The organism is Variovorax sp. KBW07 (genome assembly GCF_003852515.1).
Classification (GTDB): domain Bacteria; phylum Pseudomonadota; class Gammaproteobacteria; order Burkholderiales; family Burkholderiaceae_C; genus Variovorax.
This window is the reverse complement of sequence record NZ_QAJK01000044.1, coordinates 1-56,419: the sequence shown is the minus strand read 5'-3', so window position 1 is coordinate 56,419 and position 56,419 is coordinate 1. Positions and strand designations below refer to the sequence as shown.

General features: G+C 65.1%; 56 protein-coding genes (1 of these 56 cut by a window edge). 31 read left to right on the top strand and 25 right to left on the bottom strand.

Going from position 1 to position 56,419, the window contains the following annotated elements; translation table 11 throughout:
- The 14 genes from DBV14_RS09535 to DBV14_RS09470 form a co-directional block, all read left to right on the top strand.
- On the top strand, positions 1-613 hold the 3' portion of the coding sequence (locus tag DBV14_RS09535) for a hypothetical protein (protein ID WP_124458945.1). It extends 374 nt beyond the left edge of the window; only the last 613 of its 987 coding nucleotides appear in the window; the start codon falls outside the window, past its left edge; the stop codon is at positions 611-613.
- The gene (locus DBV14_RS09530) at positions 613-1,026 is read left to right on the top strand and encodes a hypothetical protein (protein WP_124458944.1); all 414 of its coding nucleotides are present in this window, start codon (positions 613-615) and stop codon (positions 1,024-1,026) included. Before DBV14_RS09535 ends, DBV14_RS09530 begins: the two co-directional genes overlap by 1 nt.
- Positions 1,027-1,037: 11 nt before the next feature.
- Positions 1,038-1,763: a hypothetical protein gene (locus tag DBV14_RS09525; protein WP_124458943.1), complete on the top strand. Its 726-nt coding sequence runs from the start codon at positions 1,038-1,040 to the stop codon at positions 1,761-1,763.
- Positions 1,763-2,119, top strand: a complete 357-nt coding sequence (locus tag DBV14_RS09520) for a hypothetical protein (protein WP_124458942.1) — start codon at positions 1,763-1,765, stop codon at positions 2,117-2,119. The genes DBV14_RS09525 and DBV14_RS09520 overlap by 1 nt, the downstream gene beginning before the upstream one ends.
- A complete protein-coding gene (locus DBV14_RS09515; RefSeq protein ID WP_124458941.1) occupies positions 2,119-2,658 on the top strand; it encodes an aspartyl/asparaginyl beta-hydroxylase domain-containing protein in 540 nt (179 codons plus the stop codon). Before DBV14_RS09520 ends, DBV14_RS09515 begins: the two co-directional genes overlap by 1 nt.
- Positions 2,659-2,660: 2 nt before the next feature.
- A complete protein-coding gene (locus DBV14_RS09510; protein WP_124458940.1) occupies positions 2,661-3,527 on the top strand; it encodes a hypothetical protein in 867 nt (288 codons plus the stop codon).
- A 9-nt stretch (positions 3,528-3,536) separates the two neighbouring features.
- The gene (locus DBV14_RS09505; RefSeq protein ID WP_124458939.1) at positions 3,537-5,162 is read left to right on the top strand and encodes a hypothetical protein; all 1,626 of its coding nucleotides are present in this window, start codon (positions 3,537-3,539) and stop codon (positions 5,160-5,162) included.
- Positions 5,162-7,831, top strand: coding sequence for a hypothetical protein (locus tag DBV14_RS09500; RefSeq protein WP_124458938.1), 2,670 nt, complete (start codon positions 5,162-5,164; stop codon positions 7,829-7,831). The genes DBV14_RS09505 and DBV14_RS09500 overlap by 1 nt, the downstream gene beginning before the upstream one ends.
- 169 nt (positions 7,832-8,000) lie before the next feature.
- Positions 8,001-8,768 carry a tail fiber protein gene (locus DBV14_RS09495; RefSeq protein ID WP_124458937.1) on the top strand — a complete coding sequence of 256 codons (768 nt, stop codon included), beginning with the start codon at positions 8,001-8,003 and terminating at the stop codon, positions 8,766-8,768.
- A gap of 8 nt (positions 8,769-8,776) precedes the next feature.
- Positions 8,777-9,127: a hypothetical protein gene (locus DBV14_RS09490; protein ID WP_124458936.1), complete on the top strand. Its 351-nt coding sequence runs from the start codon at positions 8,777-8,779 to the stop codon at positions 9,125-9,127.
- Positions 9,124-9,357 carry a hypothetical protein gene (locus DBV14_RS09485; protein WP_124458935.1) on the top strand — a complete coding sequence of 78 codons (234 nt, stop codon included), beginning with the start codon at positions 9,124-9,126 and terminating at the stop codon, positions 9,355-9,357. The genes DBV14_RS09490 and DBV14_RS09485 overlap by 4 nt, the downstream gene beginning before the upstream one ends.
- Positions 9,354-9,869, top strand: coding sequence for a lysozyme (locus DBV14_RS09480; RefSeq protein WP_185545980.1), 516 nt, complete (start codon positions 9,354-9,356; stop codon positions 9,867-9,869). Before DBV14_RS09485 ends, DBV14_RS09480 begins: the two co-directional genes overlap by 4 nt.
- Positions 9,869-10,390 carry a DUF2514 family protein gene (locus DBV14_RS09475; protein ID WP_124458933.1) on the top strand — a complete coding sequence of 174 codons (522 nt, stop codon included), beginning with the start codon at positions 9,869-9,871 and terminating at the stop codon, positions 10,388-10,390. Before DBV14_RS09480 ends, DBV14_RS09475 begins: the two co-directional genes overlap by 1 nt.
- 15 nt (positions 10,391-10,405) lie before the next feature.
- Positions 10,406-11,281, top strand: a complete 876-nt coding sequence (locus tag DBV14_RS09470) for a hypothetical protein (protein WP_124458932.1) — start codon at positions 10,406-10,408, stop codon at positions 11,279-11,281.
- Positions 11,282-11,591: 310 nt separating this feature from the next.
- Here DBV14_RS09470 and DBV14_RS09465 read toward each other — a convergent pair whose 3' ends face one another.
- Entirely contained in the window at positions 11,592-12,314 is a 723-nt protein-coding gene (locus tag DBV14_RS09465; RefSeq protein ID WP_124458931.1) for an SOS response-associated peptidase, read from the bottom strand.
- A gap of 21 nt (positions 12,315-12,335) precedes the next feature.
- Positions 12,336-12,857: a hypothetical protein gene (locus DBV14_RS09460; RefSeq protein ID WP_124458930.1), complete on the bottom strand. Its 522-nt coding sequence runs from the start codon at positions 12,855-12,857 to the stop codon at positions 12,336-12,338.
- 37 nt (positions 12,858-12,894) lie between these two features.
- On the opposite strand from DBV14_RS09460, the gene DBV14_RS09455 reads away from it, so the two are divergent.
- From DBV14_RS09455 to DBV14_RS09445, 3 genes are all read left to right on the top strand, one after another.
- A complete protein-coding gene (locus DBV14_RS09455) occupies positions 12,895-13,089 on the top strand; it encodes a hypothetical protein (RefSeq protein WP_260396887.1) in 195 nt (64 codons plus the stop codon).
- A 125-nt stretch (positions 13,090-13,214) separates the two neighbouring features.
- A complete protein-coding gene (locus tag DBV14_RS09450; RefSeq protein WP_124458928.1) occupies positions 13,215-13,727 on the top strand; it encodes a hypothetical protein in 513 nt (170 codons plus the stop codon).
- The gene (locus DBV14_RS09445) at positions 13,727-14,608 is read left to right on the top strand and encodes a Kiwa anti-phage protein KwaB-like domain-containing protein (RefSeq protein WP_124458927.1); all 882 of its coding nucleotides are present in this window, start codon (positions 13,727-13,729) and stop codon (positions 14,606-14,608) included. The genes DBV14_RS09450 and DBV14_RS09445 overlap by 1 nt, the downstream gene beginning before the upstream one ends.
- 148 nt (positions 14,609-14,756) lie before the next feature.
- On the opposite strand, the gene DBV14_RS09440 is transcribed toward DBV14_RS09445, so the two are convergent.
- The 4 genes from DBV14_RS09440 to DBV14_RS09425 all read right to left on the bottom strand — a co-directional run bounded on the left by DBV14_RS09440 (position 14,757) and on the right by DBV14_RS09425 (position 19,558).
- Positions 14,757-15,239 (bottom strand): hypothetical protein, encoded by a 483-nt coding sequence (locus DBV14_RS09440; protein ID WP_124458926.1) that lies wholly within the window; start codon positions 15,237-15,239, stop codon positions 14,757-14,759.
- Positions 15,240-15,887: 648 nt separating this feature from the next.
- Positions 15,888-16,736: a polysaccharide deacetylase family protein gene (locus DBV14_RS09435; RefSeq protein WP_124458925.1), complete on the bottom strand. Its 849-nt coding sequence runs from the start codon at positions 16,734-16,736 to the stop codon at positions 15,888-15,890.
- Between the two features lie 262 nt (positions 16,737-16,998).
- Positions 16,999-18,867 (bottom strand): acyltransferase family protein, encoded by a 1,869-nt coding sequence (locus DBV14_RS09430; protein ID WP_369008190.1) that lies wholly within the window; start codon positions 18,865-18,867, stop codon positions 16,999-17,001.
- Positions 18,868-19,246: 379 nt separating this feature from the next.
- Positions 19,247-19,558, bottom strand: a complete 312-nt coding sequence (locus DBV14_RS09425; protein WP_260396886.1) for a DUF2591 domain-containing protein — start codon at positions 19,556-19,558, stop codon at positions 19,247-19,249.
- Positions 19,559-19,871: 313 nt separating this feature from the next.
- Between DBV14_RS09425 and DBV14_RS09420 the strand changes: the two genes are divergently transcribed.
- Together DBV14_RS09420 and DBV14_RS09415 are read left to right on the top strand one after the other, a co-directional pair.
- Positions 19,872-20,102, top strand: a complete 231-nt coding sequence (locus DBV14_RS09420; protein WP_124458923.1) for a hypothetical protein — start codon at positions 19,872-19,874, stop codon at positions 20,100-20,102.
- Positions 20,103-20,188: 86 nt separating this feature from the next.
- A complete protein-coding gene (locus DBV14_RS09415) occupies positions 20,189-20,428 on the top strand; it encodes a hypothetical protein (RefSeq protein WP_124458922.1) in 240 nt (79 codons plus the stop codon).
- Positions 20,429-20,519: 91 nt separating this feature from the next.
- Here DBV14_RS09415 and DBV14_RS09410 read toward each other — a convergent pair whose 3' ends face one another.
- The 6 genes from DBV14_RS09410 to DBV14_RS09385 form a co-directional block, all read right to left on the bottom strand.
- On the bottom strand, positions 20,520-20,879 hold the full coding sequence (locus tag DBV14_RS09410; RefSeq protein WP_124458921.1) for a hypothetical protein: 360 nt from the start codon (positions 20,877-20,879) through the stop codon (positions 20,520-20,522).
- Between the two features lie 103 nt (positions 20,880-20,982).
- Positions 20,983-21,381: a roadblock/LC7 domain-containing protein gene (locus DBV14_RS09405; protein WP_260396885.1), complete on the bottom strand. Its 399-nt coding sequence runs from the start codon at positions 21,379-21,381 to the stop codon at positions 20,983-20,985.
- Complete coding sequence (locus DBV14_RS09400; protein ID WP_124458920.1) at positions 21,378-21,917, bottom strand: GTPase; 540 nt, start codon at positions 21,915-21,917, stop codon at positions 21,378-21,380. Before DBV14_RS09400 ends, DBV14_RS09405 begins: the two co-directional genes overlap by 4 nt.
- Positions 21,917-22,615 carry a hypothetical protein gene (locus DBV14_RS09395; protein WP_124458919.1) on the bottom strand — a complete coding sequence of 233 codons (699 nt, stop codon included), beginning with the start codon at positions 22,613-22,615 and terminating at the stop codon, positions 21,917-21,919. The genes DBV14_RS09400 and DBV14_RS09395 overlap by 1 nt, the downstream gene beginning before the upstream one ends.
- A 370-nt stretch (positions 22,616-22,985) precedes the next feature.
- The gene (locus DBV14_RS09390) at positions 22,986-23,195 is read right to left on the bottom strand and encodes a hypothetical protein (RefSeq protein WP_124458918.1); all 210 of its coding nucleotides are present in this window, start codon (positions 23,193-23,195) and stop codon (positions 22,986-22,988) included.
- Positions 23,196-23,204: 9 nt separating this feature from the next.
- The gene (locus DBV14_RS09385) at positions 23,205-23,480 is read right to left on the bottom strand and encodes a hypothetical protein (RefSeq protein ID WP_124458917.1); all 276 of its coding nucleotides are present in this window, start codon (positions 23,478-23,480) and stop codon (positions 23,205-23,207) included.
- A 372-nt stretch (positions 23,481-23,852) separates the two neighbouring features.
- On the opposite strand from DBV14_RS09385, the gene DBV14_RS09380 reads away from it, so the two are divergent.
- The 12 genes from DBV14_RS09380 (at position 23,853) to ntrC (ending at position 37,620) form a co-directional block, all read left to right on the top strand.
- Positions 23,853-25,448 (top strand): class I SAM-dependent methyltransferase, encoded by a 1,596-nt coding sequence (locus DBV14_RS09380; protein ID WP_185545978.1) that lies wholly within the window; start codon positions 23,853-23,855, stop codon positions 25,446-25,448.
- A 48-nt stretch (positions 25,449-25,496) separates the two neighbouring features.
- Positions 25,497-27,233: a gamma-glutamyltransferase gene (gene ggt, locus DBV14_RS09375; protein ID WP_124458915.1), complete on the top strand. Its 1,737-nt coding sequence runs from the start codon at positions 25,497-25,499 to the stop codon at positions 27,231-27,233.
- Positions 27,234-27,294: 61 nt separating this feature from the next.
- On the top strand, positions 27,295-28,047 hold the full coding sequence (locus DBV14_RS09370) for a pseudouridine synthase (RefSeq protein ID WP_124458914.1): 753 nt from the start codon (positions 27,295-27,297) through the stop codon (positions 28,045-28,047).
- 112 nt (positions 28,048-28,159) lie between these two features.
- Positions 28,160-29,176 (top strand): beta-propeller fold lactonase family protein, encoded by a 1,017-nt coding sequence (locus DBV14_RS09365; protein ID WP_124458913.1) that lies wholly within the window; start codon positions 28,160-28,162, stop codon positions 29,174-29,176.
- Positions 29,160-29,975 (top strand): polysaccharide deacetylase family protein, encoded by an 816-nt coding sequence (locus tag DBV14_RS09360; RefSeq protein WP_124458912.1) that lies wholly within the window; start codon positions 29,160-29,162, stop codon positions 29,973-29,975. Before DBV14_RS09365 ends, DBV14_RS09360 begins: the two co-directional genes overlap by 17 nt.
- A gap of 9 nt (positions 29,976-29,984) precedes the next feature.
- Complete coding sequence (locus DBV14_RS09355) at positions 29,985-30,959, top strand: sterol desaturase family protein (protein WP_124458911.1); 975 nt, start codon at positions 29,985-29,987, stop codon at positions 30,957-30,959.
- 50 nt (positions 30,960-31,009) lie between these two features.
- Positions 31,010-31,906 carry an EI24 domain-containing protein gene (locus DBV14_RS09350; protein WP_124458910.1) on the top strand — a complete coding sequence of 299 codons (897 nt, stop codon included), beginning with the start codon at positions 31,010-31,012 and terminating at the stop codon, positions 31,904-31,906.
- Positions 31,903-32,703, top strand: coding sequence for a molybdopterin-binding protein (locus tag DBV14_RS09345; RefSeq protein WP_185545977.1), 801 nt, complete (start codon positions 31,903-31,905; stop codon positions 32,701-32,703). Before DBV14_RS09350 ends, DBV14_RS09345 begins: the two co-directional genes overlap by 4 nt.
- Positions 32,704-32,849: 146 nt before the next feature.
- Positions 32,850-34,265: a type I glutamate--ammonia ligase gene (gene glnA / locus DBV14_RS09340; RefSeq protein ID WP_124458908.1), complete on the top strand. Its 1,416-nt coding sequence runs from the start codon at positions 32,850-32,852 to the stop codon at positions 34,263-34,265.
- Positions 34,266-34,408: 143 nt separating this feature from the next.
- Positions 34,409-34,930, top strand: coding sequence for a hypothetical protein (locus tag DBV14_RS09335; protein WP_124458907.1), 522 nt, complete (start codon positions 34,409-34,411; stop codon positions 34,928-34,930).
- Between the two features lie 23 nt (positions 34,931-34,953).
- A complete protein-coding gene (glnL, locus tag DBV14_RS09330; protein ID WP_124458906.1) occupies positions 34,954-36,033 on the top strand; it encodes a nitrogen regulation protein NR(II) in 1,080 nt (359 codons plus the stop codon).
- A gap of 24 nt (positions 36,034-36,057) precedes the next feature.
- A complete protein-coding gene (gene ntrC / locus DBV14_RS09325; RefSeq protein ID WP_124458905.1) occupies positions 36,058-37,620 on the top strand; it encodes a nitrogen regulation protein NR(I) in 1,563 nt (520 codons plus the stop codon).
- A 24-nt stretch (positions 37,621-37,644) separates the two neighbouring features.
- Here the strand turns inward: ntrC and DBV14_RS09320 are convergent, their stop codons facing one another.
- From DBV14_RS09320 to DBV14_RS09255, 13 genes are all read right to left on the bottom strand, one after another.
- Positions 37,645-38,142, bottom strand: coding sequence for a hypothetical protein (locus DBV14_RS09320; RefSeq protein WP_124458904.1), 498 nt, complete (start codon positions 38,140-38,142; stop codon positions 37,645-37,647).
- Positions 38,143-38,235: 93 nt separating this feature from the next.
- A complete protein-coding gene (xth, locus tag DBV14_RS09315; protein ID WP_124458903.1) occupies positions 38,236-39,021 on the bottom strand; it encodes an exodeoxyribonuclease III in 786 nt (261 codons plus the stop codon).
- 137 nt (positions 39,022-39,158) lie between these two features.
- Positions 39,159-41,132 carry a LamG-like jellyroll fold domain-containing protein gene (locus DBV14_RS09310; protein WP_124458902.1) on the bottom strand — a complete coding sequence of 658 codons (1,974 nt, stop codon included), beginning with the start codon at positions 41,130-41,132 and terminating at the stop codon, positions 39,159-39,161.
- A 46-nt stretch (positions 41,133-41,178) separates the two neighbouring features.
- Positions 41,179-43,494, bottom strand: a complete 2,316-nt coding sequence (locus DBV14_RS09305) for a phosphocholine-specific phospholipase C (protein ID WP_124458901.1) — start codon at positions 43,492-43,494, stop codon at positions 41,179-41,181.
- Positions 43,495-44,149: 655 nt separating this feature from the next.
- Entirely contained in the window at positions 44,150-45,730 is a 1,581-nt protein-coding gene (locus DBV14_RS09295) for a WG repeat-containing protein (RefSeq protein WP_185545976.1), read from the bottom strand.
- A 55-nt stretch (positions 45,731-45,785) separates the two neighbouring features.
- The gene (locus DBV14_RS09290; protein ID WP_124458898.1) at positions 45,786-46,067 is read right to left on the bottom strand and encodes a hypothetical protein; all 282 of its coding nucleotides are present in this window, start codon (positions 46,065-46,067) and stop codon (positions 45,786-45,788) included.
- A gap of 16 nt (positions 46,068-46,083) precedes the next feature.
- Positions 46,084-47,304: a type VI secretion system protein TssA gene (gene tssA, locus DBV14_RS09285; RefSeq protein ID WP_124458897.1), complete on the bottom strand. Its 1,221-nt coding sequence runs from the start codon at positions 47,302-47,304 to the stop codon at positions 46,084-46,086.
- Complete coding sequence (locus DBV14_RS09280) at positions 47,301-51,386, bottom strand: type VI secretion system protein (RefSeq protein ID WP_124458896.1); 4,086 nt, start codon at positions 51,384-51,386, stop codon at positions 47,301-47,303. Before DBV14_RS09280 ends, tssA begins: the two co-directional genes overlap by 4 nt.
- 40 nt (positions 51,387-51,426) lie before the next feature.
- On the bottom strand, positions 51,427-52,191 hold the full coding sequence (locus DBV14_RS09275; RefSeq protein ID WP_124458895.1) for a DotU family type IV/VI secretion system protein: 765 nt from the start codon (positions 52,189-52,191) through the stop codon (positions 51,427-51,429).
- Positions 52,192-52,224: 33 nt separating this feature from the next.
- Positions 52,225-53,565: a type VI secretion system baseplate subunit TssK gene (gene tssK / locus DBV14_RS09270; protein ID WP_124458894.1), complete on the bottom strand. Its 1,341-nt coding sequence runs from the start codon at positions 53,563-53,565 to the stop codon at positions 52,225-52,227.
- 58 nt (positions 53,566-53,623) lie between these two features.
- Entirely contained in the window at positions 53,624-54,106 is a 483-nt protein-coding gene (locus tag DBV14_RS09265) for a hypothetical protein (RefSeq protein WP_124458893.1), read from the bottom strand.
- Positions 54,103-55,614, bottom strand: coding sequence for a dicarboxylate/amino acid:cation symporter (locus tag DBV14_RS09260; protein WP_124458892.1), 1,512 nt, complete (start codon positions 55,612-55,614; stop codon positions 54,103-54,105). Before DBV14_RS09260 ends, DBV14_RS09265 begins: the two co-directional genes overlap by 4 nt.
- Positions 55,602-56,318 (bottom strand): aspartate/glutamate racemase family protein, encoded by a 717-nt coding sequence (locus DBV14_RS09255; RefSeq protein WP_124458891.1) that lies wholly within the window; start codon positions 56,316-56,318, stop codon positions 55,602-55,604. Before DBV14_RS09255 ends, DBV14_RS09260 begins: the two co-directional genes overlap by 13 nt.
- Positions 56,319-56,419: the final 101 nt, after the last annotated feature.

The following is a 56,419-nucleotide window of genomic DNA, read 5'->3' as shown; positions in this document are numbered from 1 at the left end:
GATCACGATCATCTCCGGCACGCTGCGGCAGGTGGTGCACGGGATCAAGCTCGACGGCGGCGACTACGTGCTCAGCTGGACCGGCACCGCGCAGGGGCGGATCGCCGCAGGCACATACGGCGCCAACCTTGTGACCGCAACGAGCGTCACAGCAGCTGTGAATCTCATCGTCGAATTCAATGCCGGCACGCTCACGAACGTGCAGTTCGAAGAGGGCACGACCCCAAGCATCGTTGAGAAAGTGCACCCCCTGGAAGAGCTGATCCGCTGCCAGTGGTACTACCGCACCAGCTACATCGGATACCCCCCGGGCTCTACGGGCGTGGGCGGCGTCCTTGGCCGAAAGACCACGCTTGCGGCCTCCACGTCGGCCTATGCGCAGTTCGAAATCGACTTCGATCCGCCGATGTGGACGACGCCGACCTTCAGCTTCTACAACCCCGCGACGGGCACCGCCGGCGAGATGCGCAACGAGACGATTGGCGTGAACTACGGGATTACGACCGTTGGATCGTCGGCCTTCAGTGCGAACGGGGTGGTGGTGCAGGCAGCGGTGGCGCCGCCGGCAAGCCAAACCATCTCGCTGCACTTCGTGGCAGACGCGAGGCTGTGATGTACATCGAACACGAAGCCTACATCGAGCTCGACACGCGCTGGATTCCGCGCAACGAGGACAACCCCGACTACCAGCGGTATCTCGAATGGTGCGCCATTCCGGGCAACGTGCCGCAGCAGGCTGCGGGGCCAACGTTCGAGCAGCGCGAAGCTGCGTTGCTGGCGGCCGTTGATGAGCACCTGAATGCCGCGGCGCGTGCGAAGCGCTACGACAGCATTGGCGCGGCTGCGCTGCGCGCCGGCTACCCCGGCCCTTTCCATGCGGAGGGCCTGGCCTTCGCAACTTGGATGGATGCGGTCTATGCCCAGTGCTACCAAGTGCTCGCCCAGGTGCAGGGCGGACAGATCCAAGAACCCACCGCCGAGCAACTTATTGCGATGTTGCCGGTGCTGACTCTCGCCGCAAGGTAAAGGAGCCCGAAATGGCAGTAGACACAAGCAATCTCGGCATGGGGGGCAACCCCTTTCTCGGCCAGAACAATCCGTACCTGCAGAAGAACATCGACGCTGCATCGGCCGATCTGGTCAAGAACTACAACCTCGGCGCCGTGCCTGCAACAAACGCGGGCCTGGTGCGCAGCGGCTCGTTCGGCAATTCGGGCCTGCAGGAAATGCAGGCGCGCGATGCCGACATGCTGCAGAAGAACCTGGGCAACCTGTCCAACACTGCGCGGTTCAACGACTACACCCAGCAACAGGGCATGTACCAGTGGCAGAAAGGGTTCGATCAGAACGCGCAGCAGTGGGGCGACCAGTTCAACCGATCGCTCTACAACGATGCGTTCGGACAGAACCAGCAGACGCTGCAGACCGGCATTGGCTTGCTCGGCATGCTGGGCGGCCTCAATCAGCAGGACATCGCGAACACGACGAAGTACCAGAACACGCCGCTGGACTACCTCACGCAGTTCTCGAACCTGGCGGGCGCGGCCGGCCGTGGCGGCCAGACCTCCACCACCACCACGCCGGGCGGCGGCTCCAGCCCGATCACGTCGGCCATCGGCGGCGCGCAGCTGGGCAATGCGTTCGGCAAGTGGTGGAACAACAGCGGCAACTACGGCACCAGCGGCAACAACTACAACGGTTCGAGCGGCAATGTCTCCGCGCCGAACTACGAGAACGGTTCGGACAGAGGGATCACCTACTGATGGAAGCCCAAGACCTGAACATCGCCCACCACTTCGGCGGCGGGGTGTACGCCAAGGAGACGCACGTCAAGGCGGGGCAGGTGCTGGTGCAGCACAAGCACGAGCATGCGCACCTATCGGTGCTGGCCTGCGGCACGGTCGAGGTGCTGGTGGGCGGCGCCCGCTCCATCGTTGCCGGGCCCGCGTGCCTGACCATAGAGGCGGGCAAGCACCACGGCATCCGCGCGCTCACCGACGTGGTTTGGTACTGCATCCACTCCACCGACTGCACCGACCCGCAGGAAGTGGATGAAGTGCTGATCGCCGATGGCACCGATGCCGGCGAGATGCAGGCCATCGCCAGGGGGCTTGCCTGATGAGCCACATCAAACTCCTTTGGCGCGGCCTGAATGTGCAGCCGATGCGCGCGGCGCTCGCGCAGCACCCCGAACTGTGGGACCAGCAGACCGGGCGCACCGCGGCGGAGGATTCGCCGCATCACGGACTGTCCGACATCTGGGCCCGCTACGCCGATCCGCAGACGATGCGCGAGGACGGATCGCACGACTCCATCTGGTATCCGCCGGCTGACGTGCTGCCCGTGCGCGACATCGTGTTTCCGCTCATGGCCGGCGTGCGCGGCGAGCGCCTGGGCGGCGTGCTGATCACGCGCATCAAGCCTGGCCAGATCTGCAAACCGCACACCGATCCCGGATGGCACGCGCGGCACTACGACAAGTACGCCGTTCAGATCGCAGCAGCGCCCGAGCAGGCTTTCCACTTCGAAGGCGAAAAGCTCGTGACGGTGCCGGGCGACATCTACTGGTTCGACAACTCGTTCACGCACTGGGTCACGAACGAGAGCGACACCGACCGAATCACCATGATCGTCTGCATCAAGACGGAGAGGAAGTAACCATGCCACTCTTTTTCAATCGACTGAGCGCGCAGCGCCTGCGCATGCCCTGGGGCGTGGTGGGCGCCATCGGCGGCGCTGTGGTGAACAACGTCATGGCCGATGGCAAGGGCGGAGGCGGTGGTGGCCAGCAGCAGACCTCCAGCGCGGAGCCCTGGGCGCCCGCGGCACCGTGGATGAATTTCAACATCGCACGCGGCATGGATCTGCAGTATCAGCACCAAATGCAGCCCTTCAGCCCGCAGCAGCAGGCGGCCTACGACAACAGCTATGCGGCGAACGACTACATGCGCCGCCTGGTGCCGAACCTGCTCGGGCAGATGGGCAGCCAGCAGGTCGGCTTCGACAAGAAGAACCCAGACGCGCGGCCCGAAGCCTGGAACTGGTCGGGCCTGCTTTCCGACAAGGCACCGGATCTCGGTCAGAAGTCCGTGCTCAACGCGAAGCCGCCGCCGGGCGCGGCCGGGCAGGGAGGCGGAACCGGCGACGGTGGCGACTTCATGCAGCAGGGCGGGGTCGTCAGCGGAATGAACATGGGCGGCTTGAACATGGGTGCGCTCAACGGTGACCCGCGCGCGCTACTGGAGGGGCGCTCCGGTGGCACGCTGCTTGGCAACGGCGGCTACGGAACGTTCAAGTACGGCATGCAGCCGCAGCCGGGCACCCAGCAATACCGCGACATGTCGGCCTACTTCGCCAACGGCGGCGCAGATCCGAACAACTACTACGGCAAGGGCGGCGACTACCGCGACCCGAGCATGAGCCCCTATGCCCACTTGATGGGCGGCGGCCAGACGAACGGCGGTGTGGGTATCGGCGACACCGGTGCAAACGCAGCTGCTGCAGCGTCCGGCAACGGCGCTTGGTAAGGAGGCAACATGGCCGGACTACTCGACTTTCTCGACACCGACGAGGCCAAGCTCGGCCTGCAGATGCTGGCGGCCGGCGGCTACTCGCCCACGCGCATGAGCACAGGCCAGCGCATCGCGGGCGCCATGCAGAACTTTCAGGGCATGCGCGATGCCGACATGCGCCGGCAGCTGCTGAAATCGCAGATGCAGGAAAACGAGGTGCAGAACGAAGTGCGCCGCGCATCCATCGCGCGAGCTGCACAGCAGCAGGCGTTCGACCAGCAGTTCCTGGGCGGCGGTGGCTTGCTGGGTGCCCTGGAGGCCCCGCGCAGCAGCGCACCGGGCGCCGGGGCGACGATGGCCAGCAGCGGCGGCGGAGTGACGGGCGAGGCACCTGCCAGCGTGCCGGGTGCGCCACCGTCGCAGCCCGTGGGCGTGGGCCAGCAGCAGGGCGGCCAGCAGTCGGGCCCGATGACCGCGCGCGACATCGCCCAGCGCTTCAATGTGCCTTACGAGGCGGTGGTGGCCGACTACCGGTTCAACGGCGGCAAGAAGATCGCCGAGCTCATCAACGAGCGCACGAAACCCAACTGGGTGAACGTCAATGGCAACCTGGTGAACACGGCGGCGCCCGGATTTGCCGGCGGCGTGCAGGGCGGCGTGTCGGCGGGCAATGATGGCCGGGTCACTCAGTGGATGCCGAACGGGCGCGGTGGCCTGGTGGTGGGCGCTCCCGAAGGTGCAATCGACACGTACCGCGCATATCAGGACGTGGGCAACCGCTCGCAAGCGTCGTTCACGCCCGGCCGTCCGACCATCCTCCCCGGTGGCCGCATGGGCGGCCAGTCGCAGCTGTCCGAAATTGAGGGGCCGCGCACGCCGTTTGCGCGCCTGCCGGCGCCGCAGGCCGGCGTGACCGGAAACTTTCAGGGTGACCCCGCGGCCGTGGCGGCTGCCATTGCCGCCATCGGCGACCCGCAGGAACGGGCCAATGCGCAGGCGGCCTTCGAACAGCAAATGCGGGCGCCTGGTGGCACGCGCGAGGTGTCCGGTGGTGGCCTGGAGTTCTCGCCGCAGGAGAAGGCGGGGCAGGACGCCGACCGCGCGCGCCAGGTCAAGACCGCCGAGGCAGACGTGGGGCGGGACACTGCGCGCCTGGCCGACATCAAGACGGCGAATCGATTCCTTTCGACTGCCAAGCAGGTGCGGGACGTGTTCAACGATGGCCCGACCGACAGCGGCATCGGCTCGCTGATCGACAGCGGCGCGGCGTTCATCGGCGTGTCTCCCAAGGGGGCGCAGGCTGCGGCCCGGCTCAAAGCCCTGGGCGGCTGGCTCGTCAGCAACGTCCCGCGCATGGAAGGCCCGCAGTCGAATTTCGACGTGGCGAACTATCAGGTGATGGCGGCCGACGTGGCCAACGACAAGTTGCCGCTGGATCGACGCAAAGCTGCGCTCGACAGCATCGTGCAGATGCTCGAAGGCGTTGCGAACCCGGGTGCGGCACCGGCTCCGCGCACGGCCGCCGCCGGCACTGCCGAACAGCCGGTGTCGCGCCTGAAGACGGCGCCGAGCGAAGCCGACATCCGCAACACCGCGCTGAAGTACGGCATGACCGTCGAGCAGGTGAAACAACGTCTGGGGGTGCGCTGATGCGAGATTTATTTGAGGAAGCCGGCATTGCGCCGCGGGATGCACCTGCAGCTGCGCCAACAGGCCCGCGCGACCTGTTCGCAGAGGCAGGGCTCGACATCAAGCCGAAGAGCGAACGAGCCGACCGGGCAGCGATGCTGGGGGCGACCTGGCGCGGCAAGGCGTCGATGATCCCGCTCGTGGGCCCGGCCTTGACCGCCTTCGACCTCTTCAAGCCCGACACGCAGGCGATGGGAAAGGGTGCGGTTTCGGGGCTCGCCGAGGTGGGAAACACGGTGATCAATCACAGCATCGAGCAGGCAAAGCGCGAAGGCCGCGAACCCTTCGCCGATCTGACGAGGTTCGATCCGACGAAGCCGCTGCAGTTTCCGCTCGGCGGCGCTGGTGGAAAACTCTCGAGCCTCGTCACTGGGCCCGTGGTCAGCCCGGCCGAGCGGGCGAACAATGAGCGCCTGAAGTCCATCGAGGACTTCAACCGCGAGAACGACAGCGGCTGGTTCAACGCTGGCCGCGTGGGCGCCAACATCGCAGCGACCCTGCCGGTGGGCGGCGTCATCGCAGCGCCAGTGCGCGCTGCTGCTCCATTCCTGGGCCCGCTCGCCGACGCAATCGCTACCGGCGGTTTCCGCACGGGGCTCGCGCCCACGTCCTGGCTCGGACGTGCTGGCAATGTGGCGCTGCGCGGCACCGGCGGCGCGGTGACTGGTGGCGCCTCTGCGGGGCTCGTGAAGCCGGAAGATGCCGGAGCCGGCGCAGTCGTCGGCGGGCTGCTGCCACCTAGCCTACAGTTTGCCCATAAAGTTTTCGACCTCGCGGCGTCGGGTGTGCGGCGCTTGGTTGCTCCGCAACTCTCCAAAGAAGCGCGCGCGATCCTTGATGTTGGCGGTTACACGCCTGCAGAAGTGCCAGCAGTGCGCGCAGCGCTGCAGCAGCAGGGGCCGCGCATCGTCGGCGAGGCGCCCACGGTGTCGCAGATCCTGCAGAACCCAGAAATCTCGCAGCTCGAACGCACGCTGCGCAATTCGCCTGGTGGTGCTCCGGCGCTCATCGCTCGCGATCAGGCGCAGAACGAGGCCCGGCTTGGGGTCCTGCACGACATCGCGCCAGTGGCAACCGATCTGCCCGCCGCCCGCACGAACTTCGGCAACACCATCGCACCGCTCGCCACGGACGCGCGAAACGCCGCATCGAAGCGCGTGCGTGAAGCTTTCGACGCGGTTGACCCGTTCAACGACACGCAGTTCTTTCTACCCCTCCCGGAGATGGCTGCGGCGAAAGGCAAGTTCCTCGGGCCGGGAACGTTCGGCACCGGCAGCAAGGCGCAGGCCGCCATCGACACAGCTACGGACGTGGGCACCGAAGTTCTGCCGGCCGTCACAGCTGCGAAGGCTCCCGGCGTCCGCCGGCAGGGCCAGACCATCACCGACGCCATCAAGTCGCTGGGCGGCATCAAGCAGGATTCGCCAGGTGCGCAGGCTCTGGCCGGCGAGATCCACGACCTCAAGCAAGCCGGCGGCGGCATGCGCGCCATCATCCAGAACGGGCGCGGCCAGTCGCCGGACACGCTGGCGCAGGCCATGCATGCGCAGGGCTACATCCCCGACGATGATCCTGCGACGCTTCTCCGAGTGCTGGGTGAGCATGCGCGCGGCAACAAGGTCTATTCGGCCGGCGCCGACCGCAGCAACACCTTCCGCGCCGGCATGGAGGCTTCGCAGGGCGATGCGCCGGGCGCGGAGGTGATCCGCAAGACCGTGCCGTTTCAGACCGTGCAGAACCTGCGCAGTTCGGTCGGGGAGGCGGCCGAGCAGGCGCGCATGCGTGGCGCGAACAAGGAAGCGGCGGCCCTCGATCAGATGAAGGCCGAGATCGACAAGCGGGTTGACCTGGTGGCCATCGGCCAGGGTGACGCGGCCGAGAACTTTCCGGCCGACATCGTGGCGCAGTGGCGCAAGGCCATCGACCTTCACGCCGAAAAGCAGAACCGCTTCGCGCGCGGCCCGCAAGCCAGCATGTTCCGCAAGGGCGGCGACGGAAACTATGTGATCGAGGGCGGCGAGTTGGCTCCGAAGTTCTTTTCGCCGCGCATGTCGCAGGCCGAGGACATCGAGGCCCTGAAGCGCCTGGATCTTGGCGACGGCGTGACCGACTCGCTCAAGAGCTACGCGACCACCGACGCATCGCGCATCGTCACGGGCGACGGCACGCTGCGAAGCAAGGCATTCAACGATTGGCTCGATTCGCACGGCGGCGCCATTCGTGGGCTCTTCGATGAAGGGGAGCGCGCGCGCCTGACAGGCGTAGGCGTCGATCTGAAGCGGGCTTCTGACGCGCGCGACCTGGGCCGCGCGACGGGCTCCAACACTTCGCAGAACGTGCAGAACGCCCTGGGCGCGGGCATGCTCGATAGCCGGGCGGTGAACATCCTGGCCAGCCGGACGCCGATTGTCGGCAGGTTCACTGGCCCCATGGTTGACGCACTGCGCGAGTCGGCAAAGCGCGGGAAGGCGGCCCGCATTGGCGGCCTGTTGTCGGACCCGGCTGAACTGGATGCAGCCATCGCGGCCTATGAGCGCGAGCTCGCGGCGCGGCAGCCTGCCTTGAGCGGGTCTACCGGTCTTGGTCCTCTTCTTTACCGCGCCGCGCCTGTGTTATTGAGCGGCCGGTGATCAGCCGATAGAAGAAGCTCACAAAACCCACGAGCACACACAGTCCGATCGCTTTCCAGATCAGGTATTGGGTGTATGGGCTAAAGCCTTCCATCGGCGCATTTTAAGACCCCCTGTTTTCCATTCCCTCAAACCCGCTTCGGCGGGTTTTCTCGTTTCTGGAGGCCATATGGCAGTCATCACCGACATCAACGCGCTCTCGACGAATCAGGCGCTGAACGGCCCAGACGGGTCGGTCGATCCACCTTCCACGCTCGACGACCAGCTGCGCTATCACGGCGCCTTCATTGCGCAGCTGCGCGACGGCGGCGGCATCCCGGTTGGCATGTGCGTGCCCTTCATCGGCGGAACAAGCGCCCCCGGATGGATCAAGGGCAATGGCGCGCTGCTGCCTCGCGCCTCCTACCCGGCGCTGTTCGCCTATGCGTCTGCGCAGGGTCTGGTGTCGGAGGCCGACTGGACGGCCACGAGCTCCGGGCGGTTCTCGGTCGGCGATGGCCTGACGACATTCCGCATTCCCGACACGCGCGGCGTGTTCGTGCGGGGGCTCGACGAGTCGCGCGGCCTGGACGCTGCCCGCGTCGTCGGCACCTATCAGGATCAGGCCAACGCGCCACACATTCACGCAGTCACCGACCCTACGCACAACCACAACGACCCCGGGCACGTTCATAGCGGGGCCACCTCTACTGTTGCCGACCACACGCACGGCTATTCGGGTTGGGCGAACTCGGGGGCCGGCGCCACTGCTGGCGGCTTCATCGTCTACGCGCCGACCGGAACTGTCACGGCCCCCGGAGGCAGCCATTCACACAGTGTCAGCGCATTTCTGAACGTGACCGGGTTGCTGCCCGCGGCGTCAGGAATCTCGATCCAGTCGCAAGGCACGGAGGGCCACCCCCGAAACCTCGCATACCCGATGTTCATCAAGTTCTGAGGCCGGCCATGTACGTCTTTCACTACGACCCCGCGACCCTGGCCTATGTCGGGAACAGCCCTGTTGATTTCTGCCAGGTGCGGCCCGGCATGGTGATCGTGCCCGCATGGGCAACGAAGGTGCCGCCGCCCAGCGGCTGGGACAGCCGAACGGAGCTTCCGCACTACGTGCCGGAAAAGGACGCCTGGGAGGTCCGGCAGCTGCCACCGCCGCCACCGCCGGAGCCTGAGCCCGAAGCGGTGCAGGTGCCGGAACCTGACGCGCCGCCGGTGACACAGGAGCTACTCGAACGCTCCCTGCGTGCCCACCTTGAAGCCGCACAAAACCTGATGGAGCAACTGAAGAAGGGGATTGCATGAAGCAGGAAATCAAAGACATCGCTACCGAACTCGTGGTGCGCACCGCGCCCGCTGGAGGTATCGCCTGGTACTCGGACATCAGCTGGACCGGCTTTCTGACCGGTGTGCTGGTGGTGCTGCAGATCATGTACCTCGTGCGCAAGTGGTGGCGTGAGGAATCCGAATGGGGCCAGCGCATCAAGGAATGGGCGGAGCGCAAGGGCCTGACCAAGCCGGGAGGTTTGTCGTGAGCCGCGCGCAGCTGGCGGTCAAAGTGGCAGCGCCGCTGGTGCTGGGTGGTGCTGCGCTGCTGGGCGCCATGCACCGCTGGGAAGATCAGCGCCTGGTCGTCTATGCCGACAAGCTCGCCGGCGGCCTGCCGACCTACTGCAGCGGGCGCACGCAACCGCCGCGGCCGGTGGGCGAGCGGCTGACGCAGGCCCAGTGCGACGCCATCGACCAGCAGACCGCCACCGAATACGGCCGCGCGGTGCTGGCCTGCATCCCGGCCGATAAGTTCGACCAGAACAGCTTCGACGCCTTCACGCTCTTCGCTGTGAACGTCGGCAAGCAGGGCGCGTGCGAGTCGCGAGCCGCGCGGCTGCTGCGCACCGGTGACCGCGAGGCCGCGTGCCGGGCGCTCGCGCGCGGGCCGGATGGGCGGCCGGTGTGGAGTTTCGCAGGTGGCGTGTTCGTGCGCGGCTTGCAGAAACGGCGCCAGTACGAGGCGAACTGGTGCCTGACGCTGGCGGAGGTGGGGTGATGCTGCCCGACTTTCGCACCCCGATGCTCTGGGCCCTGTGCCTCGGCTTGGCCGCTGCACTGCTGACGGCAGGTGTCGAGCGCACACGCGGCGCCAGTGCGCGCGCCGATGCGGCCAAGGCCCGGCAGGAGCTGGCTGAGTACCGCGGCACTGTGGCCGAGTCCGGCCGCTTGGCCGAGCGCGCGCAGCGCACCCAAGAACAGACCTGGCGCGCTCGCGTCGATGGAGTGATTCAAGATGGCCAACAACAAATTGCGGCTGCCCGCGCTGATGCTGATCGGGCTGGGGCTCGTGAGCGCCGGGTGCTCGCGCAGCTCACTGCCTTCCGCGCCGCCGTCCGTGCAGCCAGCGCAGAGGCCGGCGCTGCCGGTGGAAGCCCGCCAGCCGAAGCCGCCCTCGATCTGCTCGCCAACCTGCTCGGCGGGAGTGGATCGGCTCTTGTCGAGCTGGGAAAGTTCGCTGACGGTGCCCACGCCGCCGGCACCATCTGCCAGCGGCACGCCGACGCAACCGAACATTGAACACAGGAAGAACTGATGGGACTGCTTCAAGCGCTTGCAGATGATGACTTTCAGCGCAGCACCGTTCGCGGGCTGGCCGACGTGGGGAACCGCGGTGTGTTCGCCGGGCTGCTCGGCGCCCCGGTCGATGCATCGGCGGGTGTAGTGAATGCGGGCATCATGACCGGTGGCCTGCTCGGTGAGCGGCTTGGGCTGTGGCCGGCGAGCGAATTGCCCACGCCCATCGAGCGGCCGGTGGGCGGCTCGGAGTGGATCGGTCAAAAATTGCAGGATGGCGGATGGGTGACCCCGAATCGGAACCACCTGGCCGAAGGGCTGGCCACCTTCACCGCGCCGTTCGCAGGGAACCGGCTCGCGCAGGCGCTTCCGATCCTTGAAGCCGAGCCGTTCCTTCGGTTGCTGAATCCTGGTGCGGTCGGCTCGCCGAAGATGGTGCGCGGCGGGCCCATGAAACCCGAAGGCAAAGCGCGACTGCAGGCGGATCTGGAGGCCGAGCAGGGCAGCGGCCGCTATCCCCTGGGCGATGTGACCGAAGGGCAGGGCAAGGGGCTCGATAGGCTGTTTGGGAGTGAGGCGGCGTCGCGCGACGTGTTCATGACCGATGAGGCTCTGCGGCACCTGATCGAGCGCCGCTTGGCTGGCCAGGGCTTCACACCGGCCGAGGTGGCGAAGTATGCAGAGCAGGCAATGGCATCGCGTGCGCGGCCAGACCTGAACGTGTCGAAGGGCGCGCAGAACCCGTCGCTGTTGAACTCTGGGATGCGCGACCCGGTGACAGGCCGGCCCTACGATGCGCGCGTCCCGCTCAAGCAGGTAGACGACGGCTACGAACTGCGCAGCGTGATCCCCGAAGGCATCAGAGGCAGAAACAACAAAGCCCCGGAGCGTTGAGGCAACGGGGCTTTGATGGGTCTTCCAGGAGGGGGTGGGACCGATTGCCACCTCTCGTACTTGGCGGCCTTTCGACCGTCATTGACTCTGCACAACCTGGCGAACACTACCTGTCTGGGACACGGTAGGTGGATTTTATTCGATCAGTGCGTCGGTCGCAAACCGCCCGGTGATAAGACGCGAGCAAGGTCATGACGTCGCATGCGGCCACGAGCAGCCGAAAGTGATCCGCAGCATCGGTGCGGATCACGTCAGGGCAGGCAAGGCAGATGCGGGGACGGGTCGTCATTGCGCATTCGTAGCTGCGGGTCTAGAAGAGGTCGAACTGCCCGGTGTCCGGCTTCGGCTTGGGGGCCTTGGGCACGCGCGGGGGCTTCTCCTTCTTTGGGCGCGGTGCCAACGGTGCTGGGTATGCGTCCAGCTGTCCCATCCACTGCCTGAAAAACTTCGGCGCCGCGTGCACAGGGCACGACAGCCACTCGTCGTATTCCTCGGGGTCAAGGATCACCACCATGCGCTTCTCGTCGCTCGGCTTGTGGAACCGCGACATCATCGGATGGCCTTCGGCGTTCACCGTAAGCATGGAGAAACTGAAGACCTCGCGCCCATCAGGGCCGATCCACTTTTCCCAGATGCCCGCGATTCCCATCGGCACCTCGCCCGGCTGCTGGATGCGCCAGCGCACAGGCGTGCTCTCTTCCGTCTCGTAGTAGGGTTCATAGATGCCCTCGGCCGGAATTACGCACCGCTGGCCCATCCGCCACGCGCTGCGGTAGCTCGGCTTGCTATGGACGGTCTCGGAGCGCGCGTTGTATTTGCTCTTGCCGTAGACAAGCTCCTTCGCGAAGCCTGGCACCAGCCCGAAGGCGCCCTCGTCAACTCGGCGGTGCCCACTACCATCCTCGGCCAGCCGGATGAACGGCGCCATGTTGAGCGGGAAGGCGATGAGCGGCTTCTCGTCGCCCTCGCGCACCACGCCGAAGAACGACAGCAGACGGTCAGCGCGGGTGACGGTCTCGTAGTTGCTGCACATGGCGAAGGATCGGGCAGGGCTTCAAAAATAGCCCGGGCTGTTGCCCGCGGCCGTGGCCGGGTCGTAGGGCACTCGGCGCATGGGGCGGCGGTTGATCACCTCCGCGATGCGCTCCGCTTCGGCCGAGTGCTCGAATTCCATTGCTTGCCGGCGGGATTCAGCGGGCGACGGTCTGGGCAAGTCGTCGGGCTCGAAGCCGCTGTTCGAAATTGCCACAGGGCGGCACCACCAGGTCTGCGGATAGTTGTCGGAACGGATGTTCTTCATGCCCCGACCACGCGGCACGACCTCAATGCCGCTGATGAGGATGCCGCCGTCGATCTGGCGAAGATGGGCACGGTCCAGTACCGGAATGATGTAAGTCTCTCGGTCGCCGCGCAGCAGCATGGCCGCCCAGACACCGCGCCCCGGCTTGGGCCCTGGAACCCGCTCGATGTAGACCAGATCACCGACCGCGCGCGTGTGTCTCACTGCCTCTGCCGAGGGCAGTTTGCCGCCTTCGAATCGGGTGCGGAATACCTCGTACAGAATCAGGTTTGACACTGTATGAATATACAGTACTATTTGACCCATGGACACTATGCCCGCCACCCTCTGGATCGCCGCCTGCGCGCACCGATTACAGCAGCAGTGGCACACCATCGATCCCTTGGAGCTGGAGGACCTCGCGCGCGATCTACGGCGCGACGAACGCCTGAGAGCGATGCCACCCGATGAGGCGGCGGTGGACTGGTTATTGCCGATAACAGCTCCAGGAAACGTCCCCTTCTCCTGACCGGCTTCAGTTTGCATCTATCCACTCCCCGAAAACGGACAGGACCCCTGTATCTAATTTCAGTGCTGTAGCAGGGAGAACCATTAGTAATCTACTGTTTTATTTTGTTACTCTGGAACCCTTCTATGTCTAAATTCCTGAGGACCCTGCTTTTTATTTCCGCCTTTTCACCAGTTTTGCTGAGCTTGGCGGCGGTTCGATACCTACAGTTCGGTTGGCATACTGAAATCTGGCAGCTTGTAGTGGTAGGTTTTGCCGGAATTGCTATTCCCTATCTAGTAGTCAGAGAGATTGCAGTAAGGGCAGAAGTAATTGGCTTTAGCGCAAAAAAGATCGAACCAAACGATCACATGCTTCTTACCTTTTTGGTTAGTTATATTTCTCCATTTATTGCTCGAATGAGTGGGCTGGATTTTGATAGCATTTTGATTGGCATCATTTTGCTGGCGATTGTTCTTTGGTTTATTCCCAGCATTCCTGCTCATCCTGTGCTTCGTTTGTTTTCGGTATATTTTTATAAAGTCGAATCTGATGCTGGGGTGGTTTACACCGTGATATCGAAGCAAGAGCTTCATGCGGTGTCGCAACTAACGCAAGTCCATCAAATTTCCTCAACAATGCTGATGAAGGCCGGTTAATGTTTACGCTTTTTGCTCTACTGAAAGATCATGATCCTCGGATTATGAGGTTTGCTTTGGATCTTAATGTTCAGCAAGAATTGACTCTTTATCTCGGACTTCAAGAAATTGAGTTTCGAAGGGGGAAGTCGGAAATAGAATTTGACGGGCAATACAAGCCTGACGCGGATGAAGTTCTTTTTATCCCACGATTTGATGACGCCTATGGTGTACGTCGTGCGGTTCAAAATCCGCTCGCGATACCAATAATTGATCCAACGCCAGAGGTGTTTGGGAAAATATCAGCTTTATTTGTTGGTCGAAGCAGAGGGGGAGTCACCACCGTATTGCTTCAAAATTTTGACAAGCGAAAAGTAATGTCCACGGATGGATTTTCACTTTTCCATTCAAGAAATGTGTTTAAAAAGATTGACGGCATTGGGTTAACAGTAGATTGGAAGCTTTCCGCGATTTTGGATGAGCAGAAGCTTAGCTTTTTAAGCTTTCATAATACCCGGCAATTTTTTGATCTTACTAGCCATTACATCGAAGCAACAAACGAAGACATCCAGGCTTTTGCTAAAATCCCTGGGGTACATGTTTCCGATATCGATCAATTAATTTCGCTGTCTGATGGGTGGATTCGTCGGAAGTTTTCAATGGTGCAGCAAAGTAGGGTTTTGGAAAAGGTCACCGCTACCGATATGTCTGCTGCTGCGAAAGAGTTTCGCATTCCTTTGAATTTTCAGGCAGACGGCACAGGCGCACAGGTGCTACATCTTCCTTTGGATAAAAAAGAACTCAAGGATTTGCTCCGATTTCTTGATGAGGACTTCTATAGATCTTCTCTCCTGAAAAATCACTATGTGACAAATTCGAAGCGTGAAATTAATAGAATTTGACGGGAATTCGAGCAATTGATTGATGTGCCGCGTAGATTTGTGAACGATAGGTTTCTGCAAGGTCGTGCTTAAAGTCGAAGTCAAGTTGCTCGGTTGGCGCGAGTCCGTCGCCCAGTTGTGCAGGCTCGACAAGCTATCTCGATTGGCTTCAGAGCTCGTCCTCTTTTTCTACTTGGCGTCTGCCTTCGTCAATAACTTCTTTGGGCGCTGACAAATACACGACCTGCTTCGGCATCAGGGTAAATGGTTCGCCGTCTACGTCGATGAAGGTCACCGTCTTCATGCCTCCTAGCTCAAGCTCCCAGAACAGCGTATACATGTCCCTCGGATCTTCGCTCGGCGATTCCTTTAGTGGTTCTTTGCCGACAAGCGCTATCAGAAACTCGTAGCTGTCGTCGATTCGGGAGTCTGGGATACCTGGTGTGAAGTCCCATAAATACCGCACCCCTTGAATGTGTTCTGTATTTATCACGATGCTTCTGCCATCAATGGTGTCAAACCAAAAGAAGCAGTCCGCGAAGTCGTCATCCCCGAGTAGCGTTTTGAGCCTCTTAGTTTCTGCCTCCCTCACCTCGCAGATCAGATCATCTTGGCCGGCTAGTAGCAGCCGTATTGAAAAGGTTTGGGACATGTTCGTATGTTGGTGTCGGCAAGTTGATACTTAGCCGCCCATCCTAACCAGCGAAGCGCGGGATGTCGTGCCAGCAAATAGATGGGTTGAAAGCACCGCGCGGATTCACTCATTTTTCACACGCGGCGCCCCAGGAAATCCGAAACCCGCATGGATAAAGGCTGTGCGGGCGATTGCCAGGGGGTTCAAATCCCCCCAGCTCCACCATCAAAAACAACCGCCGCCAATGAAAGACCATTGGCGGCGGGACTCTCAAACCGTCCCTTATTGGCGTTCGATTCGCACGTGTTTCGCACGCAAGGGGCCGTTCGCCGGCGCCAACAGGCGAAAACAGCCGGGCGGTGCCCGGCGTCTGGTCGACGGCATGTGAGCCTATGGCCAAGCCTTGCTCCACCCAGCGCCCGTGGTGCCTGGTAACGACTTCGGTCGTCTTGTGGCCGAGCAGCTTGGCAATGTAGGCCGGTCTCTATGACGAGAACACGGGCAAGGCTTGGGCGCATTGGCAACCGAATTCTGAAGACACTCGCGCTGGACGCCCCATAAGTTGCGGGGACACCTAACACAGCGGGTCGGCATGGAGCTGCGACCAGGGGTCAAGTTGCAGTGATGCACACCTTGATCCGCTCGTAGCTGAGGGCGGTGCAAAGCTCACTGGAGCGCGCAAGCCGAGTCGGCACGCGGTGTGTTGGCGACGATGTGATTCTTCACTGTGACGACGGGCGCGATATAGAGATCGGCCCGGCGCAAGACCAGGTAGTCGGCAATCCGTGTGTACGCCGCCCGGCTGATCGAGTAGCCGTCACCCTCGTCACCGAGAGAGTGAAAGACCGCAACCGTCCAGGTGCCCTTTGTGATGCCGTTGTCGATGGCTTTCTTGGCCCGGTTGAACGCGGTTTCGTCGTCCCCGTCGATCGCAATGCCGCTGATGCTGAAGCGGCGCCTGGCGATCATCTCGGGTCGGTTTTCTCCGGACCCCAGAGTGCGCGCCCCCGAGACCATGGGGGACAAAAGCCGCTCGTATTCGCATGCGCCGGCCTGCTTGCGTTCGTCAATCTCCTGCGATCCCACCGTGCCGTTGCCCTGGGGGTAGGCGAAGGTGTGATCAACGGGCACGTTGCCATAGACGTGTTGCAACAGCCACGCCTCCATGTTGCCGACGTCGTCCGCAATGTCGTGCTTTGTTTTCGTTGCCAGGACCCGGTCGTCCCAGTGCGAGAAAGAGTGATTTCCCACCTCGTGTCCGCGCCGGTGGACCTTGGCCCACTTTTTTGCATGGGCCGCGACACGCGCCATGCCCATGCCTACAACGGTGAGGTAAAAGGTGCCCTTTATCCCTCGGGCGTCCAGGATGTCCGCTTGAAGGAGTTGGGAGTTCCATCCGTCATCGGAAGTCAGGCTGACAGCGCTCTTCTTGTTCTCCGGCCATTGGAACGCCGTGGCTGAGGAGCAGAAGAGCAGAATGGCCAGTGCGGCATAAGAATTCTTGAGAGCGTTCATTTCCTGGGCCTGCAACACATAAGTTGCCTTCCTCACGCGAGGTCGAAAGGCGAGCAAATGTAACGTGACAGGGTTTGGGAATGTGAACTTTTTATTTCAATGCGGGGCGTCACCTCCATGTCATCAGTGGCCGCTAGCACGCTCCGCGTGTTCTCTGCCACTTTGCGACGCGTTGGAATGCGCTGGCCGGCGGTACGCCGCAGGCCATTTCAGGTAGGCCGGTGCCATGGCCACATCACCTGTCTACAGGCTGGGGATGTGCTTAGGGTGCTTGCTGCTGCAGAAATGGCCGCAGAACCGTATTCGCTACGAACACTGAAGCAGCCGGGGTGAGATGTCCGTAATCCATCACCGTCAGGTTGATTGGGTCAGGAGTGTCGATGGTCGATCTGCAGCCGTCAGCACTGCACATTGCATCCATGATCGATACATAGCGCACAGGTGAGGATCGGTACTTCGTCTTCATGGCCTGGTCAGAGGCGACAACGGTCGCCATAAGCCCTTCTGCGACGTAGTCGCGTGGTGGCCCCTTGTAGTTCGCGATGATCACTGGGAGTGCGGGGTACCACTGGGGAACTGGCCCCATGACAAGCAGCTCCCCCCCGTTCTCAGCAACAAAGTGGGTCAGTGCCAGCCAATCGGCTTTTTCGTGCTCTTCGCGCTGAGCAGCGATCACCTTCTTTGGCCGGTGCTCCTCAATGAACTTGCGGGCCAGCGCGGTGCTCTTGGCGCAGGCCAGCTTGGCGGGCCCGCCGTTACTCGCATCATCGAGGCTTGTCGGTCTGCAACCGCTCGTTGTGATCTGTGCAAGCCGTGCTGAGGGCGGCAGCACTTGTCTGATACCCCACGACAGTGCTTGAGCATGCGAATCTCCCCACAGCAACACAAGATCCGGCCCTCCCTTGGGATCCGTGCACGCAGGTGCGAGAGCTGCCTTTCCACCAGCTGAGTCCTCTGCGTAGAAATCGCATTCGAAGGGGTAGAACGCACCGAGGCCACGCTTGAAGTCGTCATAGCGTTTGATATATGCCATGGCGGCATCGCCATTGATCTGTCGAGCGGGAAACCCGGAGAGCAAATACACCGTTGCCGCCATAGCAGCAACGAGGCAGCCCGCGCTCGCCAGCGTGCCAGTCGCGAGCCGCCCGGAGAACCGTATCGGACGCTCGACCAGCATGTAGGTCAGCCAGGCGAGGGCGATAGACGAGGCGACTATCGCAACCCTCCAGGCTGGCGGCAGTGGCTGGAGGCTGTTGGCAATTAGAGCCATCGACAGGATCGGCCAATGCCAGAGGTACAAGGGGTAGCTGATCTTCCCGATCCACACCGCAACCGGGTTTGAAAGCACGCGTGCATTGACCCACGCGGCTGGGCCCGCGGAAATCAGAAGCGCGGTCCCAGCGACCGGCAGCAGCGCCCACCAGCCGGGAAAGGCCTTCGAACGGTCGATCAAGATCAGCGCGGCCAGCAGCAACGCCGCACCAATCCCCGCCCTCGCTGAACTGGCTGTCGCGAGATCGTTGGGCCGTCGAATGGTCCACCAGGCGAGTCCGGCGCCGACCAACAGCTCCCAGAAGCGTGTAAGCGGAGAGTAGAACGCTGCGTCCGAAAAGGTGTACGCAACCAGCACATTCGCAACAAATGAAGCTGCTGCGAGCCCTGCTATCAGTCTTCCCGGCGCCCATCGTCGACGCCAGGCAATGCCCAAAAGCAAGGGCCAAACGATGTAGAACTGTTCTTCGATTGCGAGTGACCAGAGGTGCAGGAGAGGCTTGGTTTCGGCGCTCGCGTCAAAGTAACCCGCCTCACGCCAAAGCAGAAAATTGGATACAAACCCTGCACCACCGAGCGCATGGCGCCCAAGGTTCTGATAGTCGCGCCACCCCAGGATGAACCAACCGCCGATCATGGCGGCCAGCAGTACCACGGCCAGGGCGGGCCCGATGCGACGCAAACGGCGGCCGTAGAAGTCTCGATAGCTGAAGGTGCCGTCCGCAGTGCCTTTCAGGATGATCGTGCTGATCAAAAAACCCGATATCACGAAGAACACGTCAACACCCACAAAGCCGCCTGGGAGCAACTGGGGAAAGGCGTGAAATACGACTACCGCGAGCACTGCTACGGCTCTCAAGCCATCGATGTCTGGCCGATACTTGGTGGCGGAAATGAGGACGGCTCCCGAATTCGATGCTCGAAATATGTCAGCAACGCTGTGTACGTGCCACTGACAAAGCTTCTAGGCTTGCTCGCAGTGGTGGCCTTGCCGGCCTGACTGCACTTTCTGCCTTCACGAGGCAGGCAGATAAGTTGTTTTGTTGCGCAAAGAGGGAGTGTAAATCGGCCAGCAGCATGGCAAGGTACCGCTCGGTTTCCGGGCGAAAGACAGCTGGGCCGGCGAGGTCCCGGGGGCTGAGTGACCTGCAGCGCGCCTAATCATGATGGGCGAATTCAGCCCCCCGGCGCAAAGCATTGCTTGCTCGCGCTGTTGCTCGCCTGCGGCGAAACGCCAGTCAGGCGTCGACCGTGGGGCCGAACTTCGCTGCCACGTAGGCCCGCATTCCTGCCACCAGGAGCGTTGGACCTTCTACCCAAGTGCCTCGAATTCCGCCGGGCCGCTCCTGCAGCTTGCCAAGAGAGATTGCGCACCAGGTCCCATTTCTTGCGGGCATGGGGGCAACGTGAATGCCTTCCCGTTCCAGGATGGGGCCGCCATGCCCCCAGTTCGAGGACGGTGCGAATTCGGTTTCGGATGGGCGGTTCTCGGCCTTTGCGACCCAGTAGTCGAGCAACGCGCCGGAGAGGGCAGAGGTTTTTGTTATCACGGTCTTCTGCTGGACGGAAAACCGGGCATTGTCACGTTGGACATTGCAGGGAGGTTGCGTTAACCCTCAGCGCACCAGAGTCATAGTCACCGGCGTGAAACTCGCATCTGGTTATCAGCTGCAACGACTTGAGCACTGCGCACCCGACTACGGCAAATGAACGCACGCTGCTCGCGCGCCGCAAGCGGTCGTCGCGTCTTGAGCACGCTTTGAGAGCCGCCCCTCCCCGTTGCTAACATTCTCGAAACATTGTTAATACCTGTGTAGTAGTTCCTATGTGCAGCAGGGCCACCCGGCTTAACCTTGCTGCATCATGCAAGCACCTTCACACGCCTTTGAATTGCCCGACGGCTGGACCGCGGATTTCGAAATCGTTCGTACACTCCACGGCTCCTACGCTGGGGTCGCCAAGCTGAGCCTGAGCGGCGTCCAGAAATGCGCGCTCGTGATCACGCAGCAGCTGACCTGGGACGGTGCCTTCGAACGTGCGCGCATCCGTGCCTATCACTTCGTCAGGGAGTGGGTTTCCGGACCACGCGGCTGATCGAATCGATCAATCATCAGGGTGTGCCGGGTCTTTCGCCATCTCCGGCGCAAGGAATGAAACAGCATTGACCTGGAATGCCCGACATGAAGAAAACCGAGGTTCTGGCGACAACCATCGAAATGGCGCGTTCGGGCCTCGGCTTCACGCCCGCGGATGCCTTTGCCTGCATCGCCGACCTGATCGAGCAAGAGGACGCCGAAAGTGAGCTCTACGACAGCAGGGTGGAAAAGCTGCTTCGCCTGGGCGCTTGTATCTGGACCCTGAGGCACGGCATGTTCTCGCCGTCCGCCGCCGAGATCGTTCCCGAAAAGCAGTCCAGATAAATAACCTGCCGGTCCTGGCGAGCCAGGCATCGAGCAGGCATGAAAAAGCCGCCCCGCGGGCGGCTCCGGATTCACATTCACATGGCCTGATTCAGACCTCGAGCACCAGCTCGACGTCCTGCACCTTGCGGCGCGACAGTGCGAGGTTGGCGCGGGCCTTGTCCAGCACGATGTAGATGAACAGGCCTTCCTTCTTCGCGACCGGGCGGATGATGTGGTACTGCTTGCCCAGCGTGATCAGGATGTCGTCGATCTGGTCGTTGAGGTTGAGCGACTTCATGGTCGCGAGCTTCGCGCGCACGACCTCGGTGTTGCCCGCTGCCGCGAGTTCGATGTCGACGCCCGAGCCGACGCTGCCCAGCACCATGCCGCTGGAGCTGTCGACCACCGCGGCGGTCAGTGCGCCGTCGATGTTCTGCAGTTGCGCGAGGGAGTCGTTCAAATTAGCCATGTAGCAGTCCAATCCGTTTGAGAAAAGTGTCGTTGGCAGAAAAAGGCCCGCAGCCCGGCCTAACGAGCGGCGCTGCGGACATACATGTATATGCGTGTATGAATCAGCCGACCTTGCGCAGCGCGGTAACGACCTCGCCCATGGTCCACAGCGCCCGGCCAAGGGTGGCGTCGGGGCCCAGCACGAAGCACAGCAGGCTCGGAAACGCGGCAGCCACGGGCTGCACGACCACTGTGCCTTGCTCCGCGTCGAACACCAGGCGCCGGCAATCGGTGAAAGCGAGCTCGCCGCCCACGGCGCGCGCCATGGCCATCAGCGAACTGGTCATGGCCGCGAGCTTGGCGATGTTCAGGCTGCTGCGCTGAATTTGCGCAATCTCGAATCCGTCAGGCGTGACCACCAGGGCGGTCCGCAGGCCAGCCAGCGGTGCGGCCAGTTCATCGAGCGCGGTTTGTGCGCCCAGCACGACGTGCGCGGGCAGTTGGGGTGATCTGAACTTCAAACGGTTTCATCCTTCAACGACAGCATCGAAGCCAGCACCTGGAGCATGTCGAGCATTTGCTGCCGGTCCCTGACATCGGCCTGCAGCACCGGCACGAGGCCGGCGCCTCTTTGCATCAGCGCTGCCGCGAAGGCGTCGATCTGCGCATGGGTGGCGGGGCGCGACACCAGCACAGCGGCCAGCGGTGACGATGGGCAACTGGCCACTTCGGCCAGCAGGCGCGCAGTTTCCGTCACCGCGTCGGGCTCGTGCAGATCGGTCATGACGAATACGCCAGCCGACGACGACAGCACCCATTGCCGGACGAAGTTGAAGCGTTCCTGGCCAGGGCAGCCGTAGATCTGCAGCTTGTCGCCATCGCCCAGGTCCACTTCGCCGAAATCGGCGCCGACGGTCGTGGTCGCCTTGGCGTGGGTGGCGGTGTCGAGGTTGGGCACGTCGCAGTCGACTGCGAGGTCGCCGCACACGGTGCGGATGGCGGTCGTCTTTCCGATGCCCATGGGGCCCATGAGCGCAACGCGCAAGTGGACGGACATCAGCGGCTCCCTGCTTCGGAGACGCTTTGCCGCAACCAGCGCGAGAGTTTGGAGAAGAAGCCGCCGCGATCGCGAGAGTTGGCGTTCGATGCCGTTGCTTGGCCGGAGGGGCGACGGGGCGGCGCACCGGTCACGCTCAACACGTCCAGGCGCTTGAGCTCGGCCAGCAGCTCGTGGGCCTGCCAGCCCAGCAATCCGCTGTGGTTGCACAGGCGCTCCATCGACATGGGTTCGCGCGTGAGCAACGCCATTGCACGGATGTAGCCCGGTGTCGACAACTCGGCCGGAAGCGTGACCCAGCGTCGCAATTGGTAGCTCGACGACGGCAACTCGGCATCCTGTGCGCGTTGCATGCGCTTCTGGTTGCGCACTTCGAGCAACCAGACGGCGGCGCGGTCGAGCGTGTCGAGCAACTGGCCAACCGTGAAGTCCGGCATCAACTGAAAACGCCGCGTGGCGCTGGTGGCCGCGGGTTGGGTGGAGGCGACGGCCGTGCCGACGAACACGGTGCAGGAAGAGCCTTCGGTCGGCAAATCCTGCAGGTCGCTGTCGCAGATCACCACTTCCGCACGCGGCAAAGGCGCTTCCTGCCAAGCCAGAACCGACTTGCGCTCGGCCACCGAAAACAGGGTCTGGAAGCGCTCACGCACTGCAGGTGAGAGCAATGCCGCGTTGAAAGTAGCCGTGTGCGAACGCATGGTTTGGAAGGACGTTCCAACAGTTCGGAGCGCTATCGCGTCTCTTCGCCGCAGACCTTGTCAAAATGAAAACAAAAGTTAGTTTATGGGGTAAACACCAAGTTTTTGTATCAATGTGGTACCGCTGAAGCGCCGTCGCGCGGCAGTAATTCACAAACCACGTGAATGCTTGCGTGCAGGCTGCTGTCCAGCCTCAGCGGCGCGTTTTTGGGGCTCGAAATTCTGCCGGCAGGGCTGCGCGCCAGACATGCGAATGTGTCCGGGGCGATGGGCAAGGGGAATGGCGTCAGCGCCATGTGCGGCGCTGCGTGTCTCCAACCGTCAGGCAACCGTTTTCGGTTGCTGTCCGGAGACGAGGTGCGTCAGCAGGTCAGTAGCACTGGAACAGGACACCCTGTTCCGCAGGCGCCTTGCCGAGCCATCGGGGCGTCATGCTCCGAGCGTCGCAGTAGTCGGCAGCCTGGACGTAGGTGACGGCGCGCAGCACGCCCTCTCGAACCTGCGTGATCTCGTTGGGAGCGGTCGAGCAGCCAGCGATGACCAAAGCGAAAGCGAGGGGAAAGAGGGTGCGCCAATTCATCGGGCCATTCTAAGACGCCGTGTCGACAGGGCGGGGCTCGCGGCCCGGGTACAGGTACTTCGCGTAGCTGCCGGATTGGCCGAACATCTGCCGCGCCAGTTGCACCGGATCTTCGCCTTTGTGTTTCTCGTAGAGCACCGGTCCCCAGATGATGAAGCCGTCGATGCTGAGGCTCCGGGGCGCGGGTTCGATGGCTTTCCACGCGTGCGCGAATTTGGAGATCCAGGCCAGGGCTTCCGCCAGCGCGTGGTTGCGAGAGGTGGCCGCTTCTTCGTTCAGGGACATGGGACATCCTTTGGTGAATGACTGTACAAATATACAGTAAACTGTGCCCATGGAACACATGACAACCATCCCCGGATTGCAGCCCGCGATGCGGGTCGGTTCTCTTTTCCACCGGTGTTCGCACCGGTTCCCGGTTTCTCCTTGACGGGTCTGCCGTCCCCCGCTGGTCAACCTGTGCGGGGACCTTGATGCATTTGCCAGCAGCAAGGCTTTTCAAGCCCAACCCCGCGGTTGGGCTTTTTTTTTGCCCGATCGCAGGGCTATAGTCGGCCAGCGCTGTCGCGGCGCACCCGTTCCCAGCTCAGAACACAAGGCGCAAGAGCGTTTTTCAAAGCGCTTTTGCCGCCTGTCTCGACCCGAAAAAGGATGCTCGTGCCGGATTCCCTGACCTCCACGCTGACGAGCTATTACGACGCGGTGCCCTACGACTCGCACCCGTTCCCGCAGTCGGCGATGGAGCACCTGGAAGCGCTGGCATTCCTGTTCGGGCTCGACGCCCCGGCCCCGGCTTCGGCCCGGGTACTGGAACTCGGCTGCGCGGCCGGCGGCAACCTGATTCCCTTTGCGGCGCGCCACCCCGAGTCACGCGCGCTGGGGGTCGATCTCTCGACGGTGCAGGTCGCGCAAGGCGTGGAAGTCATCGGTCGCGCGGGGCTCTCGAACATCGAGCTGAAGGCTTTCGACATCGCGGGCATCGACGCCTCGTTCGGCCAGTTCGACTACATCGTCTGCCACGGCGTCTACAGCTGGGTGCCCGGCCCGGTGCAGGACGCGATCCTGCGCATCTGCTCCGAGAACCTGGCCCCGAACGGCGTGGCCTACGTCAGCTACAACGTGTACCCCGGCTGGAAGGCGCGCGAGATCGTGCGCGACGCGATGATCCTGCGCGGCGGCCCGCGCGACACGCCGGACGAAAAGCTCTCGTATGCCCGCGGCATGCTCGAATTCCTGGAGCAGTCGGCCCGTCCCGACAGCGTGTTGAAGAAGGCGCTCGATGAAGCCATGCCGATCGTGCGCGGCGCCAACCACTCGTACCTTCTGCACGAGTTTCTGGAGCCCTTCAACGCACCGTGCTACTTCAAGGAATTCGTCGCCCGCGCTGACGCACATGGCCTTGCCTACCTCTGCGATGCGGAGCCGTCGACCATGTTCGTGCAGAACTACGGCGAGAAGGTGCGCGACCCGCTGCTGCGCGAATGCGGTGGCAGCCAGGTCATGATGGAGCAGTACCTCGACTTCCTGGTCAACCGCACTTTTCGCCAGACGCTGCTGGTCAAGCAGCCGAATGCCCGGGACATCCGCTACCGCCTCGACCCCGCGCGCATCCGTGCGCTGGAGTTCGCCGGCAGCTTTGCGTCCGAAGATGGCGCAGCGCTCGCGCTCGATGCCCGCGAGCAGCCTTGCCGTGCAATTCGTGGCCTGAGCGTCACGCTGCGGTTGCCCGTGCACAAGGCCGTGGCGCACCTGCTCGGCGCCAGCTATCCGGCATCGATGCCCGCCGATGCGCTGATTGCCGCGGCTGCCAAGCTCGTGAACCGGCCGGTCGCCGAGATCGACGCGGCCGTGATGGCCATGCTCGAAGAGTTGCTGATTCTCGGTGCGCTGCGCATCCGGCGCACCCCGGTGCCCACCGCAACAGCGGTCTCCGGCTTGCCGCAAGCGTTGACCGCGGTGCGCGTTGCGCCTGGTCTGGCGCTGGGGGCTGGCGCTACGGCCAGTGCCTGCAACCAGTGGCACGAGTCCGTCGGGCTCACGCTGCTCGAGCGAAGCCTGCTGCCACTGCTCGACGGCACCCACTCGCACGAGGCGCTGGCCGAACACCTGGCGGCGGAAGTGCATGGCGACCGCCTGCGTTTCATGAAAGACGACAAGCCATTGACCGATCCGTCGACAGTGAAAGAATTCGCCCAGCAGCAGGTCGCGCTGGCGCTGGATGCCTTGCGACGCAAGGCATTGCTCACGGCCTGACCCCCCGTCTCATTCATTCGCCATCGAACCTACAGAGGAGACTTCAACATGCAACAAATCCACTGGACTCCCAAACTGCGCGCAGCCGTTGCGGCGGTGCTCGCGCTGGCAGCCGCCGGCGCGTCGAATGCCGCGTCGCAGGCACCGGTCGCGGCCGAGCACGGCATGGTCGTGAGCGCGCAGCATCTGGCCAGCAAGGTTGGCGTCGACGTGCTCAAGCGCGGCGGCAACGCCGTTGATGCGGCCGTGGCCGTGGGCTATGCGCTGGCCGTGGTCTACCCGGCCGCGGGCAACCTGGGCGGCGGCGGCTTCATGACCGTGCAGCTGGCCGACGGCCGCAAGACCTTTCTCGACTTCCGCGAAAAAGCACCGCTGGCCGCCACGGCCAACATGTACCTCGACAAGGACGGCAACGTCGTCAAGGGCCTGAGCACCAACGGCCACCTGGCCGTCGGCGTGCCGGGCTCGGTGTCGGGCATGGAATACGCACGCGAAAAGTACGGCACCATGAAGCGCGCCGACCTGATCGCGCCGTCGATCCAGCTGGCCGACAAGGGCTTCGCGCTGGAGCAGGGCGACATCGACATGCTGCTCACGGCCACCGCCGACTTCAAGAAAGACCCGGTCTCCGGCGCCATCTTTTTGAACAAGGGCGAGCCCTTCGCGGTCGGCCAGAAGCTGGTGCAGAAAGACCTCGCGAAAACGCTGAGGGAGATCAGCGCCAAGGGCCCCGACGGCTTCTACAAGGGCTGGGTCGGCAATGCCATCGTGGCATCGAGCCAGGCCGGCAAGGGCATCATCACGCAGGCCGACCTCGACCAGTACAAGACCCGCGAACTCGCGCCGGTCGAGTGCGACTACCGCGGCTACCGCGTGGTGTCGGCACCCCCGCCCAGCTCGGGCGGCGTGATCATCTGCGAAATGCTCAACATCCTCGAGGGCTACCCGCTCAAGGACCTGGGCTTCCGTTCGGCCCAGTCGGTGCACTACCAGATCGAAGCCATGCGCCACGCCTACGTGGACCGCAACAGCTACCTGGGCGACCCCGACTTCGTGAAGAACCCGCTCGACCGCCTGCTCGACAAGGGCTATGCCGAGAAGATCCGCGCCGCCATCGACCCCAAGAAGGCCGGCGTTTCGAAGGACATCAAGCCCGGCGTGGCGCCGCATGAAGGCAGCAACACCACCCACTATTCGATCACCGACCAGTGGGGCAACGCTGTCTCGGTGACCTACACGCTGAACGACTGGTTCGGCGCCAAGGTCACGGCCGCCAAGACCGGCGTGCTGCTGAACAACGAGATGGACGACTTCACCTCGAAGATCGGCGTGCCCAACATGTACGGGCTGGTGCAGGGCGAGGCCAATGCCATCGCCCCGGGCAAGCGCCCGCTGAGCTCGATGAGCCCGACCATCGTGTCGAAGGACGGCAAGCCGGTGTTCGTGGTCGGCACGCCCGGCGGCAGCCGCATCATCACGGCTGTGCTGCACACCATCCTGAACGTGGTCGACTACGGCATGAACGTGCAGGAAGCCGTCGATGCGCCCCGCTTCCACCAGCAATGGCTGCCCGATGTTACCAACGTCGAGACCTTCGCGATCAGCCCCGACACCCGCAAGATCCTGACCGACATGGGCCACAACCTGGGCGTGCCGCAGCCGGCCAACCACCTCGCGGCGATCATCGTCGGCGCGCCGTCCCTGGGCGGCAAGCCGGTCGGTGCCAACCGCTTCTACGGCGCCAACGACCCCCGCCGCAACACCGGCCTGGCTGCGGGCTACTGAACCTGCGGCAAACTCGAAGGCGGTCGTGCCCCTGTCGGCGCGGCCGCTTTTTTCATTTCCCATGCATCTGCAAGACATCCTCTATACCCAGGGCTTCGGCACGCGGCGCGTGTGCGCCGGCCTGGTCCAGCAAGGCCACGTGACCATCGCGGGCGCCGTGGTCGACGACCCCTTCGAAGAGCTCGACCCCGAAGGCCTGCTTTTCACCGTCCAGGGCACCGGGTGGGCGTACCACGAGAAGGCCTACCTGATGCTGCACAAGCCGGCCGGCACCGAGTGCTCGCAGAAGCCCTCGACCTACCCGAGCATCTACACGCTGCTGCCTTCGCCGCTGCGGCTTCGGCCCAACAAGGGCGCGGTTCAGGGCGTGCAGGCCATCGGCCGGCTCGACCAGGACACCACCGGCCTGCTGCTGCTGACCGACGACGGCCAGTTCATACACAAGATGGGCTCGCCCAAGCACCACGTGCCCAAGGTCTACGAGGTCACGGCCAAGCACGAGATCGACGAGGCGCAGATTGCCAAGTTGCTGGCCGGCGTGGTGCTCGACGACGACCCGAAGCCGGTGCGCGCGGCCGCCTGCGAGTCCGACAGCCCGCTGCACCTGCGGCTCACGCTGACCGAGGGCAAGTACCACCAGGTCAAGCGCATGCTGGCCGCGGTCGGCAACCGGGTCGAGGGGCTGCACCGCTCCCGCATCGGAGGGCTCGTGCTGCCCGAAGGCCTGGCGCCGGGGCAATGGCGCTGGCTGACCGCCGACGAGGTTGCGGCGCTGCGCGCACCGGCCGCCAAGCCCGCCAAGCCGTCCCAATAGTGGCGAGAGGGCGCAGAAAGGTCGCACAAAGGTCGTAGAAAGGCAGCCGCCGCGGTCAGCCAGCCTTAATGCATGGCCGTTAAGATCGTCAGCTCTCTCTCGGAACCTTCCCTTGCGACTTCCTGCCCGACCGAACGGCCGCATCGCGGCCTTCCTGCTTTCCTGCCTGACGGCGCTCGCAACCCTGGCGGCACCCCCCGCCACCGCCGCGCCGTCCGATCCCCCTCCGATCTTCGTGCTCAACTCGCTGGACGCCAGCGTGAGCGTGATCAACCCGGTCGACTGGACGGAAAAACAGCGCATTGCCACCGGCAAGGAGCCGCACCACATCTACATGACGCCCGACGAAAAGTCGGTCATCGTGGCCAATTCGGCGGGCGACTCGCTGACCTTTCTGAACCCCAAGACGGCGGAAGTGCAGCGCGTGGTGTACGGCATCATCGATCCGTACCAGCTGCAGTTCTCGCGCGACATGAAGTGGTTCGTCACCGCGGGCAACCGCCTGAACCACGTCGACGTCTACCGCTGGGATGGCAAGGACCTGAAGCTCGCCAAGCGCATCGCCACCGGCAAGACGCCCAGCCACATCTGGATCGACAACACCAGCACCATCGCCTACGTGACCATGCAGGACAGCGATGAAATGATCGCCGTCGACCTGCCCACGCAGACCGTCAAGTGGCGCACCGCCACCGGCACCATGCCGGCTGACATCTTCGGTACGCACAACGACAAGACGCTGCTGGTCGGCCTGACCGGCGGCGACGGCGTGCAGGTGTTCGACGTGGCCGGCGCGCAGCCCAAGCTGGTCGGCAAGATTCCCACCGGCAAGGGCGCCCACGCTTTCCGCTCGGCGGGCGACGGCAAGACCGTGTTCGTGAGCAACCGCGTCGCCAACACCATCAGCCGCATCGACCTGGCGACGCTGAAGGTCGTCGCCAACTACGCGGTACCGGGCGGCCCCGACTGCATGGACGTGTCGGCCGACGGCAAGACGCTGTACGTCACCTCGCGCTGGGCCAAGAAGCTCACGGTGGTCGACCTGGCCAGCCAGAAGGTGGTGCGGCAGGTCAATGTCGGCCGCTCGCCGCACGGCGTCTGGACGCTGGACCATGGCAAGCGTACGTAGGCGCGCTGGAGCGGCCTTCGCGCTGCTGCTGGCCGGAACCATGGTTCCCGGCGCCTGGGCGGCGCAAGGTGCTGGTGCCTCCTGCGAAAAACCGGTCTACCTGACCTTCGACACCGGCCACATGGGCATCGCCCCGCTGGTGGCCGACGTGCTCAAGCGGCAAGACGTTCGCGTCACTTTCTTTGCCGCCGCCGAGCGCACCCAGACCGACGGCGACAGCCTGGACGACCACTGGGCGCCGTGGTGGAAGGCGAGGGCGGCCGAAGGCAACGAATTCGGCTCGCACACCTACGACCACGCCTACTGGCGCGGCGACATCAAGGGCACGCCGCCCAGCTTTCGCATCAAGCCGTCGGCTGGTCCGCAGAACGGAAAAGAATCCGTCTGGAGCGCGGCCGAGTACTGCGCCAACATCCGCAAGTCGTCCGAGCGGCTGGCGCTCATCACCGGCAAGAAGCCATTGCCGCTGTACCGCGCGCCGGGTGGCAAGACCTCGCCGCAACTGTTGGCGTCCGCCAAGGCCTGCGGCTACGAGCAGGTGGGCTGGGCGCCCGCCGGCTTCCTGGGCGACGAGTTGCCGAGCGAGAAATTCAGCAACGCGAAGCTGCTCACGCAAGCGCTCGACACCATCCGCCCCGGCGACATTCTTCTTGCGCACCTGGGCATCTGGTCGCGCAAGGACCCTTGGGCGCCGGCCAACCTCGAGCCGCTCATCGTCGGCCTGAAGGCCAAGGGCTTCTGTTTTCAAACGCTGCGCCAGCACCCGGACTACCGCGCCTGGATCGCATCCCACCCCTGAGTTCGCGCCGTGATCGATTGGCTGACTGACCTTTTTTCCGCACTGCAGGGCTGGTTCTTCGAGACCGCCGTGCAGCCGCTGGTCTATGCCGTCGGCCTGGGCGGCTGGACCGAAGACGCCTTCGACGCCACCGGCTGGCTGCTGGTCGGACTGATCCAGATCGTGGTGCTGATCGCGGTCATCGGTCCGCTGCAGCGTTGGCGCTCGGTGGAGCCGGTGGTCGACCGCCACGCCATCCGCATCGACGTGCTGTACACGCTGATCCACCGGCTCGGCCTGTTCCGGCTGGCGCTGTTCTTCACGCTGCAGCCCTTCTTCGACGACGCACTGGGCAGCCTGCGTACGGCCGGCTGGGGCACCTTCCACCTCGATGAAGTCTGGCCCGGCGTGACCGACGTGCCGGTGGTCGCCTTTGCCATCTACCTCGTGGTGCTCGACTTCGTCGGCTACTGGATCCATCGCGGCCAGCACCAGTTCAACTGGTGGTGGGGCCTGCATTCGCTGCACCACTCGCAGCGCCAGATGACGATGTGGAGCGACGACCGCAACCACCTGCTCGACGACATCGTCCACGACACGCTCATCGTCATCGTGGCGCAACTGATCGGCGTGGCGCCGGGGCAGTTCATCGCTTTCGTGGCCTTCACCCAGCTCAGCGAGAGCCTGCAGCACGCCAACCTGCGCCTGAGCTTCGGCGCCATCGGCGAGCGGCTGTGGATCAGCCCGCGCTTTCACCGGCTGCACCACAGCATCGGGCTGGGCCACGAGTCGAACGGCAAGAGCACGCTGGGCGGCCACAACTTCGGCGTGCTGCTGCCGTGGTGGGACATGATGTTCGGCACCGCCAACTTCGAAGCCCGCTACGACCCGACGGGCATCCGTGACCAGGTCGAGCCCGGCGCCGATGGCCGTGTGCGCGAGTACGGGCGCGGCTTCTGGGCGCAGCAGTGGCTGGGCTTGAAGCGAATGGTCGGTCGCGGTTGAGGGCCACAGGCCCCTGAAAACCCGGGCCGAGGCGTTATCCTCGCACCCTCATGCGCCTGCTCCTCGACTCCTTCTGGCGCGCGGTCGCCTACTGCATGCTGCCGCGCGTGATCGTGCTGTCGCTGCTGCCGTTGGGCCTGATGGTCCTGCTGGCCTCGGTGCTCGGGTACTTCTATTGGGACGCGGCCGTGGTCTGGACGCGCGGCGCACTCGATGCCTGGCCGCTGCTGGCCAGCTTCTGGGCCTGGATCGGTCGGCTGTTCTCCAGCGACGTCACGGCCTTGCTGGCGCCGCTGGTGGTGGTGTTTGCCGCCACGCCGCTGGTCGTGGTGCTCTCCCTTCTGATCGTGGCCGGCTTCATGGCGCCGGCGCTCACCAAGCTGGTGGCCGAGCGGCGCTTTCCCTCGCTCGAGCAGAAGAAGGGCGCTTCGTTCATCGGCAGCGTGGCCCGCTCGCTCGGCGTCACCATCCTCGCGATGATCGCCCTCGTGGTCTCGATGCCGCTGTGGCTCATTCCGCCGCTGGTGCTCATTCTCCCGCCGCTGATCTGGGGCTGGCTCACCTACCGCGTGATGAGCTTCGACGCGCTGGCCGAGCACGCCAGCCCTGAAGAACGCGCCGCGCTGCTGCGCGCGCACCGGCTGCCACTGCTGCTGATCGGCGTGCTGTGCGGCTACCTGGGCGCCGCGCCGAGCATCGTGTGGGCCTCGGGCCTGCTGTTCGCCGCCGCCTTCTTCGTGCTGGTGCCGATCGCCATCTGGATCTACACACTGGTTTTTGCCTTTTCGGCGCTCTGGTTCGCCCACTACTGCCTCGACGCGCTCGGGCAACTGCGAGCCCAGCGCGCGGTGGCCGAGGCTTCGGCCGCCAGTGGCGCCGGCGGCACCGCGGCCATCGAGGTCTTGGAAGCCAACAAGGCCGCTCTTTCTCAATGGGGTTCACCATGACACGCGCATTCGGTCTCATCGTCGTCGGCGACGAGATCCTCTCCGGCAAGCGGGCCGACAAGCACATGGCCAAGGTCATCGAGCTGCTCGCCGCGCGCGGCCTGCAACTCGGCTGGGCCGAATACGTCGGCGACGAGCCCGCGCGCATCACCGCCGCGCTCGAGCGGGCTTTTGCTTCCGGCGATATCGTGTTCTCCACCGGCGGCATCGGCGCCACGCCCGACGATCACACCCGCCAATGCGCCGCCAAGGCGCTGCGCGTGCCGCTGGCCCTGCACCCGGAGGCCGAGCTGCTGATCCGCGAGCGCATGCAGGACACGGCGCGCGAGCAGGGCGTGCCCTACGAGCCCGACCGGTCCGACAACGTGCACCGGCTCAACATGGGCGTGTTTCCGCAAGGCGCCGTGCTCATCCACAACCCGTACAACAAGATCCCCGGTTTCAGCGTGCAGGACGTGCACTTCGTGCCCGGCTTCCCGGTCATGGCCTGGCCGATGATCGAATCGGTGCTCGACAGCCGCTATGCCGACCTGTTCACCCGCAACGCCGTCGCCGAGAAGTCCGTGATCGTTTTCGGTGCCATGGAGGCCACGCTCACCCCGCTCATGCAGGCCATCGAAGACACCCACGCCGGGATCAAGGTGTTCAGCCTGCCCAGCGTTGACCACCCCGAATACGGCCGCCACATCGAGCTGGGCGTCAAGGGCGACCCCGGCCGGCTCGATGCCGCCTATGCCCAGTTGCTCGAAGGGTTGCACACCTTTGATGCCAAGCTTGGCCCAGAATTGGTGCGTTGATACTTAACGCACCAATTTGGTGAAATTTCGCCTCCATTTGGCGTATGCAGTGGTCACCAAAGCCTCGCGGCGTGAGGTGACAATGGCACAGAAACTGCATCCCTCGTCCCTGTATTCCCAATCACCATCCAACTCAGGAGAAACTGATGGCAAAGACCGTCGCCGATGTACTCAAGCTCGTCAAGGAAAACGAGGTCAAGTTCGTCGACTTCCGCTTCACCGACACCCGCGGCAAAGAGCAGCACGTGACCGTGCCCGTGTCGCACTTCGATGAAGACAAATTCATTTCGGGCCACGCATTCGACGGCTCGTCCATCGCGGGTTGGAAGGGAATCGAAGCCTCGGACATGCAGCTCATGCCCGACCCGAACACCGCCAACATCGACCCCTTCTTCGAAGAAACGACGCTGATCCTGACCTGCGACGTGATCGACCCGGCAGACGGCAAGGCCTACGAGCGCGATCCGCGTTCGCTCGCCAAGCGCGCCGAAGCCTACATGAAGGCCTCGGGCCTGGGCGACACCGCTTTCTTCGGTCCGGAACCCGAATTCTTCGTGTTCGACGGCGTTCGCTGGAAGAACGACATGTCGGGCTGTTTCGTGAAGATCGAATCCGAAGAAGCCTCGTGGAACACCGACAAGGAATACGAGCACGGCAACACCGGCCACCGTCCGGCGGTCAAGGGCGGCTATTTCCCGGTTCCCCCGGTCGACAGCTTCCAGGACATGCGCTCCGAAATGTGCCTGGTGCTCGAATCGCTCGGCATCCCGGTCGAAGTGCATCACCATGAAGTGGCCAACGCCGGCCAGATGGAACTGGGCACCAAGTTCAGCACGCTCGTGCAGCGCGCCGACTGGGTCCAGCTGCAGAAGTACGTGATCCACAACGTGGCCCACGCCTACGGCAAGACCGCCACCTTCATGCCCAAGCCCATCGTTGGCGACAACGGCTCTGGCATGCACGTGCACCAGTCGGTCTGGAAAGACGGCAAGAACCTGTTCGCCGGCGACGGCTATGCAGGCCTGTCGGACTTCGCCCTGCACTACATCGGCGGCATCATCAAGCACGCCCGTGCCCTGAACGCCATCACGAACCCCGGCACCAACAGCTACAAGCGCCTGGTGCCCGGCTTCGAAGCCCCGGTGAAGCTGGCCTACTCGGCCAAGAACCGTTCGGCCTCGATCCGCATCCCGTTCGTGGCCAACCCGAAGGGCCGCCGCGTCGAAGCGCGCTTCCCCGATCCGCTGATGAACCCGTACCTCGGTTTCGCCGCGCTGCTGATGGCCGGCCTCGACGGCGTGGAAAACAAGATCCATCCGGGCGAAGCCGCCAGCAAGGACCTGTACCACCTGCCGCCGGAAGAAGACGCGCTGATCCCGACCGTGTGCCACAGCCTCGACCAGGCCCTGGAATACCTCGACAAGGACCGCGCCTTCCTCACCAAGGGTGGCGTGTTCACCGACGCGTACATCGACGCATACATCGAGCTCAAGATGCAGGAAGTCACGCGTTTCCGCATGGCGACCCATCCGGTCGAGTTCGACATGTACTACTCGCTGTAATCGCCTGAACAGCCCTCTGCGCAAGGGGAAGTAAGACAAAAGGACGGCCCTGGCCGTCCTTTTTCCTTGGCGTGGAACATCTGGTCACCAGTGGCGTCGAATTGCATGAAAATGCGCCTTTGTCGCGCCCTCCACCGATACACATGAAGACTGCTTCCCTCATTTTCCTGACCGGTTCATTGCTCGCCGCGCTGCCTGCGTTCGCGCAGGAGCGCGTCTGGCGTTGCGGCAACGAATACACCAACAACGCCACCATCGCCCAGCAAAAAGGCTGCAAGGTCATGGAAGGCGGCAACGTCACCGTCGTGCAGGGCACCAAGTCCTCGGGTGGCGGCGGCGGCAGCGGTTCTTCGGGTTCCGGTTCGTCGGCTTCGCGCGCACCCGCCGGCAGCCCGCGCGTCGAAGGCGTCGACCAGCGCGCCCGCGACGGCGAGGCCCGCTCGGTGCTCGAGTCCGAGCTCAAGAAGGCCGAGGCACGGCAGGCCGAGCTCAAGAAAGAATTCAACAACGGCGAGCCCGAGAAGCAGGGCGGCGAGGCCAAGAACTACCAGAAGTATCTCGACCGCGTGGCCGAAATGAAAGCCGAGCTGGCGCGCAACGAAAGCGACATCGCCGGCATTCGCCGCGAAATCGGTCGCCTGCCGCCGGTCCTCAAGCAGCAGTAAGCAGCAGCAACACCAAGGAACGCATGGCATTCGGGAAGAAGGCGGTTGGCGCCAACACGCGCTTTCAGACCTTCGACCTGCTGTCCACGCTCATCGCCGTGGTCAACAGCGACGGCTCCGTGCTGTTTGCCAATGCAGGCCTCGAAGACGCTCTGGGCACCTCGCGACGCACGCTCGAAGGCTCGCAGTTCGGCGCCTGCTTTCATGAGCCCCAGGTGCTGCGCACCGCCATCGACGGCGCACGCAGCAACGACTTCGCCACGCTGCGCTACGAAGCCTTCCTGCGCCGCGTCAACCACGAGCTGATGCCCGTGCAGGTCACGCTGGCGCAAGGCGACAAGCCGGGCGAGCTCATCATCGAAATGTCGCCGCTGGAGCAGCAGGTGCGGCAAGACCGCGAAGAGCGCCTCATCGACCAGGCGCAGGCCAACAAGGAACTCATCCGCAACCTCGCGCACGAGATCAAGAATCCGCTCGGCGGCATTCGCGGCGCGGCGCAGTTGCTGCAGATGGAGGTCGAGTCGCGCGACCTCATCGAATACACGCAGGTCATCATCCACGAGGCCGACCGGCTGCAGACGCTGGTCGATCGGCTGCTGGCGCCGCATCGCCGCCCGCACGTGGTGGGCGACGTCAACATCCACGAAGTCTGCGAACGCGTGCGCTCGGTCATCCTGGCGGAGTTTCCGCGCGACCTGCACATCGAGCGCGACTTCGACGTGTCCATTCCCGAGTTTCGCGGCGACCGCGAACAGCTCATCCAGGCCACCCTCAACATCGTGCACAACGCCGCGCAGGCGCTGTCGGAGCGGCGCGCGGCCGGCGATGCGCAGATCACTTTCAAGACCCGCGTGGCCCGCCAGGTCATCTTCAACAAGCAGTGGTATCGACTGGCACTGGAATTGCATGTAATCGACAATGGACCGGGTGTGCCGGACACGATCAAGGACCGCATCTTCTATCCGCTCGTCTCGGGCAGGGAAGGCGGGACCGGGCTGGGACTGACGCTTGCACAAACTTTTGTGCAACAGCATCACGGCGTGATCGAGTGCGACAGCGTCCCGGGCCGGACCGATTTCAAGATACTGATACCGCTGCCCTAGCGCAGCACGGCAACAAGGAGATGCATGAAGCCGATCTGGATAGTTGATGACGACCAATCGATTCGCTTCGTGCTCGAGAAGGCTCTGCTGCGCGAAGACCTGCCCACGCGCAGTTTCACCAACACGCGCGAGGTGCTCGCCGCACTCGAACAGGCCGCCGACGACGAACAGCAAGGCCCCCAGGTCCTGGTGAGCGATATCCGCATGCCCGGCGGTTCCGGGCTCGACCTGCTCGACAAGATCAAGGCCAAGCACCCCGGCCTGCCCGTCATCATCATGACGGCCTTCTCCGACCTCGACAGTGCCGTCTCGGCGTTCCAGGGCGGCGCCTTCGAATACCTGCCCAAGCCCTTCGACCTGCCGCGCGCCGTCGAGCTCATCCGCCGCGCCGTCGATGAAAGCCAGCGCGAAGAAGTGGCCGAAGAGCGCATGGTCGCCGCGCCCGAAATGCTCGGTCAGGCGCCTGCCATGCAGGACGTGTTCCGCGCCATCGGCCGGCTCTCGCAAAGCAACGTCACGGTGCTCATCACCGGCGAATCGGGCTCCGGCAAGGAACTGGTGGCGCGCGCGCTGCACAAGCACTCGCCGCGCACCAACGGCCCCTTCGTGGCCATCAACACCGCGGCCATTCCCAAGGACCTGCTCGAGAGCGAACTCTTCGGCCATGAGCGCGGCGCCTTCACCGGCGCGCAAACCATGCGGCGCGGCCGCTTCGAGCAGGCCGAAGGCGGCACGCTCTTCCTCGATGAAATCGGCGACATGCCCTTCGACCTGCAGACGCGCCTGTTGCGCGTGCTCAGCGACGGCCATTTCTACCGCGTGGGCGGCCACAACTCGGTCAAGGCCAACGTGCGCGTCATCGCGGCCACCCATCAAGACCTGGAGCAGCGCGTCAAGCTCGGCGGCTTCCGTGAAGACCTGTTCCACCGCCTCAACGTGATCCGCCTGCGCCTGCCGGCGCTGCGCGAACGCGGCGAAGACGTGCCCGCGCTCACGCGTCACTTCCTGCAGGTCAGCGCGCGTCAACTTGGCGTCGAACCCAAGCGCATTTCCGATGCGGCGCTGGCCAAGCTCGCAACCTTCGGCTTCCCCGGCAACGTGCGGCAGCTGGAGAACATCTGTCACTGGCTGACCGTGATGGCGCCGGCGCAGTTGATCGAGGCCAAAGACCTGCCACCCGAAGTGATGGCCGTGGCCAACGGCAGCGTGGCACCGGTCGGCGATGCGCAGCATTCGGCAGACCTTGCGGCTGCAACGTCTGCAGCGCCGCCCCTGGCGTCCGCCACAGCGCATGGGGCCGAGCACGAGCCGCTGGCGGCCACGGGGCTCGCTTCCTCGGCCTCTGAAGGCGCATCTACAGCGGCAAGCGGTATCAGCAGCTGGGAAGCCGGCCTCGAGGTCGAAGCCCAGGCCCTGCTGGCCGCCGGACGCACCGACGTGTGGGACGTGCTCTCGCGCCGCTTCGAGTCGCGGCTCATCCTCACGGCGCTGGCCAATACGCGTGGCCGGCGCATCGAAGCCGCGCAAAAGCTCGGCATCGGCCGCAACACCATCACACGAAAAATCCAGGAACTGGGTATCGAATGACAAGGGCCTTCAAAGGCCCTTTTTTTATCGGCTCCGCTGGCCCAGCGTCAGCGAATCCAGCTGGAATTTTCCGCTCTTGTCCCAGAGCCACGTGTCGACATACGTGTGGCCTCCGAGCTTGCCCGGCGAGGGCAACGGCGACGTTGCCTTGATCAGCTCCGCAATCATCGGCGGCACCTCCGGCGCATGGCTCGGCACGCGGCTGAAGCTCACGTTCACGACCTTGCCGTTGGCGTCGATGTCCGTCTCGACCACCACCACCGCATACACCAGTGGCGGAATCTTTCCCTTGTAGATGCGGCTCGCGTACTTGTTGTAGATGTGGCGCGCGCCGATCTTGCGGTAGGTGCGAATGGCCGGCGTCTGCGCCGTGATCAGCCGCACCGTCGGAATGTCGCGGCTGCCCGGCGAGGCTTCGTCCGTGGGCGAGGCCGATGCCGGATTGCCGTCTTCCGTCTTGTTGTCCGCCGGCTTCAGCAGCGAACAACCGGCGATGGCGAAGGCAGCGGTGGCAATGGCCATCGTGCGCAGCGCCCGCGAAAGCACCGGAGGGGCGGAGAGACGCGAAGAAGAGGTAGCAGCAGTTGCGCGCGCGGTCATATCGGGGCCGGCCGTTCAGACGCTCTGATCGAGTTCGAGCACCACCGGTGCATGGTCGCTAGGCTTCTCCCACTTGCGCGGCACGCGGTCGATCACGCAGCCCTTCACGCGCGGCACCAGCGGTTCGCTCACCAGGATGTGGTCGATGCGCAGCCCGCGGTTCTTCTGGTAGCCCAGCATGCGGTAGTCCCACCACGAGAAGCTCTTTTCCGGTTGCTCGAACATGCGAAAGCTGTCTTTCAGGCCCAGCTCCAGCAGCGCCTTGAAATGGTTGCGTTCTTCCGTCGTGTGGTGAATCGTTTCCTTCAGTCCCACCGGGTCGAAGCTGTCGCGGTCTTCCAGCACGATGTTGAAGTCGCCCAGCAGCACCAGGTTCGGATGCGCCGCCAGTTCCTGGCGCAGCCATTCGCGCAGGGCGTCAAGCCACTTCATCTTGTAGGCGAACTTTTCGGAGCCCGGCTCCTGGCCGTTCACGAAGTAGCAGTTGACCACCCGCACCGGGCCCGAGGGCGTATCGACCGTGGCCGCGATCACGCGCGATTGCTCGTCCGTGAAGCCGCTGATGTTCTTCACCACGTCGCGCACCGGCGCAAGGCTCAGGATGGCCACGCCGTTGTAGGTTTTCTGGCCGAACACGGCCGCTTCATAGCCGGCCGACTTGAGCACCTCGAGCGGGAACTTGTCGTCGGTCATCTTCAGCTCCTGCAGGCAGAGCACGTCGACCGGATTGGCAATGAGCCAGTCGAGCACGTGCTGCAGGCGGGCGGTGAGGGAGTTGACGTTCCAGGTGGCGATTTTCATAGTCTCTGTAACTATTTGAATTAGATAGAAGAACGTGATTGTTCTCTAGCGTACCCGAGAGCGCGCGCGCCCGCGACAGAGAGGCGCGGGCGCGTGATGGCTTGCTGCCCAGGTGCCCGTGGGCACTTTCAGGCTTCTCAGGGATTCAACGTGCTCAGCGACTTGCCGGCGCTGAACAGCATGGTCACTTCCTTCGCGCTCAGCGAACGGTTCCACAGGGCGACATCGTTGTACTTGGGGGCAACGGCGCCGATGGTGTAGCCGCTCTGGTAGTACTTGCCGGTGGCGTCCTCGTTGAAGACCAGTGGGCCTGTTGTGGGCAGCATCTTCACCATGTCGAGCGCGGCCAGGTCGAGCGCCGTGTTCTTCAACGTCTGCCCCGGCGTTCCGACGTAGGCCGTTGCCTTCTTCGCCACCGTGTCAACGTTCAGCGCGATGTAAACCCATTGGCTCGACGGGATCGACAAGTCGGCATCGGCCCGCTGCTTGCCGTCGCCGAAGTTGAAGGTCAGCGTGTTGGGCGAATCTTTCTGGCTGATGATGAACCCAGGGTTCGCGCCCGACGCCCAGTTCTTGTTGGTCACCACGGGCAGCCACGACTGCGCGGCATCCGAGTTGAACCAGAAACCAAGCGTGAACTGCGCACGCCCCGCGAGCGCGGCAGGCATCACATAGCTGTTGACCTTCGGATCGATCACCAACGCCTTGCCGCCCAGCCCGTCGGCAATGTAGACGGGTGTCGTGGGCGGTGTCGGTTTCAGCAAGGCGAAGCCGGGTCCACCCTTGGTGTCACCAAGGCCGGTGTCGAACGAAATGAATGCGAGCAACTGGTTGACGAGCGTTGGTGCCAACCGGTCCAGCGGCTCGACGTAGTTGATCTCGGCGCGCGTGGAAATTGCCACCGCATCGGCGGCCACGACGTAGTTGTACGCATAGATCTTTTCGCCCTCGGCGCCAAGTCCCGGCGGTGTGTCGGCCCAGGCCGTGGCGGTCGGCGGAAGGGTCTGGATCAGGGCGCCATCGCGATAGACCTTGATCTCGGCCGGCGGCGGCGCGTCGGCTGCCAGTCGCCAGCTCAGGTCGATGGTCTTCGGCGTTGCGACCGCGGTGCTGCTGCGCAACTGCTGCACGCCGGGCGGAGCGAACAGCGACTGCCCGTCCATGGTCCAGCGCCCGGGGTCCGCGGTGGCCACGCCCATGAAGGCCAGCACAGTGGGGGTGATGTCGGCCGCGCTCGAATAGTCGTACAGGTTCAGGGGTGCCGCGGTATTGAACAGCGGATTGGCCGGCTTGTTCAGCGCAATGAACGTGGTCTTGTCCGCTTGCGGCGGTGGCACGGGCGCGCCCTTGGCGCGCAGGGCCCTGTCGGCGGTTGCCAGCACCAGCCACTCTTCCTTGGGGTTCTGTTGCTGGCGCGCCCGGACGGCCGCCAGCAGCTTGCCCACCTGTTGATCGAGGAGCACCAATGCGCCCTGGTAGTCGGCATCGGTGCCCGTGCCCGCGATCGGGGCCAGCGCGTGGAAGTTGGCCAGTACCAGGTCGTTGTTGCCATCGGCGATGGCCTGCGTCGATGAAACGGCAACGCAGAGGTCGACGCCCGAGCAGTCGATCATGCGGTCGACCGTGCCGTCCTGCACGTCCGGCTGGAGCAGCCCGGCCAGCAACGAGCTGCCGGCCACCACCGCCGTCTTGTGGGCAGGAATGCCCGCCTTGAGCTGCCTGAACACCGTATCGGCTTTCAAGGCCTGGGGCACGGCATCGGACGTCACCTGGTGCCGGTTGGCCCACGTGCCGGTCACGATGGTGGCCCAGCCGGGGCCGCTCAGCGTGTCCTGCTGCGTGACCGTGCCGGCCAGGCCACCGGTGTAGGCCGCGTTGATTTCAAGCTGCGCGAGCGCCGGCGCGCGTTGCGCCGAGACGGCCTGCTTCAGCTGGTTGATGTTCAGGCCGTCGATGCCGATCAACAGCACTTTCCTGGTGGTCTTGGCTTCCGGCGGTGGGTTGCCCTGCGCCACGGGAAATCCCCCGTTGCCGCTGCCGCCGCCGCAGGCGGACAGGAGGCCCGCCAACAGCACGCAAGAAACAATGCTCTTCCAGACGGTGACAGGCATGGGGTGATCCGTGGTGGTTGTAGAAAAATGAAACACGGGGCGCTGCCTAGATCGATTCCAGGGCGATGCCGCCGATCTTCGGATCGGTCAGGCTGTGCCGGCCGGTCTCGACATGGCCCGCGAAGCGCCGCAGGAAGCCATCGCCCGTGTTCGCGGTCACACGCACGTCGAACCACTGCGCACTGGCGGAAAGGTTCCATGTGTCGCTCAGCGAGGCGCCGGGCTGCAGCACGTGGGTGCGGGAGTCGGCGTTGTCGTAGCCGTTGGCCAGGAAGAAGGTGCACGCCGCCTGTCCCGCGTTGCTCAGCGTCAGCACCAGGTTGCCGTTGGTGATGTCGTAGCAGGCCCGCACTTCCGGCCGCGCCCCCCCGTCGCCATCGGCGGCAACCAGGCGGCCCTTGAACTGGTTCAAGAAGCCGTTGGGGCCGTACACCGAGAAGTCGTACACCGGCTGGGCCTGCGCGTTGCCCGTGGCGTCCGGTGTCCAGCTGTCCGACAGCGTCTTGCCGGCCTCCACCGAGTATTGCCAGGGGCCCTTGCGGTCATTGGCATCCTTGAAGACGCGCTCGGGAAACACCGAATCGTCGGGCTCCCAGGGCTTGTCGGCATCGTCGAAGGTGGCGTGGTTGTTCGCATAGACCATGAACCCCGCACCGGCGGTTCCCGTGTTGGCAAAGTCGATCCAGAAGCGCTTGCCGTCACCGTCAACCCGGGCGTGCGCGAACAGTTCGTATGGCAGTGCGCGCGTCGGCCGCTGGCCTGTCTTCTGCACGGGGCGCGATGCACTGACCGGCGGCTTCGGGGGCGGCAGCCCGTTCAATGATGATGCTACGGCAAGGTCCTTGTAGTCTTCCGTGGGGGGCAGGGGAGGCAGGGCACCGTCGGGGTTCTTGAAATCGAATGCCGTGGTCAGGTCGCCGCAGATCGCGCGGCGCCACGGAGAAATGTTTTCGCATTCCACACCGAAGCGCTGTTCGATGAAGCGCAGCACCGAGGTGTGGTCGAACACCTGCGAGCACACCCATCCGCCCTTGCTCCATGGCGAGATCACCAGCATCGGCACGCGCGGCCCCAGCCCGATGGGCACGCCGTTGTAGTTCTCCGCATCGACGGACACCGTGCTGCGGCCCTGGTAGCCATACAGCCTGGTGTTGACCGGCGGCACGTAGGCCGGCATGTGATCGAAGAAGCCGTCGTTCTCGTCGTAGTTGACGATGAACACCGTCTTCGCCCAGACCGCCGGATTCGAGGTCAGCGCGCGCAGCAGCTTGTCGACCAGCGCCTGGCCCGCGGCGGGGGTGTCCGTGGGGTGCTCGCAAAACACATCGGGGCAAACAATCCATGACACCGCTGGCAGCGTGCCGGCCATGACGTCCGCCTGGATGGCATTCGCCAGTACCTTGTCGGCGTTCTGGTCTCTGTTGCCGTTGTTCGGACCCACGTAGGCGCGGCCTCGCTTGAACAGGTCGGAGCCCTTGTCCAGCTTCCTGAACTTCTTGTGGTACGCCAGCGAGTTGCAGCCGTAGTTCGAATAGGCCTGGTAGACGCGCCAGTCGATCCCCTTTTCTTGCAGCTGTTCGGCGTAGCTCTTCCAGCGCAGGCCCTCCCATGCCTCGTCCTTGCTCATATCTCCAGTCCAGTTGTTGTCCAGCTCCTTTCCCTTGAGCCTCTTCTTGCTGTTTGCCGGGTCCTGGCCGCTCAGCGTGTAGACGCTTGCGCCGCCCGTGTAGTACTGGCGGTTCGGCTCCGTGTTCGCAAAGATCCCGCAGTGGTTGGCATCGCAGATCGTGAAGGCATCGGCCAACTGGTAGTAGAAGGGGATGTCCTGCTCGGTGTAGTAGCCCATCGACATCTGGCTTTTCAGGGGCACCCAGGTGTCCCAGTTCTTCCACAGGCTCTGCGACAGTTTCCAGCTGTGATCGGTCCCGCCCACCTGGTGTGCGGTGGTGGTGCTTGTGTCGAGGCGGAACGGCAAGACGTAGGGCAGCTTCGCTTGCGCCGCAGGGTCGCTTTCATACCACTCCTGTGTCTTGTGCCAGTTGTCGAAGCCCACATTGCCGCCGGTGCCGCGTTGCGCGCCATTGCGGCCAACGCTCTGGTACCACACAGGCCTTCCGCTCGGCAGCGGAACTGGCCTCGGGTCGCCGAAGCCGCGCACGCCGTTCATCGTTCCGAAGTAGTGATCGAACGAGCGGTTCTCCTGCATGAGCACCACGATGTGCTCGACGTCCTTGATGCTGCCCGTGGCGTTGTTCGCGGGAGTCGCGAGCGCGCGACGGATGCTCAGTGGAAACGCGGCCAGCGTGGCGGCGGTCAGGCCGGTGGTGGCGGTATTGCGCAAGAAGCTGCGTCGTGAAGTCATGGTCGTTCCAGGCGGTTGAATCTCAGGGGGCGCAATGCACCACGGGCTTCGGCGTTGCGTCGGCAGGTGTGTCGGGGATGGGCTGTGGCGTGGCAACGGGCAGGCCGGTAACGCTATTCCCGCCGCCGCCACAGGCAGCCAGGGTGCAAGCCAGCAGCAGCGCAACGGACAGTCGGCGCGCGTGGAATCGGAGAAGGAAATGCATGGTGTCGTGGTCCCGGTGAATGGCCCGTTGCCGCGTCGATGCGGCCGGGCATGAACAGCGAAAGGTCGAAATGCGCGCGCACCGATCCCCTCGTGAAGGGGCGGTGTGCGAAGCGGGCTTGTGCCCGGTGCGGCGGGCGTTGGACTACCGCGCTGCGGGTCGCAGCAGGTGGGCAGTGAGGCGGTGGGCCGGTGCGGCGCGAGACTGCGGGTTGCGGCACCCGGCAACTTGCAGGCGTGGCCAGGCGCGAAGCGCCATTGCGAAGTCGGTCATCTTTTTCTTCCCTGAGTTTTTATGTGACGTCGCGAGGTCGTTGGTCGACCTCGGCGCGGCAGCGGAACTCTATGGAGCCACGATGACGAAGGCGTGCATTGCGCGTGACAGAAAAAAGACTTGCAGACCGGCGCCACGCGAGCAATGAAGCGCTCGTGCCTCTACTTCAACGCGGCTTCAACGCGGCGGCCTGGGCGTCGCCAGGTCGCTGTAGCGAACCCGTATCCGGCCCTCGCGGTCGATCAGCATTTCGTCGGCGCTCCACACGCCGTTGAGCACGCTCTTTGCCGCTTCGCCATGGACCACCGCGCGGCCATCGCGGAAAGAAGTGACAAGGCCATCGAAGCGCGGCGCTATCGCCCATTCGCCGCTGTGGTCGACAAAGCCCAGCTTGCCCTGCATTCGCCTGCAGTTGTCCGGGTCGTTGCCGGCGTCGCGGATGCGGGCGCCGGCCAGCCCTTCGCTGAACCCGTGGTCGTGGGCCTCGTCGAAACGACGACCCGACGCGAAGCGGCCTCGTGCGTCGATGTAGTTGTCTTCATAGCTGTATGCAGGGCAGTCCGGCCTGCCGACTACCTTGCGCTCCAACCTGATCGGGATCAACCTTTCATGCATTCGCGTGCGTTGCAGCGCCTGCCCGAAGCGGCCGGTCCACGGCATGGTCACGCGCAGGTCGGGGCCGAGGATCGCGTACGACGATCCGTCGTGGCCCACCAGGCTGTGGCCTTCACCGAGCGCGCTGAAATCGGAGCAGTCGATGCGGCGCCGGGTGTTCAACAGTTTCTTGAAGCCGACGAACTGGCCGGCGCGGCTGAGCACGCCTCTTTCGCCAGCCTTGTTCTCCACGCAGTAGGCGGCGTTTGCCTCCAGGCCCCTGAGCGAGCTGAAGACGCCTGAATAGAGTGCAGGAGCGACGATCCGGCCCATGGTGTCGACCAAGCCGACGCCACCGCTTCCGGGCTGCGTGAAGGGCGCCACGCCGCCGCTGAAATCGCCCACGACCTGGAAGGGGTGGCTGGTGGGCGGCTGCCATCGGTAGTCCGGCATGCCCGTCGAAGGAGCGGCGGCCAGCAGTGCCGACTGGTCCGGCCCCATCACGAGATTTCCGTCGCGATCGATCACCGACCAGGGGGCGTTGACGTGATACGGCCCCCGGCTGGTATGGGCGTAGCCGGCCGTCCACCCGGAACCTCGCACCAGCGCGCGGCCATCATGAAAATCGCGTGCCTTGACCCACTCCCGCCGCAAGGGAATGACTTCGCGGCCGCCGGTGTCGATGTAGCCGCAACCCCGCTCGTCGCACACGCGTGCGCGGCCTTCCGAAAATGGACCGGCGTCGCGGTAGCGCGCCGGCACCACGACCTGGCCGCGCGTGTCGATGAAGCCGAAGCGCTGCGTGCTGTAGTCGCCCGGGGTCACGTTGAAAAAGAGCAGCATGCCGTCGCGGAAATGGCCCAGCCGCCCGAACGCATCGCCACGGTTCTCTTCCCCTGCCTGGGGACTCCAGACATGGTCGATCGGTTGCTTGCTGACCGGGCGGCCTTCCGCATCGACCAGCAGGCACCACTTCAGCAGCGCGCCATCTCGCTCGGCGCAGAGGAGCCACGGCGGTGTGCCCGTGCCTGTACCTGCTAGGGCGTTCTTGCCCGGCGGTTCAGCGAGCGTTGCACCCATTGCGCTTCCCGTGAAAAGCGCGAGCGCCGTTGCCGCGGCCAAGGCAGAACGACGGGTCGCACCGCTGCAAAGAAATTCGATCATCCGCACTGCCTCCCTGTGAGGGGCGAGATTAACCGCCCGCTCACAGCGCCGACAGTCATGCGTTTTTTCTTGCGGTTCCAGTGCCTGCTTTTTGCGGCGCGCTGTGGGCGGAAATCTGATGAACGAGCAGCTCCGATTTCTCCTGCGCCAGCCGGTGCGACGCATCCAGCTGGGCCATGGCGTTGCGGAACACTTCGCAGTCGAACGGCTCGCCCATGACCACCGATTCGATCCAGCCGTCGAAGGCCGCGCGCCTGGCCTTCAGCGCGTTGTGCGCCGCGAGAAATTCATGCCATTGGTGAGGAACAGAGACAGAGGAAGAGGAGGAAGAAGACATGGCGCTCGCTCCGCCTCTACCGGTCCGCGTCGGGTCTCACGCCCAGCATCGAGAAGTAGCGGTTCAGGTCGCCTTCTTCGCGCAGCACTTCCTGCATCAGCTCGGGCAGCGGCATGCGGCCCCAGGTGACGGCCCGGTTGACCAGGTACGGCGTGGGGCTGTGCGGCTCTTCGCGCAGCAGGTAGGCCGCCGCCAGTTCCAGCCATTGGTAGGCCTCGGCGCGGCTGTTGATGCGGCCGTTGCCGCTCGCCGGCACGGCGCCGGGTTGCGGCCCCGAAGGAAGAGGGAATGAAGAAGATTCTTCGCGCATGGTGTGGTCGTCCGTCGAAGTCACGGGAAAAGGCGATGCCTCCGAAGCGTGGCCGGCAGGCGGCCCGGCGGGCGCGACCGGCTTTTCTTCATCGCGTGGGTCGCGTCCCTGGAGCAGGCTGCGAACCGCCTGGCGTATCTGGGCCAACATGTCAGTCACTTTCGAAAGGCTGGGCGCATCGATGCCCAGGCGCTCGTCGAGCAGCGCCTCCAGCGCGTCCCACGCGGTGTAGGCCTGGCTGAGCCGGTCGTCGAGCGCCGCGAGCGCGTGCAGCTGCTGGCCGGCATGGTCGAGGATGTCCTGCCGCGAAGCGACGGGCTCGGTCGCGCCGGGCGTCGATGCGGCTGCCCGTGCGCGCGCAGCACCGCTGCCGAACTCGGTGGTAATGGCGCGCTGCCACTCGCACAGGTTGATGAAGGGCTGCGCGGGCTCGGGCCATTGCAGCAGCGGCACGTGCAGCAGCAGCGCCTGCGCCAGCGTGTCGTTGGCCCACACGAAGACGGCGGCGCGCACCTCGGCATCGCCGTCTTCGTCGATGCGCGGATGCGCGCTGTCCCAGAAATCGCGGACCAGCCCTTCGAGCAGCCGGGTGCCAGCGACCAGGCCGTCGAGCGCGTGGCGGTGCACCCAGGCCTCGGTGAGCCACGCGGCCACCTGCAGGTCTTTGCTGCGAAGCTGCAGCACCTCGCTGCACAGCAGGTCGGCGGCGCGCCAGTCGGCCTTCTTGAGCGCACGCGTCCATTCGCCCATCGGCAAACTGGCGTCGTCTTCGGAGCGTGCCTCGCGGATGCGGCCGTACACGGGGTCGTAGCGCAGCGTGGGGCCCGCGGGGCCTTCCGCGCTGTCGCCGAGCGGCAGAAGAAAGGCATCGAGGTCGGGGGCGAAGCCGGCCGATGCCGCGGGTGCGAAGTGCTGCAGTGTCGTCATTGTTGGAGGTTCCATTCGGGCGCGCGCGCCGGAAGCGCCGAAGGCCAGGGCAGCGGCGTTTTCTTGCCCGCCGGGCTGGCGGCGATGCGCAGGTACACGCGGGCACGCCCGCCGCTGGGTGCCTGCGCCGCGTCGCCGGCCGATTGCGCCACCAGTGGAAACTCGAAGCGCAGCAACTGCGAGCGGCCGTCGGGCCGTTGCGAAGACTCGGCCTCGCGCTGGCGCTGCGCCAGCGTCAGCAGTGCCCACGGGTCGGTGAAGCGGTAGCTGACGGTCTGGCCGTCGGTCAGCAGCGCGGGCTGTTGCGCGTCGGCGCGCGCCACCAGCGGCGAGTCTTTCGCGATGCGCAGCACCAGCGCCACCGGCATGCCGTATTCCCAGCGCAGGGTGCGCGGTGCGTCGCGCAGCCGCAGCACCTGGTCGCCGACCTCGAAAGACCAGTCGATGATCTTGTTGCCTTCGATCTCGGCGGTGGTGTTGACGCGAAAGTCCACGCTCACGTCGAAGCCTGGTGCCGCGCCTTCCTCCATGGGAAAGAGCGGGCCAAGAAAATCGCGCGCGCGGCCGAACTGTTCCGCGAAGCGGCGCGCGGCCTGGCCCGGCAACGCGACGCTGCGCGCACCGCCGCCGTTGTCCGCGCGGTTGTCTTTCAGCGCACGGGCCAGCGGGTCGAAGGCGCGCAGCAGGTCGGTCACGTCGGCCGGGTCGGCCACGTCGAAGGCGCGGCCGGTGGTAGCCCCGGTGCCGAAGGGATGCCTGCCCGCCAGCGAGCGATTGAAGCGCGCCGAGAACTGCGCCCACAGCTCCTGCTGGTCGCCGAAGTGCAGCTCGTGGCAGCGCGCGAGCAGGGCGCTGTAGATCTGCGCATGGCGCTCGGCAAAGTAGTCGCCCACGCGGCTGGCAGGCGCCTTGCCGGCGAGCTTGGTGGCGCAGGTCTCGCGGTCGATCTCGGCGCCGGTGGTGCCCAGGAATTGTTCGAGCAGCAGCAGGCTGCTGTTGGGGTTCTTCAGGCGGTAGCGCTCCAGGTCGCGGTTGATGGCCTGCCAGCGCTGCGCGAGCGCCGAGCCTAAACCGGTGCCGTCGAGCGCCGCGGTGTAGCTGTCGGCCAGCTTGCCCAGCGACTCGGCACGGCCGTACTGCTGGCCCAGGTAAGCCGCCAGCGAGGCCGTGTCGGAGACGCCGAAGGCCACCAGCATCGGGCCGCGCTCGCCGCGCCAGTCCTGGAAGTCGCGGCCGCGCGTGGCGTACAGCTCCGAATGCGCGAAGGCTTCGTCCACGCCTTCGAGGCGTTGCAGCGCATCGCGCGAGACCAGCGCGCGCAGGTCTTCGGCGCGGGCCGTGGCGCCCAGTTCGAGCAGCAGCGCCTGCACCTTGGCCAGTCGCTGACGCGATGCTTCGTAGGCCGCGGCCTGGGTGTCGCTCGCCGACGCCGCCGAAGCCATGGTGCTGCCCGTGGCGGCGTCGGCCACCTGGTCGATCACCAGTTGCGCGAAGTGCGCGTTCAGCGCGCTTTCCACGCCGGGGCGAACCGTCGGCGGAAAGGCCAGCATGCCTTCGCTCATGTAGCGCTTGCGGATGTCGCCCAGCGCCAGCGCCTGGTCGAGCCGTGGCAGGTCCCACGCAGCAGTGGCGCGTGTGCCGGGGCCCGGCAATTCGCGGTCGCGCGCGGCGGCCATGAAGGGCTGGCCCAGCAGTGCGGTGAGCGCATCGCGCAGCGCGATACGTTCCGGTGCCAGCGCAAAGCGGCCTTCTTTCTCTTGCCAGACGATGCCCGGCTGACCGGCACCGAAACGCAGGTTGAACTCGGCGCGGAATTTACGGAACGCGTCTTGCGCGCGGGCGCGCACCGGCTCGGCCGCCTCCAGGCCCAGCAGGCGGTTCTGTTCGATGCGCGCCAGCGTGCGGTCATAGGAGGTTCCCAGCACCAGCTCGGGCTGGCGCATCCAGCCGCCCTTGCCGGAGGCCACCAGGTCTTCCTGGTCCTTGATGGCCGCAATCATTTCGCGGTAGCCGGCCGTGGTGCGCGCAAAGGGGCCGGGCCCCGCGAGCGTCGGTGACAGCCGCGCCAGCACCTGCTCGGACAGCAGCAGCTCGTTGTGGTTGAACAGGCGCGCGTCGAGTTGCGCCGTGCCCTTGTCGAGCGCGCAGCGCAGCGCGGCCTGCACCGGTGCCAGCGGAATCGACAACGCGCTGCCACCCGCCGCCTGGCGGAAGTAGCGCAGGTTGCGGCTCAGGTCGGCCGGCAGCTCGGCGCCCAGCGCATAGCGCACCGCCACGCGCAGGTCTTCGGCATTGCCGGCCGAGGGCTGGCGCAGCCGCTCGACGGCCTGCAGCGCGGCATCGAGCTGTTCGACCGAACCCAGGTAGCGTTGCAGCGCGCCGAACTCGGGCTGGTCTTCCACCAGCAGGCCGTTCTTGCGCGGTGCGTCGCCCAGCGTGCGAAAGCTCGGCGGCGTGCTGCAACTGGCGCCGACGATGAACTCGCCCGTGGCCTCGTCCTGCTCGACACCGCTGAGCTGGCTCACGCGGCCCAGCAGTTCGCGCCGCAGCGTGCCGACCGCGATGTCGCCGAACTCGCGTTCGATGCGTTCGATGACGCGCTCGTTCAGGTCATCGAACAGCTGCCACGAACCCGGCATGAAGAAAGAGTGCGTGCCATCGGTGCGCAGCCGCTCGTTCATGGCCAGCAAAGACAGCGCCTTGTTGCGGTACCAGGCCGTGGGCACCGCCTCGCCGCGCTGCTGCGCGCGCATGCGGTACTGCGCGTCGTGCTGCAGTTGCGACAGCGCGGCCACCAGTGCGCCGTTGTGCCGGTGCAGTTGCCAGGTGGCCACCAGCAGGCCGATGCCCCAGCCGCCGAGAAAGATCACGGCCGTCCAGCGCAGCGCGCGGTGCAGCACCGGCCGCGCCAGCGTCTGCGTGCGTGAAGGCCGCGTGAGGCCGTATTCGAGAAAGATCTTCTTTTCGAACAGGTCGCGCAGGAACGCGGGCTGGCGCATCAGCTGCGCGATCAGGTCACCGCTGCCGGGCTCCTGGCGGCCGTAGATGTCCTGCTCGGCGTCGATGGCCGCTGCGTTGGCAAGGGCCTGTGCCGATTCGCCGCTGTCGCCGGTCAGGTAGATGCCGCGAAAGAAGAAGGGCTCGTGGTAGGCGCTGGGGCGCATCAGCTCGTCGACATACAGCTGCAGCTGGCCGCGCAGCGCCTCGATGCGCGAAGGCAGCAGCAGCTGCGCGCCGGCGCCCTGCGGTGCGGTCTCGGTGGCGAACAGCTCGGCCGATACGTCGGACACCGAGCGCGCCACCGTGCCCACCGCTTCGTCGACCCAGCCCGGCTGGTAGGTGGTCGACAGGTCGTAGGGCGAAGACCAGCCCAGCATGCTGGCGCGCAGCGGTTCAGGCAGTGCGCGCGCGAAGGCACTGAAGCCTTCGAGCTGCTCCGCGCCGGTGACCAGCACGTACACCGCGAAGCGCATCGCAAAGCGGTTCTGCGCCAGCCACAGGCGCCGGTGCGCGAGCTTGGCGCGCTTGGAAAGCTCCAGCCGCCCATCGGTGCTGTCGTCGAGCAGCAGCGCCGCCGGAATGGTGATGACCACCGAGTCGAACGGCCGCTGCGGCCGGTAGGCCCGGCACATGCCGAGGAATTCGTCCCACGGTTTTTCGGAGGCGTCGTCGTCGTCGGGCGAGCCGAGGTAGGCGCCCTGGATGTCGATGACCACGCCACGGTCGAAGAAGTGCCACGAAATGCCCTGCGTGGCCGCGGCCGATGCCGACTCGGTGCTCAGCGCGCTGGCCACGCCCGATTGCTCGATCGGCAGCTGGCGGTGGTCGTCGCCTTCGTTCAGCACCATGATCCACGGAATGCCGTAGCGGTCGGCGCGCGAGGCGATGTTGCCTTCGATCAGCTCCACCGCCTGGCGGAACGAGCTGCGCAGCGAGTCGAAGCGGATGCGCGCGACCTTCGGGTCGCTCGACGGCTTGGCTGTGGAGCGCCGCGCCGCAAAGTACAGCACCATGCCCAGCACGAGCAGCACCACCACGGTCAGCACCGCGATGGAGATGAGAAACAGCTGGTCGGTCAGCATGGCCGCGCCTTCGCCGGACGACGAGAAATATGAAGGCCGGTCATCGCTGCCACGCTCCCGACGCATCGACCACCGCGCCCGGCTGCAGCACCTGCCGCACGGGCCACGACTGCCACAGCCACAGCAGCTCGGACACCGCCAGCAGCGTGGCCGCGCTCAGCAGGAACAGCACCGTCCAGCGGCTCAGCGTGGGCAGCTTGCGTGGCGCGATGTGCGACAGCGTGCTGGTGTACGCACGCTCCGACACCACGCGGTCGCGGCCCGAAAAATCGGCTTGCCGTTGGTAGACGAACTGGAACAGCTCTTCACGGTAGCCGCGCAGGCGGCCGTCTTCGCCGGTGCCGCGGTACTTGCCCTGGAAGCCCAGCGCCAGCGCGAACAGGTACAGGCGCGCCAGATCGCGGCGTGAAGGTTCGCGCGCCGAGAGCAGTTCCTCGATGCGGCTGAACACCAGGTCACCCGCGATGTTGGTGCGAAAGAGCGCCGACTCCAGCAGGTGCGCGGTCCAGCGCTCGCGGCCGATCCACGGCGTGTGCAGAAGAATCTCGTCGGCCAGCGCCGCCTTCAGGTAGCGCGCGTCGGCCACGTTCTCCAGTTCGAAGCGCGTGCTCTCGCGGCGCGATTCCAGGGACTGCAGCTCGAGCAGGTTTTCCAGGTGCCGGGCCAGCGCGTTCGCCACCGCGTCGGGGTCGGTTTCGCGGCTGTCGTTGGTGCGGTCGCGTGCCTTCACGATCTCGTCGTAGAAAGCGCGGAACTGCCTGGTGATGTGGTCGTCGACCGCAAGGTCGGGAAGGTGGCGTGCCATGGTGAATGAAGCGGGTTCTCGGGTGCTGTGGCGTCACTCTTTGACGAAGAGCACGATTTCCTGTGGCGGCTGCGCCGTGGCGCCTTCGTTGGCGTTGGCAATCACCAGCCGTTCGCCGGCCACGGTCAGCACGGCGCTGGTCTGGATGGCATAGAGCAGGTAGCCCGATCCCGGCCGCACGCCCAGCTCGTCGGCCGCCTCGATGGGCGCGCGCACGGCGCCCAGCACGCGGCGCTCGCGCAGCGACGGGTAGGCCGACTGCGCGCCGACGATGGCGCTGTCCATCCACGCCAGCAGGTCCTTGTCGGACTGGCCGCGCAAGCCGACCACCAGCCGCTTGCCCGAAAGCCATTGGGGCTGCAGCATGGTTTCGAACGCGCCGTGGCGAAACTCGAACTTGTGCTCGCGGTACTCCTGGCTCACTTCCGACACCGCTTCGCGCAGCGCCAGAAGCAGCGGCGCGAACACGCGCGACGGGTCGGCGTGGTCGTAGTCGGGCGGCACCGGCGGCAGCGCGCCGGGCCGCAGCAGGCTCAGCGACGCGAGCAGCGCGCACAGTGCCCAGTACATCGGCAGCGGGTGCAGGTGCGGCGTACGCAGCACGGCCTCGGCATGCGGCAGGCCCGACAGCAGGCTGCGCAGCCGGTCCTTCAGTTCCAGGTGCGCCAGCCGGTCGTCCACGCGCGACGAGGGCACGGCCGTCTGCTTGGCGACGAAGGCTGCCTTGCCGCGCAACTGGCCCAGCAGCGCGGCGGCGGTGGTCCACAGCGGGTTGTCGCGCGCCACTTCCAGCAGCGGCGGCTGCACGTCGCCGAGCTTCACCACTTCGTTGTCCTTGAAGACGTTGCCGATGCGCAGGTGCACATGGGTGCCCGGCGGCACGGCCCCCGCGCTGAGCGCCAGCCGGGGCAGCAGCCGCGGAATGCTCGCGGGCTCGGCGTCGGACACCGCGTCTTCCACCGGCGCACCGGCCACCGAGCGAAAGCGCAGCGTGGCCGAGCGGTGGCGCGCGGGCGCCGTGACCGGCAGCGTGAGGTAGATGTCGAGTGGCTCGTTGGCCAGCTGCTCCGCATGCGGCGCGAGCGACAGCTCCAGCACGCCGTGCTCGGCGTCGGCCGCCGAATACTGCACGGCCGTGCCATCGGGCAGGATGGCTTCGAGCGCCAGCACGCGCAGCAGGCCGGCGGGTAACAGGCCGTGGTCGAACACCAGCCGGCGCACCCCCCAGCTGAAGGGTGCGGCGGCCAGTGTCTGCCAGGCCACGAGAGAGTCCATACGCGCGGCGGACTGCTGAAAGTGCTGCGGCGACAGCAGCATGCCTTCATGCCACTCGATGCGGTCGGTGATGGGGGCGGCGCGGGACACGTCAGACATGGCGTGCGCCTGCGCGGTGGAGGGTGAGGTGTGTGTTCACGGGTGTGTGCTTTTCAGTTCAGCGTGCGGTGGTGGACACGTCGAAACTCTGGATGTCGAAGCGGGCGACGACGGCGCCCTTGAGGTCTTCCACGCGCATCCGGTTGGCGCCGGGCGTGGTGTAGTTGGCGTAGACGAACACCGCCGCCACGCGCGGCGCGCCGAGGCTGCTGGCAGGCACGCGGATCGTCTGGCCCGGCACCAGCTCCCACGAGCGGTAGCTCAGGCTTTGCGGAAAGGTCTTCTGCAGGTCGGCACGCGCGCCGAACCACTTGGCCGCGCTCAGCTCGGCCACGCGGCCGAGCATGGCGTCGTCGAGCACCATCACCAGGTCGACCGCCACCGGGCTGTTCTGGTTGGCATTGGGCGCGGCCGTCAGCGTGAGTTCGCTCCAGTCGACGCGCGTGCCCTTCGAGCTCAGGAAGCCCGGCATGGCGCAGCCCGCAAGTTGCATCAGCAGCCATAGCGCCAATGCCGTTCTGAAGATCCTCGTGCGACTCATCGCGAAACTCCGGGGGGCGGGCCTGCCTGGGACAGGGCCGCGGGGTAGGTGGTGGTGCTGGCCGTGGCGCCGGCGCCGCCCGGCTGCGCCTGCCGCGCGCCGACGGCGACACCCATCAGCACGATCAGCATCGCGGCCAGCACGCCGCCGCCGGCCAGCAGCGCGAGGTGCGCGCGCGTGAGCACGAGGCGAAGCGGCTGCACCGGCGATGCGGCGGCTTGCGGTGCCGCGATGCGCTCCGACGGCAGGCCGGCCGACACGACCGCGATCAGCACGCAGGTGGCCAGCAGCGTGAGCAGGTTGCGCGGCCCTTCGCAGATCAGGTCGATCGCCAGGAACAAGGCCAGCGCCGCCTCGAGGGGCAACTGCAGCAATGACAGCACGATGCCCGCATAGCCCACGTTGGTCAGGCTGCTGTTGCCCGCCGACGCAAAGGCCGCCACCGTGGCGCCCGCGCCGACCATGCCGATGTCGGCCGCGCTGAGCGTGCGGTCGTAGAGGTTGGCCACGAACAGCGCCAGCAGCACGTAGTACAGCGCCGAGCCCGCGCGCAGGAAGACCGAGGCCGTCGGCACCACCAGCTCGACGATGCCCCGGCTGAAGCCCAGCCGCGCGCTCATGGCCTCGATGGTGTGCGGAATGCTGGCCGTGGTGCTCGACGACACCAGGCTCACCAGCATCGGCGTCTTCAGGTGCTGCAGCACCTCGGGCAGCGGCTGGTTGCCGCGCCGGTGGATCACCGCGATGGCGGCGCTGCCCAGCAGCGCCACCAACGCGACGAAGTGCAGCACGAAGCCGCCCATGGCGCGGATCGTTGCCACGTCGGTCTGCGACAGCACATGCGCCGCCATGCCGAAGGCCACCACCGGCAGCAGGATGTTGGCCCGCGCAATGATGAGTTCGAGCGTGCGGTACACGCCCTCGAACAGGTGGTTGAGCGCGTTGTGCTGCGTGCGCGCCAGCGCGGCGAAGGCCAGGCCGAACAGCAGCGCGCAGGACAGGATGCCCAGCGAACGCCCCTCGACCAGCACGCGGAAGAAGTTGTCGGGCAGCAGCGTGGCGCGCGTGCGCTCGGTGCCCGCCACGGGCGTGCCGTTGTCGTCGTCGTCCCACAGCCGCATCTCGATGTCGCCGCCATCGCCCCCGGCCTGCTGCACCAGTTCGCCAAGGTGCGCGCGCGAGTCGCTGCCCAACTGCGCGCCCGGCGCGTTGACCCAGCCCAGCGCCAGCCCGGTGCCTGCGCAGAACATCACCAGCAGCAGCGCCAGCCCCGCGATCATGAGGATGCGCCGGCCCGGAAAAGGCAGCCCCATGGTCTGGCGCAAGCCGAAGAAGGTGGCCACCACCAGCAGCGGAATCGCGGCCATGCTGACGATCGACAGATAGACCTGCGCCGCGACGTACGCCACGTCGCCCACAGAAGGTACATACACGCCCGCGAGCCCGCCTGCCGCCATGCAGAGCAGCAGCGCGAGCAGGCTGTGGGACATGCGCGTCAGGAAACCCATGCTGGCCTGTTCCAACCCTTGTCGAGTGCGAAGGCGACGGTGGCGCGCGCCAGTTCGAGCGAACTGTCGACCAGCGTCAGCGGCGTGGGCGCGGCGGCGCGCGCGGCAATGGGGATCTCGGTGCAGCCCATGATCACGGCGGTGGCACCGGCAGCGGCGATGGCGGCAAGCGCACGGTCGAGTGCGGCGGTGCCGGCGGGCACGTCGCCGGCCTTCACAGCGCGAATGCAGGCATCGACATCGTGCTGGCCGGTGGTGCTGTCGGGAACGAAGAACGCGATGCCGCGTTCGCGCAGCGCGGACTGGTAGAAGCCCGACGCAAGCGCGCCGCGCGTGGCCAGCACTGCGACCCGAGCACGCGGTGTTGCAGCCACGGCGGCAACGCAGCACTGCGCGATATGAATCACGGGTGCGCGGCTGCGCTCGGCAATCTGCGGATACCAGTGGTGCGACGAGTTGCAGGGAATGGCGACGACGCCGACGCCGATGTGGTTGAGAAGATCGACGTTGGCCAGCAGTGCGGGGAGCGGGTCGGCGCCGGTGCCGAGGATGGCGCTGGAGCGATCGGGCACGTGCGGCAGGCTGGCGACGATGACGGGCAGGTGGTCCTGGTCGCGGGTGGCGGGTGTGAGCTGGACGAGCTTGTCCATGAAGTCGACGGTGGCCGACGGGCCCATGCCGCCGAGGATGCCGATGCGTGACATGTGTTCTTCCTGTTTATTCATCACGCTGCTTTTTTGCCCGGGGGGCAGGGGAGTGTTCGGGGCGCGTGCGTTCTTTGGGCGTGCGACTGACACCGGGTGCT

Coding starts and splice junctions, on each gene's coding strand:
- DBV14_RS09530 (WP_124458944.1), top strand. CDS start 613: ATGTACATCGAACACGAAGCCTACATCGAGCTCGACACGCGCTGGATT.
- DBV14_RS09525 (WP_124458943.1), top strand. CDS start 1,038: ATGGCAGTAGACACAAGCAATCTCGGCATGGGGGGCAACCCCTTTCTC.
- DBV14_RS09520 (WP_124458942.1), top strand. CDS start 1,763: ATGGAAGCCCAAGACCTGAACATCGCCCACCACTTCGGCGGCGGGGTG.
- DBV14_RS09515 (WP_124458941.1), top strand. CDS start 2,119: ATGAGCCACATCAAACTCCTTTGGCGCGGCCTGAATGTGCAGCCGATG.
- DBV14_RS09510 (WP_124458940.1), top strand. CDS start 2,661: ATGCCACTCTTTTTCAATCGACTGAGCGCGCAGCGCCTGCGCATGCCC.
- DBV14_RS09505 (WP_124458939.1), top strand. CDS start 3,537: ATGGCCGGACTACTCGACTTTCTCGACACCGACGAGGCCAAGCTCGGC.
- DBV14_RS09500 (WP_124458938.1), top strand. CDS start 5,162: ATGCGAGATTTATTTGAGGAAGCCGGCATTGCGCCGCGGGATGCACCT.
- DBV14_RS09495 (WP_124458937.1), top strand. CDS start 8,001: ATGGCAGTCATCACCGACATCAACGCGCTCTCGACGAATCAGGCGCTG.
- DBV14_RS09490 (WP_124458936.1), top strand. CDS start 8,777: ATGTACGTCTTTCACTACGACCCCGCGACCCTGGCCTATGTCGGGAAC.
- DBV14_RS09485 (WP_124458935.1), top strand. CDS start 9,124: ATGAAGCAGGAAATCAAAGACATCGCTACCGAACTCGTGGTGCGCACC.
- DBV14_RS09475 (WP_124458933.1), top strand. CDS start 9,869: ATGCTGCCCGACTTTCGCACCCCGATGCTCTGGGCCCTGTGCCTCGGC.
- DBV14_RS09470 (WP_124458932.1), top strand. CDS start 10,406: ATGGGACTGCTTCAAGCGCTTGCAGATGATGACTTTCAGCGCAGCACC.
- DBV14_RS09465 (WP_124458931.1), bottom strand. CDS start 12,314: ATGTGCAGCAACTACGAGACCGTCACCCGCGCTGACCGTCTGCTGTCG.
- DBV14_RS09455 (WP_260396887.1), top strand. CDS start 12,895: ATGCCCGCCACCCTCTGGATCGCCGCCTGCGCGCACCGATTACAGCAG.
- DBV14_RS09450 (WP_124458928.1), top strand. CDS start 13,215: ATGTCTAAATTCCTGAGGACCCTGCTTTTTATTTCCGCCTTTTCACCA.
- DBV14_RS09445 (WP_124458927.1), top strand. CDS start 13,727: ATGTTTACGCTTTTTGCTCTACTGAAAGATCATGATCCTCGGATTATG.
- DBV14_RS09440 (WP_124458926.1), bottom strand. CDS start 15,239: ATGTCCCAAACCTTTTCAATACGGCTGCTACTAGCCGGCCAAGATGAT.
- DBV14_RS09435 (WP_124458925.1), bottom strand. CDS start 16,736: ATGAACGCTCTCAAGAATTCTTATGCCGCACTGGCCATTCTGCTCTTC.
- DBV14_RS09420 (WP_124458923.1), top strand. CDS start 19,872: ATGCAAGCACCTTCACACGCCTTTGAATTGCCCGACGGCTGGACCGCG.
- DBV14_RS09415 (WP_124458922.1), top strand. CDS start 20,189: ATGAAGAAAACCGAGGTTCTGGCGACAACCATCGAAATGGCGCGTTCG.
- DBV14_RS09410 (WP_124458921.1), bottom strand. CDS start 20,879: ATGGCTAATTTGAACGACTCCCTCGCGCAACTGCAGAACATCGACGGC.
- DBV14_RS09400 (WP_124458920.1), bottom strand. CDS start 21,917: ATGTCCGTCCACTTGCGCGTTGCGCTCATGGGCCCCATGGGCATCGGA.
- DBV14_RS09395 (WP_124458919.1), bottom strand. CDS start 22,615: ATGCGTTCGCACACGGCTACTTTCAACGCGGCATTGCTCTCACCTGCA.
- DBV14_RS09390 (WP_124458918.1), bottom strand. CDS start 23,195: ATGAATTGGCGCACCCTCTTTCCCCTCGCTTTCGCTTTGGTCATCGCT.
- DBV14_RS09385 (WP_124458917.1), bottom strand. CDS start 23,480: ATGTCCCTGAACGAAGAAGCGGCCACCTCTCGCAACCACGCGCTGGCG.
- ggt (WP_124458915.1), top strand. CDS start 25,497: ATGCAACAAATCCACTGGACTCCCAAACTGCGCGCAGCCGTTGCGGCG.
- DBV14_RS09370 (WP_124458914.1), top strand. CDS start 27,295: ATGCATCTGCAAGACATCCTCTATACCCAGGGCTTCGGCACGCGGCGC.
- DBV14_RS09360 (WP_124458912.1), top strand. CDS start 29,160: ATGGCAAGCGTACGTAGGCGCGCTGGAGCGGCCTTCGCGCTGCTGCTG.
- DBV14_RS09350 (WP_124458910.1), top strand. CDS start 31,010: ATGCGCCTGCTCCTCGACTCCTTCTGGCGCGCGGTCGCCTACTGCATG.
- DBV14_RS09345 (WP_185545977.1), top strand. CDS start 31,903: ATGACACGCGCATTCGGTCTCATCGTCGTCGGCGACGAGATCCTCTCC.
- glnA (WP_124458908.1), top strand. CDS start 32,850: ATGGCAAAGACCGTCGCCGATGTACTCAAGCTCGTCAAGGAAAACGAG.
- DBV14_RS09335 (WP_124458907.1), top strand. CDS start 34,409: ATGAAGACTGCTTCCCTCATTTTCCTGACCGGTTCATTGCTCGCCGCG.
- glnL (WP_124458906.1), top strand. CDS start 34,954: ATGGCATTCGGGAAGAAGGCGGTTGGCGCCAACACGCGCTTTCAGACC.
- ntrC (WP_124458905.1), top strand. CDS start 36,058: ATGAAGCCGATCTGGATAGTTGATGACGACCAATCGATTCGCTTCGTG.
- DBV14_RS09320 (WP_124458904.1), bottom strand. CDS start 38,142: ATGGCCATTGCCACCGCTGCCTTCGCCATCGCCGGTTGTTCGCTGCTG.
- xth (WP_124458903.1), bottom strand. CDS start 39,021: ATGAAAATCGCCACCTGGAACGTCAACTCCCTCACCGCCCGCCTGCAG.
- DBV14_RS09310 (WP_124458902.1), bottom strand. CDS start 41,132: ATGCCTGTCACCGTCTGGAAGAGCATTGTTTCTTGCGTGCTGTTGGCG.
- DBV14_RS09305 (WP_124458901.1), bottom strand. CDS start 43,494: ATGACTTCACGACGCAGCTTCTTGCGCAATACCGCCACCACCGGCCTG.
- DBV14_RS09295 (WP_185545976.1), bottom strand. CDS start 45,730: ATGATCGAATTTCTTTGCAGCGGTGCGACCCGTCGTTCTGCCTTGGCC.
- DBV14_RS09290 (WP_124458898.1), bottom strand. CDS start 46,067: ATGTCTTCTTCCTCCTCTTCCTCTGTCTCTGTTCCTCACCAATGGCAT.
- tssA (WP_124458897.1), bottom strand. CDS start 47,304: ATGACGACACTGCAGCACTTCGCACCCGCGGCATCGGCCGGCTTCGCC.
- DBV14_RS09280 (WP_124458896.1), bottom strand. CDS start 51,386: ATGCTGACCGACCAGCTGTTTCTCATCTCCATCGCGGTGCTGACCGTG.
- DBV14_RS09275 (WP_124458895.1), bottom strand. CDS start 52,191: ATGGCACGCCACCTTCCCGACCTTGCGGTCGACGACCACATCACCAGG.
- tssK (WP_124458894.1), bottom strand. CDS start 53,565: ATGTCTGACGTGTCCCGCGCCGCCCCCATCACCGACCGCATCGAGTGG.
- DBV14_RS09265 (WP_124458893.1), bottom strand. CDS start 54,106: ATGAGTCGCACGAGGATCTTCAGAACGGCATTGGCGCTATGGCTGCTG.
- DBV14_RS09260 (WP_124458892.1), bottom strand. CDS start 55,614: ATGGGTTTCCTGACGCGCATGTCCCACAGCCTGCTCGCGCTGCTGCTC.
- DBV14_RS09255 (WP_124458891.1), bottom strand. CDS start 56,318: ATGTCACGCATCGGCATCCTCGGCGGCATGGGCCCGTCGGCCACCGTC.